52 protein-coding genes, 1 tRNA gene and 1 pseudogene (2 of these 54 cut by a window edge) are annotated in these 57,141 nt (G+C 60.1%); 25 read left to right on the top strand and 29 right to left on the bottom strand.

Annotation, left to right across the window (positions count from 1 at the left end; genetic code table 11):
- Together CAURIM_RS03745 and CAURIM_RS03740 are read left to right on the top strand one after the other, a co-directional pair.
- Positions 1 to 1,817, top strand: partial view of a vWA domain-containing protein gene (locus CAURIM_RS03745; protein WP_236659309.1) — the 3' portion only. 157 nt of this gene lie to the left of the window's left edge; the window shows 1,817 of its 1,974 coding nt (coding positions 158-1,974); its start codon lies beyond the left edge, outside the window; the stop codon is at positions 1,815 to 1,817.
- Between the two features lie 167 nt (positions 1,818 to 1,984).
- The gene (locus tag CAURIM_RS03740; protein ID WP_201828568.1) at positions 1,985 to 2,374 is read left to right on the top strand and encodes a hypothetical protein; all 390 of its coding nucleotides are present in this window, start codon (positions 1,985 to 1,987) and stop codon (positions 2,372 to 2,374) included.
- A 6-nt stretch (positions 2,375 to 2,380) separates the two neighbouring features.
- Here the strand turns inward: CAURIM_RS03740 and CAURIM_RS03735 are convergent, their stop codons facing one another.
- A complete protein-coding gene (locus CAURIM_RS03735; RefSeq protein WP_201828569.1) occupies positions 2,381 to 3,211 on the bottom strand; it encodes an aspartate dehydrogenase domain-containing protein in 831 nt (276 codons plus the stop codon).
- Between the two features lie 255 nt (positions 3,212 to 3,466).
- Between CAURIM_RS03735 and CAURIM_RS03730 the strand changes: the two genes are divergently transcribed.
- Positions 3,467 to 4,678 (top strand): IS1249 family transposase, encoded by a 1,212-nt coding sequence (locus tag CAURIM_RS03730; RefSeq protein WP_201828073.1) that lies wholly within the window; start codon positions 3,467 to 3,469, stop codon positions 4,676 to 4,678.
- A 278-nt stretch (positions 4,679 to 4,956) separates the two neighbouring features.
- On the opposite strand, the gene CAURIM_RS03725 is transcribed toward CAURIM_RS03730, so the two are convergent.
- Positions 4,957 to 5,514 carry a tyrosine-type recombinase/integrase gene (locus tag CAURIM_RS03725; protein WP_236659310.1) on the bottom strand — a complete coding sequence of 186 codons (558 nt, stop codon included), beginning with the start codon at positions 5,512 to 5,514 and terminating at the stop codon, positions 4,957 to 4,959.
- A 16-nt stretch (positions 5,515 to 5,530) separates the two neighbouring features.
- Between CAURIM_RS03725 and CAURIM_RS03720 the strand changes: the two genes are divergently transcribed.
- Positions 5,531 to 7,069 (top strand): relaxase/mobilization nuclease domain-containing protein, encoded by a 1,539-nt coding sequence (locus CAURIM_RS03720; RefSeq protein ID WP_201828570.1) that lies wholly within the window; start codon positions 5,531 to 5,533, stop codon positions 7,067 to 7,069.
- A 4-nt stretch (positions 7,070 to 7,073) separates the two neighbouring features.
- A complete protein-coding gene (locus tag CAURIM_RS03715; RefSeq protein WP_012359769.1) occupies positions 7,074 to 7,550 on the top strand; it encodes a hypothetical protein in 477 nt (158 codons plus the stop codon).
- Positions 7,551 to 7,719: 169 nt separating this feature from the next.
- Here the strand turns inward: CAURIM_RS03715 and CAURIM_RS03710 are convergent, their stop codons facing one another.
- The gene (locus CAURIM_RS03710) at positions 7,720 to 9,279 is read right to left on the bottom strand and encodes a SulP family inorganic anion transporter (protein ID WP_070443139.1); all 1,560 of its coding nucleotides are present in this window, start codon (positions 9,277 to 9,279) and stop codon (positions 7,720 to 7,722) included.
- Positions 9,280 to 9,448: 169 nt separating this feature from the next.
- Here CAURIM_RS03710 and CAURIM_RS03705 point away from each other — a divergent pair, with 169 nt between their 5' ends.
- Positions 9,449 to 9,853 carry a MerR family transcriptional regulator gene (locus CAURIM_RS03705; RefSeq protein WP_034664654.1) on the top strand — a complete coding sequence of 135 codons (405 nt, stop codon included), beginning with the start codon at positions 9,449 to 9,451 and terminating at the stop codon, positions 9,851 to 9,853.
- A gap of 333 nt (positions 9,854 to 10,186) precedes the next feature.
- Here CAURIM_RS03705 and CAURIM_RS03700 read toward each other — a convergent pair.
- Both CAURIM_RS03700 and CAURIM_RS03695 read right to left on the bottom strand, forming a co-directional pair.
- Positions 10,187 to 10,263, bottom strand: a tRNA-Met gene (locus CAURIM_RS03700).
- 155 nt (positions 10,264 to 10,418) lie between these two features.
- Positions 10,419 to 13,397: a UPF0182 family protein gene (locus CAURIM_RS03695; protein WP_070644453.1), complete on the bottom strand. Its 2,979-nt coding sequence runs from the start codon at positions 13,395 to 13,397 to the stop codon at positions 10,419 to 10,421.
- Positions 13,398 to 13,520: 123 nt separating this feature from the next.
- On the opposite strand from CAURIM_RS03695, the gene CAURIM_RS03690 reads away from it, so the two are divergent.
- Positions 13,521 to 14,111 (top strand): PPA1309 family protein, encoded by a 591-nt coding sequence (locus CAURIM_RS03690; RefSeq protein WP_070446104.1) that lies wholly within the window; start codon positions 13,521 to 13,523, stop codon positions 14,109 to 14,111.
- Between the two features lie 77 nt (positions 14,112 to 14,188).
- On the top strand, positions 14,189 to 14,869 hold the full coding sequence (locus CAURIM_RS03685) for a beta-N-acetylglucosaminidase (RefSeq protein ID WP_201828571.1): 681 nt from the start codon (positions 14,189 to 14,191) through the stop codon (positions 14,867 to 14,869).
- A 4-nt stretch (positions 14,870 to 14,873) separates the two neighbouring features.
- Here the strand turns inward: CAURIM_RS03685 and CAURIM_RS03680 are convergent, their stop codons facing one another.
- On the bottom strand, positions 14,874 to 15,950 hold the full coding sequence (locus tag CAURIM_RS03680) for a YlbL family protein (protein ID WP_201828572.1): 1,077 nt from the start codon (positions 15,948 to 15,950) through the stop codon (positions 14,874 to 14,876).
- Positions 15,951 to 16,043: 93 nt separating this feature from the next.
- Here CAURIM_RS03680 and CAURIM_RS03675 point away from each other — a divergent pair, with 93 nt between their 5' ends.
- Complete coding sequence (locus CAURIM_RS03675; RefSeq protein WP_201828573.1) at positions 16,044 to 17,471, top strand: zinc-dependent metalloprotease; 1,428 nt, start codon at positions 16,044 to 16,046, stop codon at positions 17,469 to 17,471.
- Here CAURIM_RS03675 and CAURIM_RS03670 read toward each other — a convergent pair.
- Entirely contained in the window at positions 17,468 to 17,965 is a 498-nt protein-coding gene (locus CAURIM_RS03670; protein ID WP_201828574.1) for a M48 metallopeptidase family protein, read from the bottom strand. The two genes, CAURIM_RS03675 and CAURIM_RS03670, sit on opposite strands and share 4 nt — an antisense overlap.
- 72 nt (positions 17,966 to 18,037) lie before the next feature.
- On the opposite strand from CAURIM_RS03670, the gene CAURIM_RS03665 reads away from it, so the two are divergent.
- Positions 18,038 to 18,868, top strand: coding sequence for a hypothetical protein (locus CAURIM_RS03665; protein ID WP_201828575.1), 831 nt, complete (start codon positions 18,038 to 18,040; stop codon positions 18,866 to 18,868).
- A gap of 6 nt (positions 18,869 to 18,874) precedes the next feature.
- On the opposite strand, the gene CAURIM_RS03660 is transcribed toward CAURIM_RS03665, so the two are convergent.
- From CAURIM_RS03660 to CAURIM_RS03625, 8 genes are read right to left on the bottom strand one after another with little or no spacing between them, the layout of a single operon-like run.
- The gene (locus tag CAURIM_RS03660; RefSeq protein ID WP_201829624.1) at positions 18,875 to 20,926 is read right to left on the bottom strand and encodes an ATP-dependent DNA helicase UvrD2; all 2,052 of its coding nucleotides are present in this window, start codon (positions 20,924 to 20,926) and stop codon (positions 18,875 to 18,877) included.
- The gene (locus CAURIM_RS03655) at positions 20,898 to 21,632 is read right to left on the bottom strand and encodes an NAD(+) diphosphatase (RefSeq protein ID WP_010189149.1); all 735 of its coding nucleotides are present in this window, start codon (positions 21,630 to 21,632) and stop codon (positions 20,898 to 20,900) included. Before CAURIM_RS03655 ends, CAURIM_RS03660 begins: the two co-directional genes overlap by 29 nt.
- Positions 21,632 to 22,744 carry a potassium channel family protein gene (locus tag CAURIM_RS03650; RefSeq protein WP_070446120.1) on the bottom strand — a complete coding sequence of 371 codons (1,113 nt, stop codon included), beginning with the start codon at positions 22,742 to 22,744 and terminating at the stop codon, positions 21,632 to 21,634. The genes CAURIM_RS03655 and CAURIM_RS03650 overlap by 1 nt, the downstream gene beginning before the upstream one ends.
- A 42-nt stretch (positions 22,745 to 22,786) precedes the next feature.
- Positions 22,787 to 25,999, bottom strand: a complete 3,213-nt coding sequence (locus CAURIM_RS03645; RefSeq protein WP_201828576.1) for an ATP-dependent helicase — start codon at positions 25,997 to 25,999, stop codon at positions 22,787 to 22,789.
- Positions 25,992 to 29,168: an ATP-dependent helicase gene (locus CAURIM_RS03640; RefSeq protein ID WP_425551764.1), complete on the bottom strand. Its 3,177-nt coding sequence runs from the start codon at positions 29,166 to 29,168 to the stop codon at positions 25,992 to 25,994. Before CAURIM_RS03640 ends, CAURIM_RS03645 begins: the two co-directional genes overlap by 8 nt.
- A 3-nt stretch (positions 29,169 to 29,171) precedes the next feature.
- Positions 29,172 to 29,945: a hypothetical protein gene (locus CAURIM_RS03635; protein WP_201828577.1), complete on the bottom strand. Its 774-nt coding sequence runs from the start codon at positions 29,943 to 29,945 to the stop codon at positions 29,172 to 29,174.
- Between the two features lie 29 nt (positions 29,946 to 29,974).
- Complete coding sequence (locus tag CAURIM_RS03630) at positions 29,975 to 30,916, bottom strand: DUF3152 domain-containing protein (RefSeq protein ID WP_201828578.1); 942 nt, start codon at positions 30,914 to 30,916, stop codon at positions 29,975 to 29,977.
- Between the two features lie 32 nt (positions 30,917 to 30,948).
- Entirely contained in the window at positions 30,949 to 31,170 is a 222-nt protein-coding gene (locus tag CAURIM_RS03625; RefSeq protein WP_012714903.1) for a DUF3107 domain-containing protein, read from the bottom strand.
- A gap of 102 nt (positions 31,171 to 31,272) precedes the next feature.
- Here CAURIM_RS03625 and CAURIM_RS03620 point away from each other — a divergent pair, with 102 nt between their 5' ends.
- Both CAURIM_RS03620 and CAURIM_RS03615 read left to right on the top strand, forming a co-directional pair.
- Positions 31,273 to 32,661, top strand: a complete 1,389-nt coding sequence (locus CAURIM_RS03620) for a DEAD/DEAH box helicase (RefSeq protein WP_070719623.1) — start codon at positions 31,273 to 31,275, stop codon at positions 32,659 to 32,661.
- Complete coding sequence (locus CAURIM_RS03615; RefSeq protein ID WP_201828579.1) at positions 32,658 to 33,944, top strand: Rv3212 family protein; 1,287 nt, start codon at positions 32,658 to 32,660, stop codon at positions 33,942 to 33,944. Before CAURIM_RS03620 ends, CAURIM_RS03615 begins: the two co-directional genes overlap by 4 nt.
- A gap of 28 nt (positions 33,945 to 33,972) precedes the next feature.
- Here the strand turns inward: CAURIM_RS03615 and CAURIM_RS03610 are convergent, their stop codons facing one another.
- Positions 33,973 to 34,431 carry a hypothetical protein gene (locus CAURIM_RS03610; RefSeq protein WP_070446134.1) on the bottom strand — a complete coding sequence of 153 codons (459 nt, stop codon included), beginning with the start codon at positions 34,429 to 34,431 and terminating at the stop codon, positions 33,973 to 33,975.
- Positions 34,432 to 35,004: 573 nt separating this feature from the next.
- Here CAURIM_RS03610 and CAURIM_RS03605 point away from each other — a divergent pair.
- On the top strand, positions 35,005 to 35,262 hold the full coding sequence (locus CAURIM_RS03605) for a WhiB family transcriptional regulator (protein ID WP_042529827.1): 258 nt from the start codon (positions 35,005 to 35,007) through the stop codon (positions 35,260 to 35,262).
- A gap of 95 nt (positions 35,263 to 35,357) precedes the next feature.
- The gene (locus CAURIM_RS12985) at positions 35,358 to 35,432 is read left to right on the top strand and encodes a 50S ribosomal protein bL37 (RefSeq protein ID WP_371325741.1); all 75 of its coding nucleotides are present in this window, start codon (positions 35,358 to 35,360) and stop codon (positions 35,430 to 35,432) included.
- 95 nt (positions 35,433 to 35,527) lie between these two features.
- Here the strand turns inward: CAURIM_RS12985 and rsrA are convergent, their stop codons facing one another.
- Together rsrA and CAURIM_RS03595 are read right to left on the bottom strand one after the other, a co-directional pair.
- Positions 35,528 to 35,800: a mycothiol system anti-sigma-R factor gene (rsrA, locus tag CAURIM_RS03600; protein ID WP_070711157.1), complete on the bottom strand. Its 273-nt coding sequence runs from the start codon at positions 35,798 to 35,800 to the stop codon at positions 35,528 to 35,530.
- Positions 35,800 to 36,405: a sigma-70 family RNA polymerase sigma factor gene (locus CAURIM_RS03595; protein ID WP_070446138.1), complete on the bottom strand. Its 606-nt coding sequence runs from the start codon at positions 36,403 to 36,405 to the stop codon at positions 35,800 to 35,802. Before CAURIM_RS03595 ends, rsrA begins: the two co-directional genes overlap by 1 nt.
- A 37-nt stretch (positions 36,406 to 36,442) precedes the next feature.
- Between CAURIM_RS03595 and ybaK the strand changes: the two genes are divergently transcribed.
- A complete protein-coding gene (gene ybaK / locus CAURIM_RS03590; protein ID WP_070446140.1) occupies positions 36,443 to 36,946 on the top strand; it encodes a Cys-tRNA(Pro) deacylase in 504 nt (167 codons plus the stop codon).
- Positions 36,947 to 36,956: 10 nt separating this feature from the next.
- On the opposite strand, the gene CAURIM_RS03585 is transcribed toward ybaK, so the two are convergent.
- A complete protein-coding gene (locus CAURIM_RS03585) occupies positions 36,957 to 37,619 on the bottom strand; it encodes an SOS response-associated peptidase (protein ID WP_201828580.1) in 663 nt (220 codons plus the stop codon).
- Between CAURIM_RS03585 and aroA the strand changes: the two genes are divergently transcribed.
- The 9 genes and pseudogenes from aroA to CAURIM_RS03540 all read left to right on the top strand — a co-directional run.
- Positions 37,618 to 38,922: a 3-phosphoshikimate 1-carboxyvinyltransferase gene (gene aroA, locus CAURIM_RS03580; RefSeq protein WP_201828581.1), complete on the top strand. Its 1,305-nt coding sequence runs from the start codon at positions 37,618 to 37,620 to the stop codon at positions 38,920 to 38,922. The two genes, CAURIM_RS03585 and aroA, sit on opposite strands and share 2 nt — an antisense overlap.
- The gene (gene rsgA, locus CAURIM_RS03575) at positions 38,915 to 39,937 is read left to right on the top strand and encodes a ribosome small subunit-dependent GTPase A (RefSeq protein ID WP_201828582.1); all 1,023 of its coding nucleotides are present in this window, start codon (positions 38,915 to 38,917) and stop codon (positions 39,935 to 39,937) included. The genes aroA and rsgA overlap by 8 nt, the downstream gene beginning before the upstream one ends.
- 297 nt (positions 39,938 to 40,234) lie before the next feature.
- Positions 40,235 to 41,182 (top strand): sugar-binding transcriptional regulator, encoded by a 948-nt coding sequence (locus tag CAURIM_RS03570; RefSeq protein ID WP_201828583.1) that lies wholly within the window; start codon positions 40,235 to 40,237, stop codon positions 41,180 to 41,182.
- Between the two features lie 74 nt (positions 41,183 to 41,256).
- Positions 41,257 to 41,892 (top strand): deoxyribose-phosphate aldolase, encoded by a 636-nt coding sequence (gene deoC / locus CAURIM_RS03565; RefSeq protein WP_201828584.1) that lies wholly within the window; start codon positions 41,257 to 41,259, stop codon positions 41,890 to 41,892.
- Entirely contained in the window at positions 41,889 to 43,193 is a 1,305-nt protein-coding gene (gene fucP / locus CAURIM_RS03560; protein ID WP_201828585.1) for an L-fucose:H+ symporter permease, read from the top strand. Before deoC ends, fucP begins: the two co-directional genes overlap by 4 nt.
- Positions 43,194 to 43,195: 2 nt before the next feature.
- Complete coding sequence (locus CAURIM_RS03555) at positions 43,196 to 44,206, top strand: aldose 1-epimerase family protein (protein WP_201828586.1); 1,011 nt, start codon at positions 43,196 to 43,198, stop codon at positions 44,204 to 44,206.
- On the top strand, positions 44,203 to 45,108 hold the full coding sequence (rbsK, locus tag CAURIM_RS03550; RefSeq protein ID WP_201828587.1) for a ribokinase: 906 nt from the start codon (positions 44,203 to 44,205) through the stop codon (positions 45,106 to 45,108). Before CAURIM_RS03555 ends, rbsK begins: the two co-directional genes overlap by 4 nt.
- Positions 45,109 to 45,548: 440 nt before the next feature.
- A complete protein-coding gene (locus tag CAURIM_RS03545; protein WP_201828588.1) occupies positions 45,549 to 46,043 on the top strand; it encodes a sodium/glutamate symporter in 495 nt (164 codons plus the stop codon).
- Positions 46,044 to 46,540: 497 nt separating this feature from the next.
- Positions 46,541 to 46,675, top strand: a pseudogene (locus CAURIM_RS03540) (IS110 family transposase); the annotation flags it as partial.
- Between the two features lie 549 nt (positions 46,676 to 47,224).
- Here the strand turns inward: CAURIM_RS03540 and CAURIM_RS03535 are convergent.
- From CAURIM_RS03535 to CAURIM_RS03520, 4 genes are all read right to left on the bottom strand, one after another.
- Positions 47,225 to 47,830: a hypothetical protein gene (locus CAURIM_RS03535; protein WP_201828589.1), complete on the bottom strand. Its 606-nt coding sequence runs from the start codon at positions 47,828 to 47,830 to the stop codon at positions 47,225 to 47,227.
- 54 nt (positions 47,831 to 47,884) lie between these two features.
- Complete coding sequence (locus tag CAURIM_RS03530) at positions 47,885 to 48,196, bottom strand: hypothetical protein (RefSeq protein WP_070446152.1); 312 nt, start codon at positions 48,194 to 48,196, stop codon at positions 47,885 to 47,887.
- Between the two features lie 85 nt (positions 48,197 to 48,281).
- Positions 48,282 to 48,788, bottom strand: a complete 507-nt coding sequence (locus tag CAURIM_RS03525) for a DUF6912 family protein (RefSeq protein WP_201829629.1) — start codon at positions 48,786 to 48,788, stop codon at positions 48,282 to 48,284.
- A 12-nt stretch (positions 48,789 to 48,800) separates the two neighbouring features.
- Complete coding sequence (locus tag CAURIM_RS03520; protein WP_201828590.1) at positions 48,801 to 49,211, bottom strand: HAD-IA family hydrolase; 411 nt, start codon at positions 49,209 to 49,211, stop codon at positions 48,801 to 48,803.
- 150 nt (positions 49,212 to 49,361) lie between these two features.
- Between CAURIM_RS03520 and CAURIM_RS03515 the strand changes: the two genes are divergently transcribed.
- Positions 49,362 to 49,835 (top strand): hypothetical protein, encoded by a 474-nt coding sequence (locus CAURIM_RS03515; RefSeq protein WP_236659311.1) that lies wholly within the window; start codon positions 49,362 to 49,364, stop codon positions 49,833 to 49,835.
- Positions 49,836 to 49,916: 81 nt separating this feature from the next.
- Here the strand turns inward: CAURIM_RS03515 and CAURIM_RS03510 are convergent, their stop codons facing one another.
- From CAURIM_RS03510 to mtrB, 6 genes are all read right to left on the bottom strand, one after another.
- The gene (locus tag CAURIM_RS03510; protein WP_070446156.1) at positions 49,917 to 50,276 is read right to left on the bottom strand and encodes a hypothetical protein; all 360 of its coding nucleotides are present in this window, start codon (positions 50,274 to 50,276) and stop codon (positions 49,917 to 49,919) included.
- A 133-nt stretch (positions 50,277 to 50,409) separates the two neighbouring features.
- Positions 50,410 to 52,962: a preprotein translocase subunit SecA gene (secA, locus tag CAURIM_RS03505; protein ID WP_070719616.1), complete on the bottom strand. Its 2,553-nt coding sequence runs from the start codon at positions 52,960 to 52,962 to the stop codon at positions 50,410 to 50,412.
- 272 nt (positions 52,963 to 53,234) lie between these two features.
- Positions 53,235 to 53,879, bottom strand: a complete 645-nt coding sequence (gene hpf, locus CAURIM_RS03500) for a ribosome hibernation-promoting factor, HPF/YfiA family (protein WP_010189188.1) — start codon at positions 53,877 to 53,879, stop codon at positions 53,235 to 53,237.
- A 170-nt stretch (positions 53,880 to 54,049) separates the two neighbouring features.
- Positions 54,050 to 54,730 carry a ComF family protein gene (locus tag CAURIM_RS03495; protein ID WP_049754559.1) on the bottom strand — a complete coding sequence of 227 codons (681 nt, stop codon included), beginning with the start codon at positions 54,728 to 54,730 and terminating at the stop codon, positions 54,050 to 54,052.
- Positions 54,731 to 54,751: 21 nt separating this feature from the next.
- A complete protein-coding gene (gene lpqB / locus CAURIM_RS03490; protein WP_201828591.1) occupies positions 54,752 to 56,461 on the bottom strand; it encodes an MtrAB system accessory lipoprotein LpqB in 1,710 nt (569 codons plus the stop codon).
- Positions 56,458 to 57,141 carry the final stretch of an MtrAB system histidine kinase MtrB gene (gene mtrB / locus CAURIM_RS03485; protein ID WP_290206556.1) on the bottom strand. It continues 990 nt past the right edge of the window, so the window shows 684 of its 1,674 coding nt (coding positions 991-1,674); its start codon lies off the right edge, out of view; it ends in the stop codon at positions 56,458 to 56,460. The genes lpqB and mtrB overlap by 4 nt, the downstream gene beginning before the upstream one ends.

The raw sequence follows: 57,141 nt of genomic DNA, 5'->3' as shown, positions 1-57,141 counted from the left end.
CTCCAACCATGGTGGTTTTCGATTCCTCCGGCTCGATGATCACCAACGATGCCGGCGGGCAGACCCGCATTGATGCCGCCAAAGAGGCTGCCCGCACCTTCATCACCGAGGCTGGTGACGACGCTCCTCTGGGGCTTGTCACCTATGGTGGCAACACCGGCGAAGCCCCCGAAGATGAGGCGGCCGGTTGCCAGGACATCACCGTGGTCGCACCACCCGAGGCCGGTAACTCTGAGAAGATGATCGCCCATATGGATGGCTTGCAGCCACGAGGATTCACCCCCATCGGCGAGTCCCTACGCAAGGCCGCCGCTGAGCTACCAGAGGAAGGCCAGCGCAGCATCATCTTGGTCTCCGATGGCGTTGCCACCTGCACCCCGCCACCCGTGTGTGATGTGGCGAAAGAGCTGAAGGAGCAGGGCATCGACCTAGTCATCAATACCGTCGGCTTCAACGTTGAGCCCGAGGCACAGCAGGAACTGCAGTGCATTGCCGACGCCACCGGCGGCACCTACGCCGACGCCTCCGACGCCGATAGCTTGGCCAAGGAACTGAACCGCGCAGCACCCCGCACCTTCAACGCCTACGAGTCAGACTTAGAGAAGATCGAAGGCGGCGAAACCGAAGGTTCCCCGGCCAAGGTAGACCGTGACGTAGAGGCCTTCTCCACCACTCTTCTCCCGACGGAGGGTAAAGGGCACTCAGCTGAATCCACTACTTTCTTCACCACCCCCATTGCTGAAGGCGAGCGCGTCGTTATTAGCGCAAACTCGACGCAAGAACCAAGCATCAACAACTTCCGAAAAGGTGGATCATTCTACTTGGGAATTCATGCTGCCGAGCTATCCTGCAAGCTCGACACCGCGACGGCCAATGAACTGGGGGTAAACCAGTACCAGACCGCAACCTTGTACAGCACCCCGGGCGGTGAAGAGGGCTGCGACTCCGATGAACTTGCCTTCTCGATCGAGCGAAAAGGTGATTGGAAGCAGGATGAGGAGCTCGGCGTAGAAGTGACCATCACCCGCTTTGGCGAGCCGAATATGGATGGACAACCGGACCCGGCCGAGGAAAAGACCGAACCCGGCCATGTCACGGCTTCCGGCGACGCCACTGAGGTTACTCCCGGGACGTGGTTTACCAACGCTGCTGAGCTCACCCCACAGCAGCCAGTACGTGCGCAAATCGTGCCTGGCGAAACCCACTTTTATCGCATCTCTGCCGAACACGGGCAACAGGTTGCCGGCACGGTCTCCATGGTCGAAGAGGCCGATGACTTTGACAACAATGGGCCGGGTGACTCCCTCGTTCTTACCGGCTACAACGAAGCACGCGCAAAAATTGATCTGGAGGGTTCCCGCGTCGTCGTAATTAAAGACGGCACAATCGATTTCAGTTACCCAGCACCGATCCTCTTTGCCAACCGCTATGGAGGCTCGCACATCGATGGTTCTGGGACTCCGGAAATCGAAAAAGTGTGGCAGGGCGGCGAGCAATACATCGCTGTTAACTACGAGCAGCTCCTGACCGAGCAAGAAATCGACGAAAACACCCAGTTGCCGGTGCTTACTTATGACCTCGTGGCAGACGCCATGGGCGATCCCGTTCCAGAGCCAACTTTTGCACCGGTCAAACTCGAGACCGAAAAGTCTTCCGAAGCGCCTGCAGAAAAGAAGGAGACCGAGAACCGCGCCCAAGACAACGACGACTCCTCGTTCCTCGAAGGCTTCCCCTTCCTCTTGGTAGGGCTCGGCCTTCTGGTCCTTTTCGGCCTCGTCATCGCTCTGGTTGTTGTCATCAGGAGCCTGAACCGCTAACCACGTTCACGTCGATCGTCGTTCACGGTAAATAGTGTCCCGAATCTGCAAAGATTTCGGGGCTTATTTACGGTGACGGTCGTGTCGTAGCTGTCGAAGCTAGCCCATAGGGTGGGCGCGCGGCGAAGCAAACCTGATACCTATCTATTCCACGAAGGGAATCCGAAATGTCCTATTTGAAACACAAGAAGTTCGCGGACGACAAAGGGCGCACAGAACAAGGGGAATTGGACATCGTGTGTTTCTCGTGGGACCGATCAGAAGCCGCAGCCACCCCGAAAGATGTCACAAATTACTATTCCGAGATTCAATCTCAGCTGAGTAGTAGCGACTGGGCCCAATTACCCGTCGAAATTAGCGTCGGTGCAGACCCCGACATTACGTATACGCTTTTCCTGCCCCCGCGAATTAGCCTGTCCGACTGGGTAGGCAGCACCGACAAGGCATATTGGCTGGACTTCCTTGTCTATATGGATAGTCAGTATTTCGGCGCTGAGGAGCACAACTATCGGGTTGACCTTGCCCTGCTTATCGAAGCGCGCCGTTCCCGCGCCTAGTCGCCGCTACTGAAGCGGAGCCATCGCGTGTCTTAAAGTGTGTGCAACCGACAACGCCGTAATCGCGGAGGTTTTGGGGTTCACGGGACTAGGAGCAGATTCGCTCACCAGAGAGAACGCACCGGCAGAGCCCGTTACCTCGATGTGATGGTGCGTATCAGCCAGATTCGGAGAAGCAATGAGCTCAACCGATACGCGCTCAAGTGAACGCGCAAGCAACTCGTCATCGCTGGAGCCTCTGCCGCGAGTCGCCCAGGCAAGGGCGACGGAAACATTGACGTTGCCAGGGAATTTAGCAATCGCATCACTAGGCCTGCCGCTGAAAAGTAGAAACGGTTCTGTTGCGTTTTCTAGTTGCGCTCGCTCTTCATCATTCATCCAGCCTTGAATGAGAGCTTCGGCTTTCTTGGTCGTTCGAATCTTTACGGTGTCCACGGCATTCGACTCTGCAAGCGCTGCCCACAAATCGAATCCACCGATCGCACCAGAGGTGACATGCACTTTTCCAGGCCCAGATAACAGTGTTTGGCGCGCATCAGGATCGGCCAAAGCGCCTACTGAAGTCAACACCAGATCCTTGCCACGTGTAATCACCGCCGGTCCGTGTTCTTTCGCCGCCGCAACACCCGCGCATTCAACCACGATGTCGTGAGCTTCGATGAGCTCGGGCAGGTTGTCATCGTAAAGGGATACTCCCAAGGCACCGCGTTCTCGGTGCGGGGCAGCATCACGAACAAATGCACTGACTTCGAATTCCGATGGGTCAAAGAGCGACACCAATTGACGCCCGATTGCGCCAAACCCAAGGAGCAATACTCGTAGAGCCGAAGCGGACATGACAATCCTCCATTACCTTGCGATTTATACGTGCCCCACTCTATCCACTTAGCTCTTGCCACAGGATTCCTAGACGCAAATCGGCTTAAGGGACATTTCGTGTGGATAAACCGATACGGATTCCTGGGGCAGCCTGGGATAATGCGGTGATCTTGATTTTGGATCGGTTCCAACGGCCCGATCTGTGAAATCAACACTGGATAGTCCTAGGTCTGTGATAGGAGGACTGCTGCTGGTGCGGTAAGGCCAATTCCTATGGCTAATAGGAATCGGCCGTCGTGTGACGTGTGCGGCCATGGACTGGTTAAGAACGGCAAGACCGCGGCAGGAACCCAACGCTGGCTATGTCCTAAATGCAACGTTTCATCGATTAATACCCGCGCACACGCCAGCGAGATTCGGCATTTCAAAATCTTTATTGACTGGATTCTCTCCGGCGAATCTGCAGACCATTTAGCCAAGCGCCTTGGGGTAACAAGGCGGACTTTGACCCGGTGGTTTAAGCTGCTGTGGTTTATCACCGTGCCCACTTCTTCTGACCCCTATCGTGTTTACGATCAGGTCTTTATCGACGGCACCTACTTTCACAAGAAATGCCTGTTGGTAGCCTGCACCAATACACACGTCATCGCCTGGCATTGGTGCCTGCGTGAAAGCTCATACGAGTACCTGAAACTGCTCGACAAAATCGCGCAACCACTCATCGTCACCACCGACGGGGCAGGCGGAGCGCTCAAGGCACTGCGCACTAAATGGCCCGACGTTGCCATTCAGCGCTGCCTAGTTCACGTCCAGCGCAACACTTTTGCTGATATCAGCCGCAACCCGATTCACCCAGCGCATAAAGCAATCCGGAAACTGGGCTACATGCTTGTCCAAGTACGCAACCGTGAAGATGCTGCGCGGTTTACAGCTGCAGTCCACCACACCCGCATTACCTTTGCTGATTGGCTTAAAGAGCGAACCTACCGCAGTGCTATACCGGCAGGCCAAGTACCGAAATGGGTCAGCCCCAACCAGAAATGGTGGTACACCCACCGCAACGCCCGCAGGGCTCTAAAACGGCTAGAAAAGCTCATCCACGCCGGACAATTATTTACCTTCCTTGACCCGCCTGAAGGTGTCACGCAAGACTTAAAAGCCACCACGAACCTGCTGGAAGGCGGCATCAACAAACAACTCAAAGACTTAGCCGGAAACCATCGTGGCATGTTCGATGAGCATCAGCGCATCACCATGGACTGGTGGCTCTACACCCACACCGAAGACCCTGTAGCGCCACTGGAGTTAGCCAAGCAACAAGACTTCGGACGCCAAGGAGAAAAAGCAGCACGCGCAGCCTGGGCAAGAGAAGAACTCACACGACGCGGCCACCCAGACGGGCGACCAGCCACATACGACATCCACATCGACAGCGAATGGAACCCCAGCTTAGGCATAAGAAAAGGCTGGGCCGGACGCTCCTAAATCCACACGAAATGTCCCTTAGTGCGACACGCCGCAAATCCACACGAAATGTCCCTTAAGCCCGCAAATCTGGGCGCTAGTCGAAAACGAAGAAGCCCCACCAGCCATGTTGACTGGTGGGGTTCCGGAAGTTGGTAGCGGGGGCCGGATTCGAACCGACGACCTCTGGGTTCTCACCCTCAAGTTCGAGCCACCTGCAGTTATTACCCTTTTACCTGCTGATTAGAGAGGTATAAGCATACTGGGCCTTACTGCGCCTTACCGCGGATTACCGACTCTTAAGTCCCGTTTTGAGTCCCACTTTCTTCACCGAGATTCAAGGCTCCCCGCATAGCGTCGACATCAGTCCAATCCGTGTAGTTGCGCGCGTTCACGTCGACGTCATGCCCGAAGTAGGCTGCACGCACCTGGGCGGGCACCCCTCGCGCGATGGCCCGGTTATTGAGCACCGTGCGCCAGTCATGGGATCTCATTAAAGCGATGTGGTCGTCCTGGACCTGCGCGCCGACATCTTTAAACAGAGCCGCTGACGCTTTCACGGCGTTGTCGGTGCGCCAGTGCGCCTGCTTGTCTCCTGGCGAAGGGATCAGTGGGTCGGTCGTTCCTAGTCCGTCGAGCCGGTTTAACCAAAACTTTTCGACACGCTTGTCCAGGAACGGGATAGAACGGCCTCTGTGCGTTTTGGATTGATCAGATGTAATGCTGATCGCGATTTGCCCATTAGCGACTTTTACAGATTGTCTCGTCGCCGCCAGCGCCTCTGAGATGCGAAGTCCCGTCCCCGCTTGTAGTAGTGCCAGCGCGACCACGTTGTCATGTTTTGCGACGGCAGACAATGCCCGCAAGGGTGAGGTGCGAGCCGATGCTTTATGCACGGTTCAACCTAACGCTGAATCGTTTTCTCCGGAGGCTACGGCTGGCCGTTGGTCGGGTGTGGACTTCATGGAAGCCAGTGTGGAAGAAATGGAGCGATATGCTCCGGCTCAGCGCACTGACGAAGCAATTATTTATATCCAATCGTGGGCTAAAGACGAGCTGGATAAGGATAACCCGGCCGATGTAGCTCGGGCTAATGCGGCTGGCTCAGAGCTGGCGATGCGGCTGACGCAGGGCACGGGAGTTCCGTTTACCGTGGCTACGCACACCGACAGTAAAAGCGGCTGTGTCCACAACCATATCGTCTTTGCCAACCACGATACGCAGACAAAGAAGGCTGCACCTCGGGATATGCGCAACTGGTACAAGCTGCGCAATATCAACGACGAGCTGATGCGCGATTTGGGGATGCGTGTCCTGGAGCGAGAGCCGGAAATATCGCTGCTTCCTGCTGAGCGCAGGGCACGCAAGGAGGGCAAGTCCACAGACTCGACGGGCCTGGGCGTGGATGAGCTGACCGCAGCCACGTGGGCTGATTTTGCCCGCAAGCGCATGGATGAGCTGTGCGCGGATAAACAGGTGGCAGATGCTGACGACCCACTGGCGAAGGCAGTAGAGATTGCTGGCAAATACAACCTGTCTCTAAAAGTGCAGCCCAACTCAAAAACCGAGGGTGAGTCGCTAACCGTGGCCCTGGTCGACGACGACGGCGAGGATGCCTACTTCACGAACACCACGAAGGCCGGACGTACTCGAAAGCGTAAAGCAGCTAAAGCTGGCTCAAAATTGGGCCGCAGCTACTCGCTAGAGGGTGTGACCGAACGCGTTAACGAGGCCCAATCAGCCCTTCTTGCGCGGCAGCTTGCAGCACTTCAAGCCAATTCAACCGATGACGACCTGGAGGCGAAATACGGCTCCAGCCTTCTCGATGACGAGGAGGAAGAAAACTATAACAACCAGGAGGTATTCAATCATGGTGTCAGTGACCGAGATGACGAAGCTAGCCCAAGCAGCGGCGAAAGGCAAGATGGACAGCGTCTTGAAGGTTCTCAGCCCACGCCTGGACAAGGCGGAGAAGGCTATCAAGACGCTGCAGGAGAAACTGAAGAGTCTGCCGGAGAATACAGGGGACATTCTCAGTTCTCTGCCCAGCGACTTCTCGACGAGGTTGACGCAAGCGGAAAGCGAATTAAGGAACGTAAAAAGCAATCTCGCCGCAAACAAGAACTACGTGAGCAGCAGTCACTTCCAAGTAACGATGATGGAAGTGCAGCAGATGATCACCGGGCTGATAAGGAACATCGAGGATCTGCCCAACGGCCTGGAGGGGGTAAAAGGGTACCTAATCGAGATAAGCGAGCAGATGTCGCGTCTGACAAGGATGCAACAGCTGGTACTCAAAGCAGCCGAAAGCCCCATCCATCTCGACAAGGATTCCAGCCAAGCAGTAGCCCAGAGCCTGAACGCTCAGATGACTTCGAGCCTGGAACCGCTGGTAGAAGTAGCTGTATCTGAGGCAATGTCGAAAGAGTCCGAAAGCCTGCACAAGGCAGCAGAAGCATCTAAGAAGGCTCGCAGCGCCCTGCTCCAGGAGAAGGAGTCCAACGAAAAGCTGCTGGAGAAGATACGTGCAGAGCGCAAAAAGTACAACGACGACATGGAAAAGTCGAACACGAACTTTATTAAGGCCTGCATGTCTGCCTCGTGGATTGCAGCCAGTGTTCTCTTCGTTGCTATCGCACTCGTTGCTGTCGGAGCCTTGGGGAACGGGCTGCTAAGTATGCTCGGCATACCCGACGGCGTGTCTGCCTTGTGGGGTCACGTCCAGGAGGCCAACGGCATCGGCCCAACACTGGGCTGGTTGGCGTTAACACTTATCGTCATAGGGGTTCTTATAGCGCTTATGACCTGGATGTTGTCCCAGGCCGCGCCGGGTATTGCTCACTTAGTCGAGGAATACCGTCGCAATCACCCGAGGAAAGAAACGAACCACTAACTAGAACACGTGCACCGTAAAAAGTAAAAATCCCCACAACACAGCGTAGCGGTTAACCGCTACGCTTCTTTTATGCTCTTCCTATGCCCCAACTTTGCAACAGCACCAATAAACTGGCGCCCCGGTTATAAGTTGGGGCGCCAAGTCGATGTGCTCGAGTCGGGGGATGTTAGTGGCCGGTGCCAAGCCGGCCAGACAGGCGGTTCAGCCGGTCCTGACTGGGACCGTCGAGCCCGATAATGGACACGGTTTTGCCTCTGTCCTGGAACTTCTGCGTAATCGCGTCAAAGGTCGCGACCGTGGAGGCATCCCAGATCTCCGCCTCAGTGAGATCAATAGTGATATGACGGGCAGAATCGGTGTAATCAAAGCGATAAACCAGGTCATTGCTTGATGCCCAAAACAACTGGCCATGCACCCGGTAGGTACGAGTATCAATCTCGCCATCGCCGTCGCCGTCGATCTCGGAGACCTTTTCAATGGAAGCGATATGTGCCATCCGACGGGCGAACATGATCATCGCGGTGACCACACCCAACACCACACCAATGGCCAGGTTGCTGGTGGCTAGGGTGGCAATAATCGTCACGGCCATAACAATGGTCTCAGAGACCGGCATGAGTTTAAGGGTGCGTGGATGCACCGAGTGCCAGTCGATGGTGCCGACCGAGACCATGATCATGATTGCCACCAGCGCAGCCATCGGGATCATGCCAACGATGTCGCCCAGTGCCAGGACCAGGACCAGCAGGAACACACCGGCTAACAGGGTGGATAGGCGGGTACGTGCCCCGGATTCGCGGACGTTGATCATGGTTTGACCGATCATCGCGCAGCCACCCATGCCGCCGAAGAGACCGGAGGCAATATTAGCCACCCCCTGTCCCCAGGATTCACGAGTTTTATCGGAATGAGTGTCGGTGATGTCATCGACGAGCTTGGCGGTCATCAACGATTCCATGAGACCGACCACGGCCATGGCCAGGGCATAAGGCGCGATGATCTGCAGGGTCTCCAACGTCCACGGCACGTTCGGAATAAACAGGGACGGTAAGGTCTCCGGCATCTTGCCCATGTCCGAGACCGTCGGGACAGTCAAACCGGCGGCAATGACCAAACCGGTGAGCACGATAATCGTGACCAGCGGGGCGGGGATCACACTGGTGAGCTTGGGGAAGAAAATCATGATCACCACACCCAAGCCGACGAGTGGGTAGACTATCCAAGGCACATCAATGAGGTGTTCGAGTTGGGCGGTGAAAATCATAATGCCCAGTGCATTGACGAAACCCAGCATCACCGATCGGGGGATAAAACGCTGAAGTTTCGCCACACCGAGGGCGCCGAGCACGATTTGTAGGACACCGCCCAACAGGACGGTGGCGATGAAATAATCCATCCCGTAACCACGCGCCACAGGAGCAATGACTAGGGCAATAGCCCCGGTGGCGCCGGTGATCATTGCCGGGCGGCCACCGGTAAAGGCGATCGCAATGGCCATGACTACCGAGGAAAACAGACCCATGGCTGGGTCAACACCGGCAAGGATGGAAAAGGCAATGGCCTCAGGGATCAGTGCCAGGGATACCGCCAGTCCGGCCAGAATCTCTATACGGATACGGGCGGGGGAAGAAAATGCGTAACGGAAGGATGCGATGATCCCGGTAGGGGCATCAGCGCCGTCTGGACTCAGGAGGGGGCGGGGGGCCGCCGTGCTAGTTTCAGTCATAGATGTCCAATCTTTGAGGGGATAGGTAACTGGGCGAACGCCCGAAAGGAATCCAACCCTCTAGTAACTTTAGGTTTGGTGATGGTGGTCATGGTAGCGGGAGTTTTACTCAACCGCCAACCCAGGCACAGGAACCCGTGGGCAACATCACCGTGAAGGAGAACAGGCAATGCAAAACAGTAATTTCAAGATCGGCGAGGTCGTTGACCAGACGGGGTTGTCGATTCCCACCTTGCGTTATTATGACAACGTCGGCCTGATTACCCCATCGGGGCGTAGCCCTGGTGGGTTCAGGCTTTATAGTGAGGCTGATGTACGTCGTGTTTTGCTGGTGCGACGGATGAAACCGCTGGGGTTTACTCTGGATCAGATGCGGGAATTCCTGGAAGCTGCGGAGATTCTTCATAGTTCAGATGGCGGGCAGGAAAGTGATACCGCACAGCAGGCACGGAGTAATGCCAAGGCCACCCTTGCCGACATTCGTGAGGAGACGCGCACCCGCTACGAAAAGCTACGCAAGCAAATTGCCTACGCTGAGGAATTCCTCGATCTGGTCAACACCCTGGCACCCTAAACTGCCCCCATCCTTCGCAGGGAGAAAAAGACCATCGTATTGAATGCGCTCTGTCGAATCGCGTTCCAGATGAAGTGGACGAACGTCCGCGGCCTCTCCGGAGTGGATGGCGATAGTACAGAGGACTTCTGAAATCCGTGCAGACGACTCCTCAAAACGACACAGTCATCCAAGGTCACAAAATCGAAAATTGTCACTTAACCCCATCACTTCCAAACCGGCTTAAGTGACAAAATGCCATCGCTAAAGTCCCGATTTGAGTCCCAGGACGTGCGCCTTAAGAGAAATAACTAAAGCCCCTACCAGTGTTTCTCCTGGTAGGGGCTTGGAAGTTGGTAGCGGGGGCAGGATTCGAACCTACGACCTCTGGGTTATGAGCCCAGCGAGCTACCGAGCTGCTCCACCCCGCGTCGAGATGTACTTCCAAACATCAAGCGCTCTGCACACTGTCCCGTGTGCTAGCGACGGATGTAACTATACAGACACCTTGGCGCCTACCCAAATCCCCTGGGCAGGCGCCATTTCATAGGTGAGGCGCCGAGTTTTCGCCGGCACCTATCCGGACTTACTGAGACTGCAGGGAGCGGTAGTCCTCCACTGCCTTATCGAGCTCGTCCAGGGCCTTGCCATACTCCTCAAAGGAGCCGTTCTTGGCCTTGTCTACACCATCGAGAGCCTTGTTGATGGCGTCGATAGCCTCACCCTCGTCAGATGCCTTCGGAGCGGATGCCGGTGCGGAAGACTCAGAGTCCTTCTCTTCGTCCTTCTTATCGGCGGCATTGGCCTCCTCGTCATCCTTCTCCGTCTGCTTACCGGAGTCACCCTCAATTTCGGTGATGTCCTGGGCGGCCTTCGGGTCGATGCCGACCTGCTCTAGGGCCTCACCAATCGTCGGCGCATAGCCCACGCGCCCCTTGTAGGACACCAGCACGCGCAACAGCTTCGGGAACGCAGACTCCTGGCCCTTGCGCTGCGAGTAGATCGGCTCCAAGTAGAGGATCTCTCCCCCACCCACCGGCAGGGCCAGCAGGTTACCGTTCTTCAGGTCATTCGAGCCCTGCCACAGTGTGCGGTCACGAGCCACCTGATCAGAAGACATCATGGCGTCCTGCGCCTGCTTGGGGCCTTGGGTCTGGGTATTCGTCGGCAGCACGCGCACGGTGATATCACCGTAGGTCTCCGGATCAGAAGACACCGCCATGTGTGCAGAGAGGAACTGACGGTTCAGACCGCGGTAGGAGGTGATGAGTTGGAAGCTCGGCTTGTTGGTCTCCGGGTCGGAAGCCAGCACGTAGTACGGCGGCTGGTTCAGCCCCTGGGATTCACCAGCGGTCGGATCCTCCGGCACGGACCAGAACGCGTCGTTGTTGAAGAAGACGCCCGGGTCATCTACGTGGTACTTGGCCAGCAGGTTGCGCTGCACCTTGAACATGTCCTCCGGGTAACGCATGTGCTGACGAAGCTCGTCGGAGATCTCCGACTCGGGCTTGACGACGCCCGGGAAGACACCCTCCCAGGCCTTAAGCACGGGGTCTTCGGTGTCGAACTCATAGAGGTCGACGGTGCCATCGTAAGCGTCGACAGTCGCCTTCACCGAGTTACGGATATAGCCCACCTGGTCGTTAACCAAGCGCTGCGTCGTGCCCGTCGGGTTCTGTGCGTCCTGGGTGGTCTCCGTCAGGGAGGTGCGCTGCGAATACGGCAGGGAATCCAAGGTGGTGTAGCCATCGACAATCCACTTGATGCGGCCATCGATGACCGCCGGGTAGGTGGAGGAATCCGTCGTCAGCCAGGGAGCAACCTTCTCCACGCGCTCGCGCGGGTCGCGGTCATAGAGCAGCTTGGACTCCGGCCCCACGCGGTCCGAGAGCAGGAAGTTGAGTTCCTGGTACTTCAGCGCAAAGGCAGTGCGGTCAACAATGTTGCCGATGTCGACGCCACCCTTGCCGTCATAGGTGTAGGTGGAGGTATCGGTGTCGTATTCGACGGACTCATCACCCGTCTTGCCCACGATGGCGTAGTCCATCCCATCCTGGGCGCTAGCGATCACCGGGCCGAAGTAGGTTCGCGGCTGGTCCACCTTGATACCGAGGGATTCTTCAGCATTCTGGGTTTCGCCCTCACCCTCGGCGTCCTTGCCCGCCTGGGTCTGCAGGTCCGCCACCGTGAAGATGGGGAAACCACCACGGGCCGAACCGGCATCACGAGCTACCTCATCGACTGTGTTGGCCTGCGCCGCAATGAAACCATTGCCGTGGGTATACACGGTGTGACGGTTAATCCAGTTCTGCTGGTTCTCCTGCAGCTCGTTCGGGTCCAGCTCGCGGGCTGCGACCACGAAGTCACGGAGTTCGCCATCGATTTCATAGCGATCCATCGCCAGCGTCTCTGGGAAGCCGTAGAAGTTCTTCAGCTGCTGCATCTGAGTAAACGTCGGCGCCAGAATGTCCGGGTCCAGCAGGCGCAGGTTGGAGATGGTGGAGTCATCCGAGGCAACCTTGTCATCGGCGACGTCCTCCGCGCCCCAGTTCTCCTCGTAGGTCACCTTGTCGTCTGTGAGGCCATAGGCAAAGCGAGTGGACTCGATGTTGCGGGAGATGGACTCCGCCTCTTTAGCCTGGCGGTTCGGGTTCACGGAGAAGCGTTCCATGATGAGCGGCCAGCCTTGGCCAATGACCAAGGAGGACAGCACCATGAGCACCACAGCAAGGCCGGGGATGCGCAGGTCCTTAATGACCACTGCAGAAAAGATCGCCACGGCCACGAACACGCCGATGATCATGAGGATGATCTTTGCCGGCAGGTAGGCATTGATGTCCGTGTAGGAACCACCCGTAAACAGCGAGTGCTGGTTGTACAGCAACTCGTAGCGCCCCAGCCAGTAGCCAGCCACCTGGAGCAGCATCCAAATGCCACCGGTGACGGCGAGCTGCGTGCGCGCTGCTTTCGACAGCGAACCACGCACGCCTGCGGCGCGATTGCCCAAGCGAATGCCGCCAAGAATGTAGTGCCCCACAAGTGCGATGAGGAAGCACACTGCGACCAGCATGGAAGCAGCGCTGACCAGCATTGACCACACCGGCAAACGGAAGGCGTAGAAGCCAAGGTCGTGGTTGAACTGCGGGTCGGCCACCCCAAAGTCATGAGAATTGAGGAAGAGCATGACGGTCCGCCAGTTGGCTTGCCCCAACAGGCCGGAAACGACGCCGACGAGCACCGGGATGACCTTGAGGAAGACACTCATCGTGCTCTCAATGGACTTGCGGTACTGATAAACGGGGGAATTGAAGTCCGCCATGTCCATCGAGTCACCGCGCCCCCGCCACACAATCAGGCCCGCAACGTACGTAACAGCCGCTGCTACGAGGCCGAAGAGGATGAAGAGGACGATGCGCGTCACCAGGGTCTTGGTGAAGACCCCACGGTACTCAATCGCGCCGAACCACTTCCAATCCGTGTAGAAGCCCACCAACATGGGGCCAATGAACAAGAGGACCGCGATGATGGCGACAACCCACGAGAGAAATTTGGGCGGACGTTTCATCGGGGCGGCGGGTCGGTTGAGTCCGGAAGCCAACTCCAGCTCCAATCAAGTGTCGTGCGAATATAGAGGTATCAAGCTTCTAGTCTAGAGAAGCACTATGACCGTCAACGAACAAGGACGCTTATGAGTTCCCAACCTTCCTCCCAGCCCGCTGTACACCGCGCGCTCAACAAGGCGATGCGCGAGGCCGTGGATTTCATCCACGCCGAAGGCTGGGATGCGCCTCCTACCCTTTTTGCTCTCGTCCCTACTGAGCTGGTGGCCGCCCAGCTTGGGGACGTCGATGACTCCTCTCCCCTCACCCTCGTGGTGCAAGAGTTGCCGGAAGGCATCGAACCGGGATCGGAGCACCTCGCGGACTACGTCTCGCGGCTAGCATGGCCGCGGGAGATCGCCGGCGTCATCCTAGCCCAGGAGATCATGTTTAAGGACACCTCAGACGCCGCGCTTGGCGACGCCCGCCCCGCCCGCCTCTTCTCCGGAGTCCTGCGGGCTACCGCCCTGGACGGAAGCTCCACAGCCGATGCAGAGAGTGTCGACAACGATGGCGCGGAGCTCACCCTGCTGCAATTGCGTCCGACCGAGGAGGAACTAGCGGAGGCCGGCCCCTTCGCAGAAGACGATATCCAATTGCGTGGCGGACCGAATGTGGCACCGGGGGTCATCGCTGCGCTGCGCTACGGGTTGGAGCAAGATCCGGAGGAAATGCTCTAATCGACTAAACTCAGACTGCAGTGGCCATTAACGCTCAGCTCTCGGGGCTGGGCACGCAATTGATAGAGGAGTCTCTCGTGCGCTTGACATCCCGCTTCACCGCCGCAGCTTCGGCCGTGCTTGCCACCGGCTGCCTGCTCTCCGCATGTGGGAAGGACGATGCCCCCTCCCCTGACCCAGCGCCTGCGAGCGAAACAACCACCGCCGCTGCGGAGAAGACCAGCGCGCCGGCCCCGGCGACGTCCGCCGAGGAATCCGAGACCACTTCTCCTGCCGCCTCCGAATCTGAAGAAGCCTCGGGCGCGTCAGGCGCAACCTCCCGCGGCAGCTCCGAGGAGCGAATGGACAAAGACAAGGACGCCAGCGAGTCCGCGGAGCCCAGCGGGGCGTTTAATGCTTCCGTGGAGCAAGCTTATGAGATCTTCGGCGGGCTCGTACCGGAGGGGATCTTCGCGCAATTCGACCGCTGCGATCCCAATGGCGTGACGGATTCTTTCAACTGCTCTGGCTCGGAGGTAGGCCAGTTCCAGTTCTTCAAGTCCAAGACCAAGGCTTCCCAAACCACCCAGGTGCTCACCGAGCTGCGCAGCTCCCGCGTCATCGAGGACAGCGGCAACCGCGTCGTGGGCTGGTCCATGCTGGGCAACACGGCCATCCTCACCGTCGTTGACAACGATGAGGGCCTTATCATGCAGCAGATGATCTCCACGGACCAGGACGATCCGGAAGAGCGCCTCAAGGAGCTAGGCCTGGTTTAGCGGGCTAGCCTTCACAGGTCTCGACGGGCCTGCCCTCCGCAAAATCCTGCATGGCCTCGATGGCATCATCCAGCGTGTGGACCTTAGCCACCACCATGTCTCCGGTATCGCGGCTGACTGCCTCCGCGCAGTTGTCGGCTGGGGCGAGGAAAAGCTCAGCGCCCGCTTCCTGAGCCGCGTGAACCTTGTGGACGATACCGCCGATGGGGCCGACCTCGCCGTCCTCACCTATAGTGCCGGTGCCGGCGACAAACCGGCCGCCGGTGAGATCTTCGCTAGAGAGCTTGTCAATCACCGCCAAGGTAAACATCATGCCGGCCGAGGGGCCGCCGACGTCCTGCAGGTTGTAATCCACCGTGATGTCCTCGGTGGGAACCGAGGTCATAAGGATGCCTAGCAGGGCCACGTCCTCCTGCTCGGGGTGGGAGCCGAGGGCGACCCCGACAGTCTTTTCCTTGCCCTTGCGAACAATGCCTAGCTCCACCTCATCGCCAGGCTGAAGAGCGCGAATCTTCTCTTGCACTTGGCCAGGCTCCGTGACCTTGTCACCGTTGACGGTGGTGATAATGTCGGCGTCGTCAAGCGCGCCTGCTGCGGGGCCGTCATCGAGTACTTGTGCCACCTCGATTCTCACCGGTTTGTCCAGATAGTCCATGGCGGCGACCGTGGCCGCCGACTCGGACTGGGTAAAGGCCTGCTGATTGGCCTCCTGGACTTCCTTATCTGTCTTGCCCTGCGGGATGACATTTTCGATGGGGACGATGGTGTCATCCGTAAACAACCACCGCCCCAGGGCCTGGGCCAGCGTCATGTTGGTGCGCACGGAGACCGTCGTCATGTTGAGCTGCCCCTCCGGCTGGAACGTGTCCGGAGCTTCGACGTTGACGACGGGTTCCCCATCCACCTCGCCCAGGGTATCCACGGTAGGACCTGGCCCCTCGGCGGCATAAGGCACCGACAAGGTGATATCGGTGCCGGGAATGTGGTCGATGCTGAGCAGGGCTCCCGTCAGCACCACCGGGATGGCTCCCCACGTCAAAGTGGACAAGCGGCGGGTTCGGGGGTTCTGCGGAGTTTTCACGGAGGATCAGCCTACAGCCTTGTGGAGCTTGTTCGCTCTCAGCGTTGCCGTGGTCCTAGAATCCGCGCTAGGAAACCTAGTAGATTGGGGTCCATGAGCAACGGATTCGGTTTTTCCTTCCCCAATAACGACGATGACGATGACAACGATCGTCGCGACCAGAACCCGTTCGGCGCCTTCGGCTTCAGCGCAGGCAACGGTGGCCTAGGAGACCTGTTGAATCAGTTCGGCCAGATGCTCTCCGGCATGGGTTCCTCCATGAACTCCCCGGAGGGTTCCGGCCCGGTCAACTATGACTTGGCCAAGCGCATCGCGCACCAGCAAATCTCCCGCGACAAAGAGGTCAGCGAGCAAGACCGCACCGCCGTGCAGGAAGCCGTGAGGCTAGCGGAACTGTGGCTAGATGATGCCACGATCCTGCCCACCGCATCCGGCACCGTCACCGCGTGGAATTCCGCGCAGTGGCTGGATGAGACGCTGCCGATGTGGCAGCGCATGGTCACCCCGGTTGCGGAGCACATGAACTCCGCGCAGCTGGAATCCCTGCCGGAGGAAGCCCGCGAGATGATGGGCCCGATGACCTCGATGATGAACTCGATGTCCGGCATGAACTTCGGCATGAAGCTGGGCCACGCGCTGGGTGATCTGGCTGCGCAGGCATTGACCGGTTCTGACTTCGGCTTGCCTGTCTCCCCCGCAGGCACCACTGCACTCCTGCCGCACAATATCCAGGCCATTGCGCGCGATCTCAACGTTCCGGGCCAGGAAGTGCTCGTCTACATCGGCGCCCGTGAAGCCGCCCGCCAGCGCCTGTTCAAGCATGTGCCGTGGTTGGTCGAGCGCCTCGTCTCCTCCGTTGAGGAATACGCCATGGGCTTGGTTATCGATACCTCCCATATCGAGGAGGCTACCCGCGAGCTCAACCTGGAATCCGGTGACCCTGAGGCCATCCAGGACGCGATGAGCAAGCTACAGGGCATGGACTTATCCCCGCGGATCACCTCCCGCAACGCAGTCGCGGCTTCTCGTCTGGAAACCCTCTTAGCACTCGTTGAGGGCTGGGTTGAACACGTGGTGACCGAGGCCCTGGGAGAGCGCATCCCGTCTACGAAGGCAATGACCGAGGCGTGGGCGCACCGCCGCTCCACTGGCGGCTCCGCAGAGAAGGCCTTCTCCCAGGTCGTCGGCATCGAGCTCAATGCCCCGAAGGTGGAGGCCGCCGCTGAACTCTGGCGCCGCGCCACCGTCGCGGTGGGCGCCGACAAACGTGACTCCGCCTGGGACCACCCGGATCTTCTGCCCACGGCCGAGCACCTGGAGAACCCTGCGTCCTTCATCGACGGTTTGCTCGATGACACCCCTGATGAGGGCTTTGAAGCGGAGTTCTCCAAGCTGGAGGAGATGCTCCGCCAGCAGGATGCCGGGGGCGATACCAGCGATAACACCGGCGACAGCGCTGGCGAGGACACAGACGCCGACGGCGACGACAATAAAGAGGACAAGCCAGGCGAAGAGAACTAGCGGAAACGCTGGTAAGCCTCGAGGTATCCTTTCGCGCGCTCGGCTTTGGGCGCGCGGTCAGCCCACTCCCAGAAGTCCGGACCATGACCCGGGATGAAGGTGTGCGTTAACTCGTGGATGATGACCGCATCGAGCACATAGTCGGGGACGTCCTGCAGCCGGTCAGAAATCCGAATATCGCCCGTTGAGGTAGTGCAGCTACCCCAGCGGGATTTTTGGTTACTCACCCACCGGATGGAACCCACCGTGGCGCGGCCCTCCAAAAAGCGGGCATTCAGTGTGCGGGCGCGGTCGGCCAGGGAATCGTCGGAAAGCTGCGAAGAGGTGTGCTTTTTGCGCACCTTCGCCACGATGCCATCCACCGCTTCGCGCTCTTCCGCCGCTGACATCCACGCGGGGATGCGCACCTCCACAACGCCGTCGACCACGCGGGCTTGGACGGTGCGACGGCGCCGTGCCGAACGGATGACACGTACCTCGGGATTGCTCGACATGACAGGGCATTCTACCTGTGGTGCAATGGTATCTACACACACCTGGGGTGGGGCACAACGGGGAGGACAGTCTTGAGTGCACAGACGTACATGCTGGCGCCGGAAACCACGATTCTTAAGCGCGAACCTGGAATGCTCCAGTGCGGGATGGATGCCACGCGCGTCGGCGTGTTTGAAGCCCACCCGCAGCTGGCGGGCTTGCTCAACAGGCTGCGCACGCCGCTGACCCGACAAACTATTGAAAAGTCCATTGAGAATACGGGCATGAGCCCCTCAGCTGCCCGCAGCTTAGTGGAGGATCTGATTAGCTACCGAGTTTTGTGGCCGGCGCCCCGGCCGCAGCGTGTGGCTGTGCTCGGGACCTCCGCCCTGGCCAATGAGCTGCGCGACGTCCTGCTTGGTGATTCCTTCCAACCACGCTCTCCTCTCCACAGCGAAACCCCAGCCGAGTACATCGCAAACGTGGCCGGGCACCTGCCTATCGTGGCTGTCGACATGCTGGATGGCGCCACGGAATGGGCACAGGCCCTGCGCAATACCCCAGCCACCTGGTTGCCGGTATCTATGATCGATGCCCGCGGCATCATCGGACCAGTTCGCATCGACGGGGCTGGCCCCTGCCCGCTGTGCGCGCATCTGCACCGCATCGAATCAGACGAGCTATGGCACGAGGTGGCCCACCGCGCCGCGACAGTGGAAGCGCCGGGCGACCCCATCGTGCGCACTGCGATAGTGATGCATGCAGTGGTGACTATTCGCCGGCTCTTGGGAAGGCCGGCCCCGCCAGGAGCGCCCGGTGGCAAGCCGCTCGCCGGCGAACTCACGGAGATAGACCTCTACGGCCTAGAACAACGGAGGCTTCTCATGGAACATCCTCGCTGCACGTACTGCGCTGCTTCTTAGTTCCTCTTAGCCGCGGGAAGAAGCAATGATCTGCAGAACCTCCGCGCCATAGCGCTCCAGCTTGGAGGGGCCCACCCCGGAGATATCCAGCAGCTCCGCCTCGTTGGCTGGAAGAGCCTCCGAAATCGCTTGCAGGGTGGCATCAGAAAAGACGACGTAGGCAGGAACCTGAGAGTCCTTCGCCACAGACGCCCGCCACGCGCGCAGCGCGTTGAAGACATCCTCATCACCCTCATACTCGCACCACTCATGGCGGCCGAGGACCTTCTCTGCCGGGCTGCTGAGCTGCCCCGAGCACACTCGGCAACGGCGCGGGCGATAGCGACGGTTCGAGGACTGGCTTTCCTCGATTCCCGGGACCACGCCGTCCAGGAAGCGGGTTCGCTCACGTGAGGCCCGCGACCCAGTGGTCTTAGCCAGCGCCCACGACAAGGCTAGGTGCTCGCGGGCACGGGTAATGCCGACATAAAACAGCCGGCGCTCCTCTTCCACGTGTTCATCGCCGGCCTTGATGGCGTGGTTAATGGGCAGGAGTTTTTCGGTGAGCCCCACAAGGAACACCGCATCCCACTCCAGGCCCTTGGCAGCGTGAATGGTAGCGAGGGTCACGCCCTCCATCGTGGGGTTGTGCTTGTTTTCGGAGCGGCGGTGCAGCTCACCCAATACACCAGGCAGGTCTATCCCCTCGTGGTCCTCCACGATCTGCGCGATGAGGTCCACCAAGGCCGTGAGCGACTGCCAGCGCTCGCGGGCCTGCGCACCCTGCGGTTCCGTGGCGGACAGCCCCAGCTCCACGAAGGCCGCACGTGCCACAGCCACCGGATCATTCGGCAAATCATCGCGGCGCGTGGCAGCGATGAGCACGCGGATGGCCTCTAAAATCTCTGGGCGGCGGAAGAAGCCTTCGCCACCGCGGACTTGGTAAACCACTCCAGCGTCAGCAAGCGCCTGCTCAAACTGCTCTGATTGCGCGTTGATGCGGTAAAGAATTGCGATTTCGGAAGCCTTCACTCCCTGGTTCAGCAGGGTCAGAACCTGGCCCGCGACCTCCTTGGCCTCAATCTCCTCAGACTCATAGGCCTTAAACGTGGGCTCGGGTCCAGGCTCGCGCATGCCCTGCAACTCCAGGCGGGTCCCCGCCGCGCGGCCCGTGGCCTTCGAGATGACCTCGTTAGCCAGGTCCGTCACTTGCGGGGTGGAGCGGTAGTCTCGCTGCAGCTTGACCACGGTGGCCTGCGGGTAGGTGCGGGAAAAATTCAGCAGATACTCCGGGGAAGCACCGTTGAAGGAATAGATGGTCTGGTTGGCATCGCCCACGACCGTCAGGTCATCGCGCTCCCCCAACCAGGCCTCCAGTACTCGCTGCTGCAAGGGGGTGACGTCTTGATACTCGTCCACCACAAAGGTTCGGTACTGCTCACGGAAGACCTCCGCCACCGCAGGCACGTTCTCGATGGCGCCGGCGATGTGCATGAGCAAGTCATCAAAATCGAGGTACATGAGATCCGGGGTGGCCTTCATGTCCTCATAGCGGCGGAAGACCTCCGCCACCTTGGCCGGATCCCCCGGCGCCTCGCGGTCCGTGGATTCGATGACACCGGGATAGCCCTCGGGGCTAATCAGTGAAGACTTTGCCCATTCGATTTCCCCCAGGAAATCACGAATCGTGTCCTTGTTGTTGTCCAGGCCAAGCGAGCGGACCGCGCGGCCGACCAGGCTGAACTTGTTGTCTATGAGCTGCCAGGGCAGATCCCCAGCAACCTGCGGCCAAAAGTACTTCAACTGGCGGCGCGCTGCGGCGTGAAAGGTTTGGGCTTGTACTCCCCCAACGCCCATCTGGTTGAGCCGCTCGCGCATTTCACTCGCGGCGCGAGAGGTGAAGGTGACGGCCAGAACGCGCTGCGGGTTGACGAAACCCTGGTCCACCATGTGAGCGATGCGATAAGTAATCGTGCGGGTCTTACCCGTTCCGGCACCCGCCAGGATGCAGACTGGGCCGCGCGGCGCCGTGGCTGCGGCTCGCTGGTCTTCATCGAGCAGGGACAGATCCGGTCTCATCACCGTGGAACCACTCCATAATCATCGTGTGTGCAATTGAACCCTTGCGGGCAATGGTCAGTTCTGGCAGCTCAGCGCGGGACACCCACCGCACTTCTGCGAGCTCTTCGTCAGTATCGCACACGGGCTGGACATCCTCCGTGACCGCGGAAAAGCCCACCATCAAGGAGCCACTAGGAGGCCAGGGCTGCGAGCCCCAATAGGAAACTGACTCAACGCGACGACCGGTTTCCTCAAGTGCCTCGCGGATCATCGCTTCTTCAAGGGTCTCGCCGGGATCGACATAGCCGGCGATGAGTGAAAAGAATCCTGGACGGTGACGGTTGCGAGCCAGCAGGATACGGTCCGACTCCGCGTGGTGAATGATGCCGATGACGGCGGGATCCAAGCGGGGAAAGACGAGGCGTTCGCCATCGTGTCCCACGGCCCCGGGCGCAGGGTAGGACAACTCCCGCCCAGTGCGTGGATCAAAGCGCGCTTCCCGACGGTTACGGATCAGATGCAGGGCTTTGAGAATGTCGCGCTGACCGTTAAAGAAGGTGGCATCGCGCAGTGTACCGAGCCGCTCGGCGGCCTTGGACTCCACCAGGAAAGCGTGAATATCTCCGGCCGCAACCACGATCTCCCCCGCCGGCTTAGCCAGAAAGACCGGCTGGCCTTGTGGCGATACCGGGACAAGGCCAGTCTCGGTGACGGGCAGGAACATTAGTTGCCTTCATCCTCGTCTTCATCGGTATCTTCCGCAGCCTGCTGCATCTCATGCTTGATATAGAGCAGGCGGTCACCAGGCTTGAGTGCATACGCGTCTGCCGTATCGACACGGTGTAGCTCGTTGTTGCGCAGAACCGCCAGAACAATGTCGGCGAGGTGACGTGGATTGGAGCCCACTTCGAATTCGCGCACCGCACGCTCGGCCACGGAAAAGCCCTCGTTCGGCGAGAGGAGGTCCTCCATCATCTCCACCACCGTCGGTGTCACGGTGGCTAGGCCCAGGAGACGTCCGGCGGTCTCTGCGGAGGTGACCACCGAATCGGCACCGGATTGGAGGAGTAGGTGGCGGTTCTCGGATTCACGCACGGAAGCGACCACCTTGGCCTTGGGGTTGAGCTCGCGCACGGACAAGGTACACAGCACCGCGGTATCGTCCGTGGACGGAGTCACCACCACCGACGAGGCGTGCTGCGCGCCGGCGATGCGCAGCACGTCTTGCTTGGTTCCGGAGCCGTAAATGGTGACGAGGCCGTGGTGCTCGGCGCTGGCTAGGGCCGCGCGGTTGTTGTCAACAACCACGATTTGGGAGGCGGGAACGTCATCGGCGATGAGGGCGGCGACCGCACCAGCGCCCTTAGTGCCATAGCCGATGACAACGGTGTGGTTACGCAATTGCTTTCTCCAATTCTGGATTTCAAAGGTGCGGCGGGCTCGATCCGTCAGAACCGACAAGGTAGCACCGACCAACAAAACAAGGAAGAGCAGGCGGGCCGGGGTAACGATAATGAGGTTGATGAAGCGCGCGGTGGGGGTGACGGGAACGATATCGCCATAGCCCACAGTGGTCAACGACACCGCTGAATAGTAGGCGGCATCGAGGAAGGACAGGTCTTCGCTGTAGCCATCACCGTCGAAAAAGACGATGATGGTGACAAAGACCATCAGCCCCATAGCCCAGATAACTCGGCGCGCCAGTTGCTTCCACGGGCTGGTGCTCGCGGTACGCGGAATCGTGATGACGTCAAGCAGCGCATGGTCAGGCTGCGAGGTCAGCTCTACCTGCGACAAGAAACGCGACGTAATGCGTTTGCCTAAGTGCTTGGGCACGAAGCGCCAACCTCCCTAGATGATGCGGATTTCCTCGTGAGACTACCTTAGACTCAACCCTGGTGACGTGGAAACTGCAGAGCTTAAAAGCTCAGCCAACCGTGGCCCGGTGGGCAAGTCCTCCGGCTCCAAAAGATAGTTCTCATGCACGTAGTAGAAAACCGCGCGGACAGTCCCCACGCCATGGATGCGCCGCCATGCCTCCGCATAGACGGCGAGCTGAATCTGCGCCGAGTACAGAGCAGCACCCTGGGGGCGGCGGCCAGTCTTCCAGTCCACGATGAGCCACGAGCCATCCGGCTGTTGGAATACCGCATCCATGCGGCCGCGGACGACGGAATCGCCAATGGTGATCTCGAAGGGGGCCTCTACGAAAGCCGGCGTGCGCTGTGCCCACTCCGAAGCTAGGAAGGACTCCTTGAGGGACTCCAAGTCGTGGTCCGGTTCATCATGAGAACCGGGCAGCTCATCCTCCCCCAGCAAAGCAGGCGCGCCGAAACGATCCTCCAGCCACGCGTGGAAAGCAGTGCCGCGCTTGGCGTAGGAATTAGGTTTGAAGGGGATGGGGCGGCGCTGGCGGCGTGCGAATTGGGTGGGGTCTGCCGACATGGCCACCATGTCAGAGGCCGTCAGCTCGCCGGGTAGTTCTACATCGACCACCGGGGCCTGCAGCGCTTTGTGCTCTTCAATGAGCGCGCTCGCCTCTTGTTCCCAGAGACCGAAGACTTCGCCATCGCGCAGCGGAGGGAGGTTCTCCATTGCCGCGCGTACCGCCTCTGCTGCCTGCAGCGCTTCCGACTGCGGGTTCAAAGAAGGGAAAGAGGCCTCAACTGCACCTCCTTCCTCCTCTTCCACAGGGATGTCGGGGATATCCCAATGGACAATCAGCTCCGGATGCTTATCCGCTAATAACTGCAGGTAGGAATAGGGGCCCTTCTTGCTCTTTCCCTTGAGTCTATTCGTGCCGGAACCAGTCACCGTCAGCGTGGACTCGGTGCGGGTCATGGCCACGTAGAAAAGACGTGCCGCTTCCTCTGCTTGGAACTCGCGGTTCTGTTCTTTGAAAGCTGTGCACGCCTTATCAAAGTCAGAGCGCGTCACCGCATCCTCGGGCACATCGATGACGTCCTCGTCACCTGGGGCCTTTTCGATCTTGGTCAGGAAGGTCTCCGCCTGCGCCTTGTAGCTCGAGGAATCCGCATGCGCCACGCAGACGTGTTCCCATTCCAAGCCCTTGGCCTTGTGCACCGTCATGATCTGCACGCGGTTGCGCACAAGCGGGACCTCTCCCAGCTCGAGCCCGTCTTCCTTCTCTTTAGCCAACTCAAGATAGTCCAAAAGGCCAGCCAAGCCATCACCGTGGAAGCCCGCGACAAAGTCGGCGAAGGCGTCGAGGTGCGTTGCCCCGCCCGGCTTGCCTGAGGCGAGGACTTCGGTGCGCAAGCCGAAGAGAAGCTCAATATCGGCCACGATGTCGTTGAGAGTCTTGCCCAAAGAATAGGTACGGAGGTAGCGCAGCTTAGAGGAGACCTCCTCCATGCGCTCCAAGCCTTCGGTGCTGTAGCGATCGCGTTCGCCGAGGTCTGCGAGGGCGTCGGCAAGCCCCAGCACCTGGTCCGGCCCCTCCGCGGTAATCTCCTCAACCTGGGCGGCTAGGTGCGCCAGGGGATCACCGCCTTCCCACCGCGTGCGGCCTTCGGTGGCGCCGGCGAGATTACGCTGACGCGAATGCAGCGCCTGGATATCGGCGATGCCCAGACCGCACATCGGTCCGGTCAGCACACGCAGCGCCGCGGCGGTGTCTTGTGGACGCACCAAAAGCGTGGCTACCGCCACAAGATCTTGGATCTCCGGCTGCCAGAGAAGTCCACCGAGGCCGAAGATCTCGTTGGGCACACCGACCTCATCCAAGGCAGCGGCGATCAACGGCGATTGCTTATTGGTGCGCACGAGTACGGCGGCATTGAAATCCTCGCCTTCCGGCGTGGACTCATAAAGCTGGCGGAGATGCTCAGCGATGAAAGCGCGCTCCTCGTCCTCAGAAGCGAAATAGCCCAGCTCTACCTTGCCGGCCGGCGCCGTGGGCTTGGGCGACAGCTCATCTACTGGGCGCTCGCCGGGGCTTGAGGAGAAGAGCTTCGACGCCACGTCATTAGCCAAGCTGAGTACCGTCGAGGGATTACGCCAGGAGGTGGTGAGTTGGTCCTTCGGGGCCGGGGTGCCGTCCGGCTGCGGAAAGTCTGTGACAAAAGCTTCCAGGTTTTCCGCCGTCGCGCCACGCCAGCCATAGATGGACTGCATGGGGTCACCCACCGCGGTAACTGATAGACCCTCACGCTCGCCACCGAAGAGCGAGCGCAGCAAGATGCGCTGCGCATGGGAGGTGTCTTGGTACTCATCCAACATGATGACGCGGTAACGCGCGCTTTGTTGCTCACCTAAGAGCGGGAAGTTCTTGGCCAGCGTGGCGGCGATGGACATCTGCTCACCGAAGGTGATGACCCCGCGCTCCGCTTGTTCCTTCTTGAGAGCTTCCACCAAGGGCAGGTACTCCAGGCGCAGGCGTTGGGTATCCAGGTATTTCTGCAAGTCCTTGCCGAACTCGCCTTTGGTCCTCTTGCTCTTTTCTAGGTCCTCAGCGGTCTTGCGGAAGATGTCCTCGTGCTCATAGAGATCCTGCGGATTCTTAAGCTCTCCGTCCATCGTTTCCGCGAGCTTGAGCAAGGTAGCGGTGACCGTGGACACCGCATTATCTGTGCTGAGCGAACCCGAGTAATTGCTGACCACCTCGTGGGCGATGGCATAGCGTTCCGCCTCGGTGATGATTCGGGCATTCGGCTCGACCGGCATGAGCAGGCCATACTCGCGGACAAGATCACCCGCATAAGAGTCATAGGTGGACACGTTTGGCGCGATATTTTCCACTGCTTCTGCCGCTGGGCTGCCCGGGGCAAGGATTCCAGAGGAACGCAGGGTTAGCAGCTGGCGGCGGATGCGCTGCTCTAGTTGCTGGGCTGCCTTGCGGGTAAAGGTTAGGCCAAGGACTTGCTCAGGCCGCACGAGCCCATTGGCCACGAGCGATACAACACGCGAGGCCATCGTCTCCGTCTTACCAGCGCCTGCGCCGGCCACGACGAGCTTCGGTCCAAGCGGGCCATCAATAACGGCGGCCTGTTCCGGGGTGGGCGGAAAGGGCTTGCCCAGCGCGGCAGCCAGCTCCTCAGGGCTGAAGTGTTGAGCGGGATTCTTAGGCATCGGTCACCAGACCTCCTTCATTCATCACAGGGCAGATAGAGCGGATCCGGCAGCGATCACAATCAGCGTTTTCACGTGCGGTCAGGTCCGGACCACGCAGCTCAGCCACGAGTGCGGGCAGCGACTGCGCAAATTCTTCGAGCTCTTCAGGAGGCTTGGTGGCTTGCTCCCGGGTGGACACGGCGGCAGTACTGGAGCGCGGATACACCAGAACACCTCCGCCACGCGGCAGGCCATCACCGGTCCGGATAGACACAGCCTGCGACTCGCCGCCAGGTTCCGCGGGTGCTGTAACAAGCGCGCCGTGTGCTAGCGCCAACTGGTATGTCATGAGCTGGGTATTGTCTTGGGCGCGGGCCGCCGACGGGACTTTTGTCCCCGTCTTGAGATCCACCACGACATAGTCTTCCCCGGCCTTCGCCAACCGGTCAATGAACCCGCGAATGGTGACATCGGAGCCGATGTCCACGTTGACGGGGACCTCAACGCCAACGGGTTCAAGTGATGTAGAGCTCGAGAGCACCCAACTATGAGTGCGGTCGATAAGGCGCTCAAAGTCCACACGCTCAGCCTCACGGTGCCACGCTGGCCCCTCCACAAGCGCATCGAAGGCATCGAGCACTAGCCGCTTCGCAGGCTCGGCGGCAGCACCGCGCCCCAGCGCTTCCAGGAAAGCATGCGCCAAATTACCACGTAGCAGGTTGATGTTCGCAGAATCATCCTCCACGAGCTGCCCGAGCACCGCGTTGAGCGGACACGTGAGCAAGGCATCGACCCGGGATGGCGACACCGTGCTCGAACCACGCAGCGGCAATTCCGAAGCCACGCCGCGCGCGGCCCACCACTGAGCCGGATGCGCCCCAGGGACCCCAGCCTCCGCCAAACGGGCCAACTGCCGGACCGCCTGGGAACGTTCCGCCTCATTGGTCTCCGGATCAGTTGCACAACGGCGCAGTTGCGCCACAAACGCGGGCACCGAGAGTACGGAGACATCGAGAGGATCGAGCTCTTCCTCCCCACTAGCAGCACTGGGCAGCGTCACCGGATTCGGCTCCGGCACCTCGAGGCCCAACTCACGTGGCCAGGCCTGGCGTGCGAGGCGCTTGCCCGCCTCCCGGCGCGCTTGTGCGCCGGGAACATCAACGCCGCGAGCGGAAAGGAACTCGTCGATGAAACGCGAGGGTTCTTCCACGACATCGCTCTCCGGTGAGTCCACCGCCACGATGAGCAGCCGTTGCCGGTGACGGGTAGTGGCCACGTGGAAGAGACGGCGCTCCTCCGCCAAGCGCCCCGACACGTGGCTGACTGGGGTGCCGGGAGTGATGCCGCGATCCAGCACATCGATGAGATCTTCTTGCCCAAAAAGAGAGCCGGTCTCCCCTACCGAGGGCCATGTTCCTTCCTGAACGCCCGCCACGATGACGGTGTCCCACTCGCGCCCCACTGCGCCGTGCGCGGTGAGGATTTCTACTGCATTGGGCAAGGCTGAGCGGCGATCCCGCACGCCGGTGGGCAGTTCTTGCTCCGTGATGTGCAGAATGAAGGACTCCAACGACGCCGCCGGACGACGCTCGGCGTAATCGCCGGCGGCGTCGAACAAGGCCATCATCGCGTCCAAGTCACGGTCCGCCTGCGAACCCGCGGCACCGCCGCGCAGGGCTGCTGCCTGTAGGCGTGTATCCAAACCGGTGGCTTGCCACACTTCCCACAGGACTTCCTCAACAGCAGCGCCTTGCTGCAAGGCCGCGCGCCCGGCAGACAGCACCCCGCGAATACGCGCCAAAATCGCTTCCTCGCGCTCGGTGAGGAGGTTATTGAAGTCCGGCAACTCACCGTCCAGCAACTCCCGCAGTGTATTCATTCCGCGCTGCTCCGGCTTCCAACGGCGCAGGCCGCGGATGAGCCTCCGCAGCGTCACCGGATCAGCGCCGCCCACGGGACCGGTAATCAGGTCCTCGAGCTCCACGGGCTCAAGCTCATTTTCCAGAGCACGCAAAGCCAGAAGTACTGCTTTGACCAAGCGCTGCTCAGCGAGCACCACGTCCGTGGGGTTGATGTGCACCGGCACGCCAGCAGAAAGCAGCGTGCGACGGGCAGATCCAATATCCCCGGTAGAGCGCACGATCACTGCGATATCACGCCAGTCCACGCCGTCTTCTAAGTGCCGGCGGCGAACCGTATTGGCCAGGACATCACGCAAGGTGCCGCGGGAATCCACGACGCTCACGCACGCCGGGGACGGCCTGCGGTACGTAGAGCTCAGGCGAAGTTCGTTCTCTGCCTTCCAGGTGGTGAGGAATTCCAAATTAGCACCACGGAAGGCGAAGACCGCTTGGTCGGGGTCACCGCCAATCACGGTGAGGCGTGCAGTTTTCGCCAGCTCCGCGATCAGCTGGCCGGAGGTCGGGTCCAGCAACTGCGCGTCATCGACCACGATGGTGTGCCACGGGTGCTCGCGCAACAGCTCTGGGCGCAAAAGCACTTGGCTGACCAGCTCCGCAGCGGAATAGGAATGCGAACCCGCCAGCGCTTGAGTGCGCTCATACTCGCGCAGGAAGTCTCCGGCAGCAACCCACATGGGCCGGCCGTAGCGTTGTCCCAGCTCCTCCAAGTCCGTCGGTCCGAGCCCCCGTTCGATGGCACGCAGCAACAAATCACGCAATTGGCGCGCAAAGCCCACATACTCCAGGGCCGGGCGCATCTCCTCTGGCCACGCGCCCCGGCGATCGGCCGCATGGCCCTGCAGCAGCTCACGAATCACTGCATCCTGTTCCGCACCAGTGATGAGACGCAGCTCCTCCTCGCTACTGTGGCGCAGAAGCGCAAAAGCCAATGAGTGCACCGAGCGCACCATCGAAGTCTGTGCGGCGTAGTCATCGAGGTTTTCTGCTAACTCCCGGCGCAGCAACGAGCCGGATTCCTTGGATGGGGCGACGACGAGGATGCCGGAGGCATCGGCTCCAGCATTGAGTTGGGCCAAGACAACGTCGATCAGCAGGCTCGACACCCCTGACCCTGCCGCACCCAGCACCCGCCAGGTACCTTGCTGTGGCAAAGGAACATCCCACTCGCGCGACGTGGCGCGGCGGCTTCGGGGAATGAGGCGGACTTCCGGCGAGGGAGGAAGCGTGACGCCGGTACGTGTGGGGGATTCGCTGCTGTACTTCACGCCCTATAGTGTGTCAGATGCTGCGGACACGAGGGCCTCTTCGACCCTTTCAATATTCGAACGCACGGTCGCTTTGGAGCGCGGGTGCAGGCTATTGACGTAACGGCGATACGCCACTGCACGCAAGAGCAGCTGCTGTATGCCGGGAACCGACGCAAAGCGGGCAGAAATATCATCATCCACTGCGCCTGCGATGAGGCCATCCACTATGACCAGCGCGGCGGACCAGCCAACCGGGCGCGGTGCCGCGGAAGGTACGATATCGGTCAGCGCTGGCGGGTTCGCCCCAGAGAAAACCATGGTACCCAGCACGTCCATGTGGGCGGTGACAAGTGGGAGCTGCGCAAGCTCAGCATCGGAATAGGCCTCGCCGCTCTCCTCCCACGCTGCCCGTTCTGCCCGTGCGAACACATCATCGCGCCGGTCCACCGTCGGCAACGGCGCCAACTCGAGCGCTTCATCAAGGCGCAGTGCCATCTGCGCAGTCTCATCGATGCGCCCCCGCAACTGCCCCTCCACGAACTGCGTGGCTTTCCACCCGGCAGCAGTGTAGCGCCCATCCGCCGTCAGCACCGGCCGGGCAATACGTGCTCCCGGCAGGCTGAGCTTCTCGCGGACCTTGGCGGACCAGCCAGTCCACGGCCGAGCCTCGGCGAAGACAATATCGCCCACGCGGATCCCGTTATCCCACGCAGGGCCCACAAGCTCACCCTGTGTTCGGCGCGGGTGAAACTCGGCGTTGAAAGCAGCAAGAACGGGCTCAGGTGGCAATGGCATGGGAAAACAATCCTTAGGTTTGGGGCGACCTACTCAGGCTTAGCGTGATCAGAATTAGCCGGGTTCGGGTAGGGCCACGGGTTCGGCTCGCACGTGACATCCTCGTCCGGATAAACCTCGTTGGGTTCCTTCTCAAAAAGCTTGGCGTTGTTCAAGCTCAGCGTTTGCTGCATCATGACCGGTGCGAGTTTACCGTCACCGCCGCAGGGTTGATGGGCCGCAAAACCGATAGCATGGCCAAACTCATGGTTGATCAGGTACTGACGGTAGTTGCCCAAGTCTCCTTCAAAGGGCGTCGCGCCACGCACCCACCGAGACTCGTTGAGGTTGACCGCGGACTCCCCCGTAATGGTCGTGTGACAGGAGGTTTCTGATTCCAACTGCGCGCCGCACAACTTCGCCGTGGTTCCCAATGACGTCAGACGGATGTGCGTATCAGGGTTGTCATCGGCTTTGACGTGGATGAATTCAAAGTCACCGTTGGCCGTCCACCCGCGAGGGTCGGCCAGAGTGGCGTCAACAAGCGCAACGACAGCACCGTCCCCACCATATGCGGAGGTGTCGATGCCGTTTTCAATCTCAACGGAAAAGCGGATGGTTTGCTTCCCGCCCTTGCCCGCGTGCATGGTAGACGGCCCTGCATCGCGGTAGGTTTCCTCACCTTGCTCGGTGAAGTCACCGCCAGCGGGCAAACCATCCTTGGCGGCGGCCACCGCACTGGCATTGGCGGGATCCGGCCCCTTACGCGAGGAGGCGGATGCGGCAGTGCTGCTTGCCGACGTCTCCCCTGCCGCCGTCACCTCCGCCTCCTGGGCGGGCGAGCGGAAAACATCAACCAGCACCCACACAGTGATGACGACCATGACGGGGATCGCCACCACGCGCCACCAGCCGTACTCGCGCGCGAAGCGCTCCACCGCTGAAAGGCGCTGTGGGTGCTGCTTAAAATCCGCGGGATTCTCCATGGCCATTTAGGCTACCCGCTGAGCCAGCGCGCGCGTACTTAGCCCGCAAATCCGACGGTATGTGCGCGCGCAGTGCCGATCTCTACGTAAACAACTCGCTCAGTGCGCACGATGTAGGAGCGGCCCTTGGTGTCCTTCAATTCGAGGGTGGAGTTGTCTGCCAAGGCGTTGTTGATGGTCTGGGTCAGTTCTTCGCGCTCACCTTCCGCGTGAATAACCAGCTCACGGGCGGTATCGGCAAAACCAAACTTGATATCCATGTGGTGTATCTCCCTTAAATCGTGTTCTTTAATCGGTGCCGTGAGAACTGCGCCCCGGCGCTCTAATGGCCCCACTATAGCCACGTCCTCTACTATCAAGGTGTGCTTGCCCCGAAATCATCCCGCGAATCCCGCGAATCCCCTACCTTTGCCGAACTCGGCGTCGCTGTAGAGATCTGCGATGCCCTCGCTGACAACGGGATTACGCACACCTTTGCCATCCAGGAGCTCACCCTGCCCATCGCTTTGAATGGCCAGGACCTCATCGGCCAAGCGCGCACCGGCATGGGTAAGACCTATGGCTTCGGTGTCCCGCTGCTGGATCGCGTGTTCGATGACGCCGACATCCCGGAACTCGACGGCACTCCCCGCGCACTGGTCATTGCACCGACGCGCGAGCTGGCCATCCAGGTCAGCGGGGACCTGGAGCTCGCCGCCGCAAACCTTCCGCTCAGAGTGGTCACTCTGTGTGGCGGGCGCCCCTATGAAGAACAGATCAAGGAGATTGAGTCTGGTGCGGACGTCGTCGTCGGCACCCCAGGCCGTCTGCTCGATCTCTGCCAGAAGAAGCATCTCTCTTTCGACCACGTCAGCGTTTTAGTTCTGGATGAAGCCGACGAGATGCTGGACTTGGGCTTCTTGCCGGATATCGAGAAGATCCTCTCGCTCCTGCACGGCAACCCACACCAGACCATGCTCTTTTCCGCCACCATGCCTGGGCCCATCGTGACCTTGGCACGTACCTTCCTGGAAAAGCCGGTGCACATCCGCGCCGAGTCTGGTGATGCCCAGCAGACGCATGCCTCCACGCGCAAGGTCACCTTCCAGGCACACCGTATGGATAAGATCGCGGTCTTGGGAAAGGTCCTGCAGGCAGAAGGCCGCGGACGCACCATCATCTTCACGCGTACGAAACGCTCGGCCGCCGCCGTCGCGGACGAGCTGGCACAGCGCGGCTTTCGCGTGGGCGCGGTCCACGGCGATTTGGACCAAAAAGCACGCGAACGCTCGCTCGATGCCTTCCGGAAAGGCACCGTGGAGATTCTCGTGGCCACGGACGTCGCCGCTCGCGGCATCGACATTGACGATGTCACCCACGTCATCAACTACCAGGTGCCCGATGACCCGATGACATTTGTCCACCGCATCGGACGCACTGGTCGCGCGGGGCACACGGGCACGGCCATCACTCTCGTCGGCTACGACGAGCTGGGCAAATGGCAAGTCATCAACGATGAGCTCGATTTGGGCCAGCCAGAGCCACCGCAGTGGTTCAGCACCTCCCCGGAGCTTGCGGAAGCCCTCGATATCCCAAAGACGGTTGCTGACACCGTCGGCCCACCCACGAAAGTGCTGGGTGCACCGCGGCGCTCTCACTCACGTGGGGAGTCGCCGCGTGGAGGCTCACCACGTTCCTCCACGGCATCTGCCCGTGCCTCCCGCCGCACCCGTTCCCGCACGCGCAAGCCCCGCCAAGGAGGACGCCGATGAGCACCGAGCAGGGCCCGGAGTCCGCGAAGAAGCCAAGCTCTGCGAAGAAGGCTCCCATCTTGCGTTCCACCAAGGCAGACTGGCTTGCAGTGGGCGCGATCAGCGCGGTCTGTGCCATTGCTATTGGCGGCGCGGTGATTACGGCACCGATCCACAAATCGGAGCTCACTCCCGCTGTCGATGCCGCGTCTGATGCCAAGACTCAGACTCTCGATACCGTCCCCAACTCCCTCACTGAAACCTTCAGCCTCCCCAACACTGTGGTGCCGGGACAATCCCGCGCGATATCCACGAAGGGGATGCTGATAACCCATGACGGCGATACCCTCCGCGCTTCGGATACCTCCGGCGATACGGTCTGGACTTACCAGCGCCTCGATGCCGACCTCTGTTCGCTCGGCACGGCGTGGAACAAAGTCGTTGCCACCTATGACGTGGGAAATGGCTGCGGCGATGTGGTAGCCATCGATGCGGTGTCCGGCCAGTACTCAGATACCCGCAGCGCCCGTAATTCCGAGCAGGTGGTCCCCATTGTGTCGAATGACCGCGTGGGGACCGTTTCCGCCGAGCGCGTAGAACTATGGCGCTCTGACCTGGTGCGCACTGTTGAATATGGCGATGTCGAAGCCAAGCAAGAACCGAACCTCCAGCCCCACGAAGACTGCGCCATCTCCTCAGCACTGACCCGCACCGAAACGATGGCCGTCACCGAATCCTGTCCGGATTCTCCAGACTCCACGTGGCTGCGCATCCACAACGCCACACCAGAGGATGCGCGTTCGCCTGAAATCTCCAAGGATATCGAGATTGATAACCCAGGCGCGCGTCTCATTGCCTACGGTCAGGAGGCCGCTGCGGTCTTTCTGCCGGGCGATGCGCCACGTATCGTCTCCTATAACTTTGAGGGCGAAACGCTCTCCTCCACGGACGTGGAGCCATCGAAGGCCATCACGAATTCCGCTTCCCCCTTCGCCCCTGCGGTCGCTGATCTGCCCCACCACATGACGTGGTTCGACGGCGAACGTCTTTATCTCTTTACCCCAACCGAGCTCAAAGTGGACCATGTTCTGGAGCAGGCAGTTGGCACCGGCATCGCCGTCGGCGAGCGGTTACTGGTGCCCACGGAGGAAGGGATCGACGTGGTGGACTGGGCTACCGGAAAGACCGAGCACAGCATTCCCGTCGACCGTGACGGCTATAACGGTCCAGTTTCGCTGACTCTTGCGGGCACTGTCATCATCGAGCAGCGTGGAAACACCGCCGTGGCGCTCACTGCCTCTTAACTTCTTAGTTGTTTAAGAAACAGCTTGCCTAGAAGTGGCTTTCAGCCCATTGCGCTGCCTCAGGGCGCACCATGAGCAGGTAGAGCACCAACGCTGCGCTGGCCAGCGTCACGGCGCCGAGCGCTGCTGAGCCTCCGCTGAACATCTGGAAGGCGATGGCACCCAAAATAAACTCCACGAGCACGATAGCTCCGCGGCCCCAGCGCTTGCCCTTAACAAAGGCCCACGAGGCGACGATGACAAAGCCGAAGACGATAAAAATGAAGATGGCCGTCCCTAGGCCGACGAAGCCCGTCGCCCCAGAATCGGACACCATGGAGTCGTTCTCAGCACCGGTTAGCTCACGGACGATGAGGAAGATTCCGAAGATAATTACCACGATGGACTGGAGCACGGCGATGCCGGCAGCCGCTACCACCGTTCCCGGGGGACGGCCTCCCTCAGTTTGGGCAGGCGTGGTCGAGGACTGTTTCTGCTTCTTATTCACGGAGATTTAGTTTACTTCTCAGCCCTGTACTTAGGACGACTCCACGCCATAACCCGCGCGCACCCACATGCTTCAGCCTAATCCTCCTCCGCCGCGGTGTTCCTCGGCTTCCTCCATCCGTAATTTCGGGGGCAGAGGGATGAACCCGGATTTGACGCGATCCAGGTCACCACACTCACTACCTTACCCTCATCACCGCAGGTGGAAGCGTTTCTGACAGGGTTCTTACAGGGGCCAACCCATAACAATCATATGAATTGACGGAATTTATTTAGTGACTTTGGACACTTTTCGGCCTCTACCCCTAGCGGGGAATGAGTAAACGTGTCATTATTCTCAGGTAGCAAAAACAACGAGCTGTTAAATCAGTTCTTAACTCGGAGAAAACTCCAAGTTAACCAAAAGTGAACCATGGCGGCGGCGACGCTGGCCCCAACTCGAGACAGGGCCCCACTGACCGCAGACCAGTTCACTTAAACCCCGTAGCACTCGGAACAGTTCACTGCCGTGAACTGCCCTCGGTGCGCCTGCTTTCATCTACTGCTGTCAAAAATTTGTTAGGAGATATCAATCATGGATTGGCGCCACGAAGCTGTTTGCCGCGACGAAGACCCGGAGCTCTTCTTCCCTGTCGGTAATTCCGGCCCTGCACTCACCCAGATCGCTAAGGCCAAGCTGGTCTGCAACCGCTGCCCGGTCGCTTCCTCTTGCCTCAAGTGGGCCCTCGAGTCCGGCCAGGATGCCGGCGTGTGGGGCGGCCTCTCTGAGGAGGAGCGCCGCGCTATCAAGCGCCGTAACCGCAGCCGCGCTCGCGCCCGCGTTTCCGCTTAAGAAACCCGCAGTAGGCGCACCCCCGATTAACACCTCGGCATACCCTGCCGCTACAGTTGAATAAGTTCATTTCCCTTTAACAGAAGGAGCATACGATGAGCAAGCGTGGCCGCAAGCGCAAGGATCGCCGTAAGAAGCCCGCTAACCACGGCAAGCGTCCTGGCGCATAACGTCAGTAATTTAGGGCTCGTTTCTTCCCCTCACGAATCGAGGGAGGGAACGAGCCCTTTTGCATATCCTGAGCCGGTTTTAGGCGCTCGAGGCCCTATCCCCAGGTAATCTCAGTCCGCGTAATCTGCACGCTGATGCGCTGGCGCAGTGACTGAGGTGCGACCTGTCCCCCACAGCATTTGCGCACGAGTGCGCGGACTACTTCCTCGCTCTCGACGCGCTGCTGACAGGCATCGCACTGCGCGAGGTGCTCGCGGATTTCCAGTGCTCGCGCATAGCTCGTTGATTCATCGAATAGCTCCCGAAAGAGCGCTTCAACCTCCGGAGAGTTACACGCACCGCAATTGCGTCCTGTTGCGCGTTCCATTACTTCTCCTCCATCTCTGGGTGGTTGCGACCAATGCCTTTGTCTCGTGCTACGTCCTTCAACGCTGCACGAAGCAATTTTCTTCCGCGGTGGAGGCGGCTCATGACCGTCCCCAACGGAGTGCCCATCACTTCTGCGATTTCCTTATAGGCCAAACCCACCACATCCGAGTAGTACACCACCATGCGGTAATCCTCCGGCAGGTCATTCATGGCCTCGGAAATCTCCGAATCCGGCATCTGCTTGAGCGCTTCGACCTCCGCTGATTCCAGGCCCGTGGAGTCATGTCCGGACGTGGTATACAGCTGAAAGTCACTAAGCTCGTCCGCTGAGGATTCCACTGGGCGGCGCTTGGCCTTCCGGTAGGAGTTGATGTAGGTATTCGTCATGATGCGGTACAGCCACGCCTTCAAGTTCGTCCCCTGTTTGAAGGAATCGAAGTTGCTAAAGGCCTTGAGGTAGGTCTCTTGGATCAAATCCTCCGCGTCTTGCGGGTTGCGCGTCAGACGCATCGCTCCGCCGTAAAGCTGGTCCAGCAAGGGCAAGGCTTGCTCCTCAAACAACCGCTGTTTCTGAAGCGTCTCGCTCGTCGTTTCTGTGGCCATACCGACCATCCTAGCGCTCAGGACTAGGGTGGTTTATATGTCCAAGAAGACCCCGCGTGCCGCTACCCCCGCTCTCAAACTCCTCGAAGAGGCAGGTATTGACCACCACGTCTCCACCTTTGATGGCGGTCGCGAAAACTTCGGCGAGGCAGCCGCTGCGGCCCTCGACGTTACTCCTGAGCGTATCTTCAAAACCCTCGTCATTGATCTGAGCGCCGGCAAAGGCCCCAAACGCCAACTCGCCGTCTGCGTCCTTCCGGTCACACACCAGCTCAGTCTCAAGAAGGCCGCCGCAGCTTTCGGTGCGTCCAAGGCCACAATGGCCGCGCCTGCCGACGCCTCCAAGTCCTCCGGCTACATCCCCGGCGGCATCTCCCCGTTAGGGCACAAACACGTCCTGCCCACTGTCGTTGACGCGACCGCGCTGCTCTTCGATACCATCTTCTTCTCCGGCGGCAAGCGTGGCCTCGACATTGAGATGAATCCGAAAGATCTCCCCCGCGTGCTGGAGCTCTCCTTCGCCGACGTGCTCGCCGACTAGCTCTCGCGCACTAGAACAAGGTGGTGGCCGGTGGTTCGTCGATAAGCTCTGCGTAGTCGTTGCGCACGTTGCCCACTGCGGGGTCGGCCGGGCGTGCCTGAAAGCCGCGCACAGAGCTCGGCTCCAGCAGCGCCTCCCCCGCCAGCCAGGGCGCGATTTCATCTGCAGTTAGAAACTTGGGCAAGCGGTGGTGCAGCCACGCCATCTCTTCCGTGGCATCCGTGGTCACCATCGTGGCCGAGAGCCTCTCCAACCCCGTGGCCCACAAACCAGCCGCCCACAGCAGGCCATCGGGCCCGGTCACATAATAGGGCTGCTTCTTGGCCTTCTTATCCCCACCGGCTTTCCACTCGTAGTAACCATCCAGCGGGATAACGCAGCGCTGTGCTTTGAAGGCATCCCGGAAGGAAGGTTTCTGCGCCACAGTCTCCGCGCGGGCATTAAACAGCGGCGGGCCGTCGAGGTCCTTCTTCCAGTGCGGGATAAGCCCCCAGCGCGCTGGCTCCACACGGGCGGTCTCCTCCGCAACCCGCACGATGGCGATGGGCTGGGTTGGAGCAATGTTATAGCGTGCCGGCGGCAGGCCTTCCGGCGCATGAACTTCCGTAATGGATTCCCACGCTACGACTTCCTCCAGTAGGGACTCGGTGAACAGAACAAATCTTCCGCACATGCCCTTTATTATGGACTACATGTCTGCTTTCTGGTGTGCTCCCCAACCCGCCGGCCCGTTGTCCTGGACTCAGGAAGTTCCCGGGTCAAAGTCGATGACCAACCGCGCCCTCATCCTCGCTGCGTTGGCCGACTCACCTTCTATCATCTACAACCCGCTGGTCTCCCGCGATACTGACCTGATGAAAGAAGCTTTGAAGGCCATGGGCGTAGGTATCTCCGAGTGGGGACCGCACCTGCGCGTGAGCCCGGGGACGCTGCATGGCGCGACCGTCGATTGTGGCCTGGCTGGCACGATCATGCGCTTCTTGCCTCCGGTGGCAGCGCTGGCCGATGGGCCCGTTGTCATCGACGGTGACCCTTATGCCCGCAAGCGCCCCATGTCCACGATGACCATGGCCTTGCGTGAGTTGGGCGTCGACATCGAAGGCGATAGCCTGCCACTTAGCATCACGCCCCATGGCATTCCGGAGGGCGCCGAAGTCACCATTGATGCCTCCGCTTCTTCCCAGTTCGTCTCCGGCTTGCTCCTGGCCGGGGCGCGCTACCGCAACGGTATCAGCGTGCGCCACGAAGGCGGCACCGTCCCTTCCCAACCACATATTCTCATGACCGTTAGTATGCTGCGTGAGGCCGGCGTGCATGTGCTCGCGGGCGAGGATAATTGGGTCGTGCGGCCTGGAGAGATTGAGGGACGCGAGTGGTACATCGAACCAGATCTCTCTAACGCCACGCCCTTCCTGGCTGCAGCGACAGTCGCCGGCGGCAGCGTGAACATTCTGAATTGGCCGGAGGAAACGACCCAACCAGGTGATGCTTTCCGCGGCATCCTGGAGCACATGGGGGCACAGGTTGAGTACGTCCCGCAGGCACCTCACCGAGATCCCTACCTGCAGGTCACTGGCCCACAGGAGGGTCTAGCATGCCTGCGCGGCATCGATCTCGATATGGGAGATATCGGCGAGCTCACCCCGACCGTAGCCGCGCTGTGTGCTCTGGCCTCAACGCCGTCAACCCTGACCGGCATCGCGCACCTGCGCGGCCATGAAACGGACCGTCTGGCGGCCCTCGCTACAGAGATTAACGGCTTGGGCGGCAACGTCACTGAGCTTGACGACGGCCTCCGCATCACCCCTGCCCCACTCCACGGCGGCCAGTGGCACTCCTACGCCGACCACCGCATGGCCACCGCTGGCGCCATCATTGGCCTGGCAGTCGACGGTATCGAGGTCGAGGACATCGATACCACGTCCAAGACTCTGCCCGGCTTCGCCAAGATGTGGGAGGCCATGATCCATGGCTAGGCGCGCGAGCAGCTACGACGAATCTGATGTCCGTATCCGGCCGGGCAAAGGGTCGCGCCCCCGCACGAAGGACCGTCCGAAGCACAAGGATGCCAAGTTCGGCATGGTCATCACCAAGGACCGCGGGCGCTGGGGAGTTGCCCTTGATAGTGATGGCCCAGTCGTCACCGCTATGCGCGCCCGCGAGATGGGCCGCACGCCCGTCGAGGTCGGTGATCGGGTCGGCGTCGTGGGCGATACTTCTGGTAAGAAGGACACCCTCGCGCGCATCGTGAAACTAGAGGAGCGCACTTCCGTCCTTCGGCGCACCGCGGATGACACAGACGCTTATGAGCGAATCGTGGTGGCGAATGCGGACCGCCTGCTGATCGTGAGTGCTGTGGCGGATCCACCGCCGCGCTCCGGATTCGTGGAGCGTGCCCTCATCGCGGCCTTCGCCGGCAATATCCAGCCGGTCCTGTGCCTGACGAAGACCGACCTCACCGATCCCACTCCGTTCGCCCAAGAGTTTGCGGACTTGGATGTCACCGTGGTGGAAGCTGGCGTGGACGATGGACTGGAGCAGGTCTGTGCCACAATTGATGGACATGTCACGGCCCTCATCGGCCACTCCGGTGTGGGTAAATCAACCTTGGTCAACCGGCTCGTCCCGGATGCCAACCGCGAAACCGGCGAAGTCTCCGCCGTGGGCAAAGGCCGCCATACATCGACGCAGTCGGTGGCGCTGCGACTGCCGGCGGAAGGAAGCACCCCGCATGGCGGGTGGATCATTGATACCCCAGGCATCCGCTCCTTCGGCCTAGCCCACATTGATGCGGAAAACGTCATTGAGGTCTTCGATGATCTTGCCGAAGCGATTGAGGATTGCCCGCGTGGCTGCACGCATGCCGGGCCACCCGCGGACCCCGAATGCGGGTTGGACCTCAGCATAGAGGAAGGGACAGCTTCTGCACGCCGCCGTGATGCGGTTCGCAACCTGCTGGCTTCCCTGCGCACCAACGTCGATTGGGCCTAAAGCCAAAACTTCCCCGGTTCGCAACTCTCTACAAAGGCCCGCGGCTCTCCCCCAAACCCACAATGGTGGGCAATATTAGGTCTTGTGCACTTTGGTCGAGGATCGGCCAATTGCTTGGCCATGATTTGCCTCACGATGGGATGCATGCGGCCCGGCGGGACAAGGTGGGAGGCTTTGTCGATTCAGCCCACTAAGCCGCCTGCGCGGCATCGGCCAACGGACCTAGAATTGAGTCGTTCAAGCGGGGCTCGTGGCGCTACGGAAGAGGGCACTGGGATCCGCGTGTATGAAAGAAGGATGATGGAAGCTCGGGATTTTCAGGCAATCGATGCTGCGAAGCTGTACTACCTGTCCGATAAGTCGCAATCGGAGGTGGCGAAGGAGCTGGGGGTATCGCGCCCCACGGTCTCGAAGCTGTTGGCTACTGCGCGGGAAAAGGGGTTTGTACGCATCACGATTGCGGACCCGCGGGAGAGTGGGTCCACGGTGGGGGCGCAGCTCATGGAGGCCTTCGGGCTGAGCGCGGTGCAGGTGGCGCCGGGGCCAGGCGGCAACGGCGGTGAGTTGGTGGATTCCCTGGGCCGGCTGGGAGCGCAAGTGCTGCAGGGCCTGGTCAAGGACGGCGACAGTGTGGGCGTGAGCTGGGGTAACACAATGTATGCCATCGCGCGCCACCTTGAGGTGCAGAATGTGCATGGGGTGGAGATTGTGCAGCTGAAAGGCGGGATGAGCCACTCGGAGCGGGCGACGAATGACTTCGAGACCATTGATTTGTTTTGCCGGGCGTTCCACGCGCACGCGCGACTGCTGCCGCTGCCGGCGGTGTTCCGCAGCGCAGAGGTCAAGCGCCTGGTGGAGGACGAGCCGCACATCGCGGGCGTGATGGAGCGGGGCGCGCTTGCCGATGTCGTAGTGTTCACCGTTGGCGCGGCTCGGCCGGAGTCCATGCTGTTCCAGCTGGGATATTTTTCCGACTCAGACCGGGAACGAATTCTGTCAACGGCGGTGGGTGACATTTGTTCGCGCTGGGTGGACAGGTCGGGCCAGGTATGCGTGCCGGACATAGACGCACGCACGGTGGGAATAGGCCTGCAGGATTTGAAGTCGCGGCCGGTTCGTCTGCTGGTGGCAGGCGGATTGGAAAAAGCGGAGGCCATCCTGGTGGCGCTACGCGAGGGGTACGTGACGCACCTGGTCATCGACCAAGCCACCGCCGATAAAGTGTTACTTTTGGCACGTATGTAACAAAAGCGATTGACAAATGTTCTGCCGATGGAGGATGATGAAAGTAATTCACCCCACCGACAGAAAGGTTTGTGATGCGCAACGCACAACTAATTGACCACACTCTCCTCAAGCCCACCGCACAGGCGACGCAGATAGACACCCTCATCGCCGAGGCCAAGGAGCACGGCTTCGCGTCTGTCTGTGTCAACCCCACCTGGGTCGCCCGCGCCACAGAGCAGCTCGCCGGCACTGAGGTGAAGGTCTGCACCGTCATCGGCTTCCCGCTCGGCGCGAATACCTCCGAGGTCAAGGCTTTCGAGGCCCGCGACGCCATCGCCAAGGGGGCGAGCGAAGTCGACATGGTCATCAACGTCGGCGCCGCCCTTGACGGGGACTGGGACGCCGTGGAGTCTGACATCAAGGCAGTTGTCGACGCCGCGGAGGGCTCCCTGGTCAAGGTCATCCTGGAAACTTGCTACCTCGATGCGGCGCAGATTAAGGAGGCATCGACCCGCGCGGTTGCCGCCGGCGCCGACTTCGTTAAGACCTCCACCGGCTTCGGCACCGGCGGCGCCACCATCGAGCACGTCGCCCTCATGCGCGAGGTCGTCGGCCCGGAGATCGGCGTAAAGGCCTCCGGCGGCGTGCGCACCGCCGAGGACATGGCCGCTATGGTCGCCGCGGGCGCCACCCGCATCGGCACGTCGAATGGGGTGAGCCTGGTATGACGCTCATCAAGGACCCAACCGTCCAGCAGAAGGACGGCTACCTGGACCGCATTCCCTGGTTCCAGTTCATCCTCATCTCCATTTGCTTCCCGATGTGGGGCGCCGCCGCTTCCCTCAACGACATCCTGATCACGCAGTTCAAGTCCATCTTCACCCTGTCGGACTTCGCGTCCGCCTTCGTGCAGTCGGCCTTCTACGGCGGCTACTTCCTCATCGCGATCCCGGCCTCCCGCGTAATTAAGAGCTACAGCTACAAACTCTCCATCCTCATCGGCCTGGCCCTCTACATCGTGGGCTGCACCCTGTTCTTCCCGGCCTCCCACATGGCCACCTACAGTGTGTTCCTCGTGGCCCTGTTTGCCATCGCAGTGGGCCTGTCCTTCCTGGAGACCTCCTGCAACACCTACTCCACGATGCTCGGCCCGCAGTCCTCGTCGACGCTGCGCCTGAACATCTCCCAGACCTTCTACCCGCTGGGGTCTATCTTCGGCATCCTTCTGGGCAAGTACCTCGTTTTCACCGAGGGCGACGCCCTGCACACCCAGATGTCCACCATGACCGAGTATGAGAAGACCGCGTTCGCGCAAGATATGCTGCAGCGCACCCTGAGCCCGTACCAGTACATCATTATGGTGCTCGTGGCCCTGCTCATCGTCGTGGCACTGACCCAAATGCCGAATTGCAAGCCGCTGCGCGACGCCACCCATGAGGCTACCGCCTCCATCGGCGAGACCCTATCCTACCTGGCTGGCAACGCCAAGTTCCGCCGCGGCATCCTCACCCAGTTCCTCTATGTGGGCATGCAGACCGCCGTGTGGTCCTTCACCATCCGCCTAGCGCTGAACCTGGACTCCAATCTGAACGAGCGATCTGCGTCCACGTTCATGATCTTCTCCTTCATCGCCTTCTTCCTGGGCAAGTTCCTCGCGAACATCTTCATGTCCAAGATTGACCCGAACCTCGTCCTCATCGGCTACTCCGTCCTCGGCTGCCTGGCCCTGCTGTACGTGATGTTCGTGCCTAACATCACCGCCGTGTGGGCAGCCGTCATTACCTCCGGCCTGTTCGGTCCCTGCTGGGCCACCATCTACTCCCGCACCCTGGACGCCATCGAAGACAAGCGCCACACCGAAACCGGCGGTGCCGTCATCGTCATGGCCATCATCGGCGGCGCCGTGGTGCCGCTGGTCCAAGGACTGGTCTCTGACAAGACCGGCTCCATGCAGCTGGCCTTCGGCGTGAGCCTCTTCTGCTTCGCCGCCGTACTCGTGCACTTCCTCCGCCTCTACAAGGAGCGCTAATCATGACCGATGTATCAATCTTCAACATCCCGCTGGCCAAGGGCTTCGGTACCAAGCACACTCTGCTTAGCTCTGAAGAGTTCACCGTCACCGCGTGGACCTATAAATCCGGTGTGGACGCCGTCCGCATTACCAACAGCCGCGGCTTCGTGGAAGTCCTGCCCTTCCTGGGCCAGATCATCTGGGAGGCCAACTTCGACGGACGCTCCCTGACGATGAAGAACATGTTCACCGAGCCCAAGCCCGCCGATGTCATCGTAGACACCTACGGCTGCTTCGCCTTCCACTCCGGCCTGCTGGCCGCCGGCTGCCCAGCCCCAGACGACACACACCCGCTGCACGGCGAGTTCCCTTGCGCGCCCTACGATGCCGCCTGGCTCGAGGTCACCGCGAACACCGTCGCCATCTCTGGCTCCTACACCTACGTCCAGGGTTTCGGTCACCACTACACCGCGGTGCCGACCGTGCGTCTGGGCACCGGGGAGACCGAGTTCGACATCGACCTCAAGGTCACCAACAACAGCGCCTACCAGTCGATGCCGCTGCAGTACATGTGCCACATGAACTACGCCTACGTCGAAGGCGCCGAGTTCGGCGGCAACCTGCCTGCAGATGCCTTCCGCCTACGCGAATCCGTGCCCGCCCACGTCACCCCGACGCCGGAGTGGACCGCGTTCAACGCAGAGATCATCGGCAAGCCCTATCCGGCTCTGGTGGAGCCAGATAGGTACGACCCGGAAATCGTCTGGTTCGCCGACGACCTGCCGCGTTTCGGCAGCGACATCGAGGTGACCATGGGCGGCTACTTCGCCCGCTTCGACTCCGCCGAGTTCCCGGTGGCCACCCGCTGGGTCCTGCACAACGCGGACCAGCAGGTTGCCGCATTCGTTCTGCCCGGTACCTCGCGCCCCGAAGGCTTCAACGCCGCGCGCGCCGCCGGTACCCTTATTGAATTGGGCGCGGGCGAGACCCGCACCTTCCACGTCCGCACGGGCCAAAGGAGCGCCAAATGATTGCTGTCGTCGGTTCCAACATGGTTGACCTCATCACTTACATCCACCGCATGCCCAACCCAGGGGAGACTCTAGAGGCCCCGGACTTCCGAATGGGCTGCGGCGGTAAAGGGGCCAATCAGGCGATTGCCGCCTCCCGCAATGGCTCGGAAGTCTTCATGGTCACCCGCGTGGGCAACGATGCCTTCGCGGCCAACACCAAGGCCAATTTCGCGGAAAATGGCATCTCAACCAAGTATGTGCTGGACACAAACGCAACCAGCGGTGTCGCTCCCATCTTCGTGGATGAGAGTTCCCAGAACTCCATCCTCATCGTCCAGGGAGCGAACGCGAAGCTCTCCCCAGAGGACGTCGCCGCCGCCCGCGCGGACCTGGCCAAGTGCTCCCTGATTGTGATGCAGTTAGAGATCCCGCTGCCCACCGTCTACTACACCATCCGCCTGGCCAAGGAGCTCGGCATCCCGGTCCTGCTCAACCCGGCCCCGGCCCACCCGGACCTGTCACTGGAGGACATCAAGGACTGCGCCTACTTCGCCCCGAATGAGTCCGAGCTCGCGCTCATCACCGGCATGCCGGTGGGTACCCTCGACGAGGTCCGCGCCGCCGCCGGCTACCTGCGCCACCAGGGCATCCGCAACGTGATCGTGACCCTCGGCGAGCACGGCGTGCTCACCCTGACGGAGGAAAAGGAAATCTTTACCCCGCCGTTCCCGGTGGCCGCCGTGGACACCACCGGCGCCGGCGACGCCTTCATCGGCTGCTTCGCCAATGCCGTCGATGCCGGCCTCGCCCTAGAGATCGCGCTCAAGCGCGCCGCCTTCTACGCGGCCGACTCCGTGACCAAGCGCGGCACCCAGTACTCCTACGCCTATGCCAATGACCTGGAGTTTCCCGCTGACTAACAGCCCGGCTTAAGGCCGGCTAGCGTGCCAGTACCCCAGCCGCTCACGCCACTGCAAGGCGCAGTCCATCCCTGTAGGGCTGCGCCTCTTGTTGTGCCTGGGCTGCGCTGCTGTGGCGCTGCGACGGTGCGGGTACCGAGGCGGTACGGCGGTGGGTCATCGACAAGCAGGCCGAAAGGCGCGGGATCGTGGGGATTGGGCAACCGGACCCATGAGACAGTAATGCATCTAGAGTTCTGCAAAATTTGTGGCCTTGCTCAAGCCAGTTTCCGCTGGTGGAGAAAGCACAATCGTTAGCATGAGGCGAAGAGATACGACAGGAAAATGATGTATGACACTCGTTCCAACATGGTGCAATCGATTGGTTTTGCGGTGGTGATGCTGATGTTCGTCCTTGGGCCAAACGGAAGCTGTGCTTCTTTGAGCGCTTTGCCATCCCCGTGCCCGTTATCGGCGGTTTTGCCTTCGCACTCATCAACCTAGCGCTGCGGAAGACCGGCTTGTTGGAACTGACCTTTGACACCACGTTGCAGAACTTCTTTATAGTCATTTTCTTCATCTCTGTAGGTTACGTGCTCAAGGCCGCCGTCCCGAAGGTCATGACCTTCCTTGTGCTGTGCACCGCGCTGTGCTTCTTCCAAGACCTCGTGCCCTTGCTGTTCGGCCCGTTCGTAGGGCTGGAGAAGGACCTGGCGCTCATGACCGGCTCGGTCTCCATGATCGGCGGCCACGGTGTCTCCGGCAGTATCACCCTGCTTGTGGAGGCCAGTGGTGTGGCCGTCGCCTACGCCTCCGTCGCCTTCGGTCTCGTGGCCGGCTCCCTGATGGGCAGGCTGCACAAGATGGAGGACCAGGAAGTCGACATCGACGAATCTATCCTCCAGATGGACCTACGCTACCTGCACGGCGACCGATCATGCACGCCTTCATCATGATCCCGCCGGCCGTCTTCGCCGGCTCCTTCATTACCGACGGCCTCAACAAGCTCGTAGGCACCTGCACGGAGAAGGCCGCTTTCCGATGTACCTGGGCACCATGCTCGTGGCCGTCTTCCTGCGCTACCTCAACGACTGTCGCTCCCAGCGCGATTACCATGAGGTCGTCGCATTACGTCGTTAGCAATTCCGCTTGAAGGAACTCAGGATTCGTACTCCTAGCCCCATGCTGGGGCAGGCTAAGTTTATCTGCGTTCCTTCTGCCTTGTGGCAGTGGAACTAGTCGCTGGCTCCGGTATAGCTTGTTTTCGTCCCTGTCTGAAAAGTGATCCGGGGGGATGTCGCCGAAGGCAGTGACATACTCCAGACTGCTAATAGGAACCTGCCCCGCACAGTATGCGCGAGGTCTCAAGAAATGTGGATGCCAGTGTGAAGTATGTCCGACCACCAACGATGATATAAGTCTCACATTCGTTCAATTCGCTAAGAGGTCTGGCATGACCTACGACTATGTCATCGGCATGGACGTTGGCAAATACTTTCACCACGCTTGCGTCTTAGATATCGACGGCACCCAGGTGCTATCAAAGCGCATCAACCAAAAGGAAAAATTCCTACGCAAATTCTTTTCGTACAGACCTACATGTTTTCGACACGCCTACAAACTGGTGTCTAATCAAGCGCCCTCTTCACAGGGCGGAACGCCGAGATTTTCACCACACCCGTATCGACACTTGCAACAAGAACACTTCTGCTTCGAAATTCAAAATTCAGCTCCAGGCATCCACTCCTCATCCGGTGGACTACTTTTCAAAGAACGCTGACATTCCCGGATCCCACAGCACACCGCTGCTTTGACGATGTAACCTCACATCAGCATGCAAAGGACCCGGCTTTTCTGAAGAAAGAAGAAAACCGGCCGTATGCGTCCCAAGCGCAACACATGATGCAGGTCTCGCGTCAACGACCACGCGCTGCAATTCCCTCAAAGGTATTAGTTCCCAACCCGTCCCCTGCCCCTGAACAAGTTCTGAAGCCAGCCATTAAATCAATTGGTTCGAACAGCATTTTATGTGTCAAAGCGCGCAATCGGAGTTTTAGGCCCGCACTGGCAGGGGAAATGAGAGCCACAGGCCTTTATTCTTCAGCGTGAAAGACTGAAGATGAACAACGAGTGTTTCTTAAGCCGGAAACATATCTGCCAGCTGCGGCGGCAGAACAGTCTTAAGGAAGGGGCCAGCCGCGCGGAGGACCATCAGGATCACGGCCAAGCCGCCGGTAACACCGAGGATGATAGCGCCGCCGGTATCGATATTGGAGGAAGTGTTGGCACCGCTCGCCTCCCTCTTATTGAACTCTTCCTTCTTCGCACAGGCGTTGAGCGCCTTGATGTACTCCGGCGCGATGCCACGGAAGGCCTTTACCACCGCAATGTTGTTCTTGGCGCGCTTGACCGCGTTCTCATCACCGAGCTCGACCTCCGCCTCGTAACCTGCCAGTGCACGGTAGAGCTCTTCCGACTGGTCCTCTACGGCGCGAGCACGCTTCTCCGCGTCCTTGGGCGAAATCTTAAGGCCATTCTTTAGCAAGCTGCTGTCGACATCATTGGCCTTCGACTCCGCATTCTTCAGGTCGCTGGCTTCCTCCTCGCTCAAGGTGATGGTGCACTTCTCATCCTTGATGGTGGTGCTTACCGCGCCCGCCGTGGGGGCTGCGACACCACCGGCAAGAACCGCAACCGACAAGCTGGAAGCAGCAACTACGCGGCGAAGGCGAGAGGAAGACATACTGAGGAAACCTTTCGATCGAGCTAAAGTTTTACCCCCGCAGATTATCAATAATTAGCCCAACTTGGGCAGGTAATCACCAAACTCCTTGTAGGCGGCGAAGCCAATGCTGATGATGCCGAAGAGGACGGAGATAATGACGGCCGCTGGACCCTGGGATGAACCTTCCAGGATGCGCAGCCACGGGGTCGTGGGCTTCACGGCCATATCAGGGTCTGGGTTCCCAGGTTCCGGCTTGCTGCGATCCGCGTGCACCTGCGCGATCGGTGCTGCAGGCTCCTCTGCGCCGGCAACTGGTGCGGCGACAAGCGCAGCGGTGCTCAGGGCAGCGGCGGTGACAAGGCTAGCAAGACGGGATCTCTTCATGGTGGTGCTCCTTCTTAAGCGATGGCGTTAGAGGCTTAGACTAGCACCACGCGTGAGGCACCGGTGATTATTTCCCAGTAGATCCTTAGAGAAGCTCCACGAGGATGGGTAGTTCGGTGGGGTCATAGAAAGCCATGAAATTGTCCAAAGCATCACCGACTGCGAGCTCAGCGTCCTCGTCCCCGAGGTCTGCGTTATCGATAGCGTCAATAGCCTTGGCCGTAGCGGCTTCGGATTCCTCGATATCCACGTGGATAGCCTGCAGGTTAGCCTTCGTGATCGTGGCAGGGTTGAGGGCCACGACGGGCTCACCCATGTCTGGCTTCGGAGTCACCACGGACTCATCCACGTCGACGGAGATGACCACGCGTCGGTGGGGAAACTTTTCTTCGTCCCCGATAGCCAGCAGGCGCAATGAAGCCATGGAAGCTTCAAGGAAGGCAGAGTACTCAATTTCTTCCTCGTCGCCTTCGGTATAGAACTCACGCAACGCGGGTGTTAGCGCAAAACCCCAACCACTGCGGGCAGCGAGCTGGCCGGTCTCCTCAAGCTCAGCCAGCATACCGAAGGTAGCCGGCAGGAAGACGCGCACATCCTTCGACACTTAGAACTCACCTTCAATGTCGAAGACTGCCTGAACCTCAACGCTCGTGCGATCGAAGACCGTGTAGAGCATGCCCACCATGCCGTTCTCCACAGCAGCGCGCACGTTAACGATGGAATCATCCACCATGACGCAATCATTAATCGGCAGGTCAATAGCATCTGCCGCGGCTTGGAAGGCAGCACGGTCCGGCTTCTCAGCGCCAACCTCGCCAGAAAGCACCACGGCATCCACGATGCCGCGGTATTCCCACTCTCGAATGTGCTCCCCACCTGGGCCGCCCGGATCGTTCGAAAGGATAGCGGTGGCAACTCCGTTGGATTTCGCGGCGGCGAATAGTTCCCGCCAGCGCTTGACGTCCTCTTCGGTGCCGTCAAGCACGCCTACAAAATCGACGATGAGTCCACGCATATTATCTACCCTTCGCATTGAACTGTGTTTATCGTCCGAAAGTATAGCGAACATACCGCCCGCCTGCTCTCACCGGCCAATGCGCTGCAAAGCTCTAGCCGCAGACGGGGCTGCCATGGCACAATGAACGTACATCCAGCTTCCTTCTCTGTGCCATCCCCGATCCTTGCTTCAGCGCTTTCCTCCGTACCGCGCACTGCGGAAGAGGACGCTATTCACATGTACACCCCCATCCCCGGCATGAGCCACCTACAACTGTATGTTGCCCCGCAACGTATCCGCTATGAGCGCGAGCCCACAGCTCGCGACCTGGCCACGCGGGAAGAGATCCGTGGTCTCGTTGTCATAGTTCTCGAAGTCGCCGCCGCCTTGCGGCCTTTGAGTCATCTCAATAACCCACGCTTCGCCCCAGAAATCACTAAGCATGTGCGCGCCTGGAGGAAAGCCCAGGCAGCTGCAGAATCGCACGGAGGAATGACGCTGCGCAGCTTGCACGCGCGCTCAAATGGTGAGTTCTTCGGTTCGGTGCTCTTAGGCTCAACACGGCGCGCTTTTACCGGCGCTGCAACCGGCCGACACCTGCGGTCTTTCCGCTTACTTTCGGGCGGCCTGCAAACCCACTGACACAAGAGACAGAGGTTCTGAAAAGATGAGTTTGCGGCCTTGAGGAGCCCTAGAAATCACGCCTATGACTTAGCGCTGGTCTTAAAACATCGATCCCAGCTTGATCAGGATGGGTGTCCAATCGATTCCGGCGAAGGCTGCAGAAGCGCTCACCAAAGCTAGGCTGATGCCGCCAAACATGGTGGCCCCCACCACGGGAAGCTTCGCAGTAGCTTCATCAAGACTTTCCGGTTCAGACACCGCGCCACACTGAGTGGAGACAACATCCTGCGAGCTGAGTGCAGCGCCCTTCAGGGAGTCATCGCTTTGAGAGCCCAATACGGAGGCCAGCTGGCACTGCTCTTCTGGGGCTAGTTCCACAGCCGAAGCAGCTGCGCCGCCACCCAGCAGGGTGGCAGATGCGAACACGGATAGACCTACTCGCAGAGACAAGCGGCGCATACTGACTCAACCTCCGAAGAACAATAATTAATGTCCTGACAGTATATACCTAACTACTTCCAATAAAAAGACGCCGTGGGGATTGGTTCCCACGGCGTCCTGCGTTGACTAGCGCTGGCGCATCAAGGTTGCCCTAGGCTTCCGCTTCATCCACTGCGTTTGCCTCTTCCTGCGCCTTGAACTGCTTGCGCAGCATAAACAGCTGGCGCACGGTTTCTTCCTTGACCGCGTCGTTCATGGCATTGAACATGTCGCCGCCTTCCTTCTGGTACTCCACCAGAGGATCTCGCTGCGCCATGGCACGCAGACCGATGCCTTCCTTGAGGTAATCCATCTCATAGAGGTGCTCGCGCCACTTCTGGTCAATAACCGGCAGGATGATCATGCGCTCGGTATTGCGCATCTGGCTCTCACCACCGATAGCGCTCACAGCTTCTTCGAGTTGGTCATACTCGGAATTCGCATCAGCCAACAGTGCATCGCGCAGCTGCTCCGCAGAAATCTCGCCGGCGGAGCCGTACTCGGTACCGGCGACAAGCTCCTCGTGCGTCATGGTCGGCCCGTAGAGGGATTCCAGCGCATTCCACAGCTCGTCTAGGTTCCAGTCCTCCACGTAGCCGGTAGCCGTCGCACCCGCCACGTAAGCAGACACGGTGTCGTTGATCATCTCGCGGATGTTGTCCTTGATGTCGCTGGCCTCGAGGATGTCGTGGCGGGTGGCGTATACCACCTTGCGCTGCTCATTGAGTACCTCATCGTACTTGAGCACGTTTTTACGCATCTCAAAGTTCTGGTTTTCCACCTGTGCCTGTGCACCCTTGATGGAGTTAGAGACCATCTTGGCCTCGATCGGCACATCATCTGGCACGTTGAGGCGGTTCATCATATTCTCCATGGACTGGCCCACGAAGCGCACCATGAGCTCATCACGCATGGACAGGTAGAAACGGGTCTCACCCGGGTCACCCTGACGGCCGGAACGGCCGCGCAACTGGTTATCAATACGGCGCGACTCGTGGCGCTCGGTGCCCAATACGTACAGGCCGCCGGCCTCGCGGACCTCGTCGCCCAGGCGCTTGGAGCGTTCCCTCTCCTGATCAATCTCGGCGTCCCAGGCCTCCTGGTACTTCTCTTCATCCTCAAAGGGATCGAGGCCGCGCTCGCGCAGCTTCTCATCCAGGATGACCTCGGGGTTACCGCCGAGCACGATATCGGTACCGCGGCCGGCCATGTTGGTGGCGACGGTTACGGCGCCCGGGCGGCCGGCACGGGCGACGATCTGTCCCTCTTCCTCATGGTGCTTCGCATTGAGTACCGAGTGCTTGATTCCGCGCTTGCTCAACAGTTGCGAGAGGTACTCGGAGCGCTCCACGGAGGTGGTACCCACCAACACCGGCTGGCCGTCGGCAACGTGTTCCTCGATGTCATCCACCACCGCAGCGAACTTGGCTTCCTGGGTCTTGTAGATGCGGTCGGAGTGATCGGTACGCTGGTTCGGCTTATTCGTCGGAATCGGCACCACATCTAGCCCATAGATGGAGTGCAACTCAGCAGCCTCGGTTTCTGCGGTACCGGTCATGCCGGAAATCTTGTCGTAGAGGCGGAAATAGTTCTGGAGCGTAACGGTGGCGAGAGTCTGGTTCTCGTTCTTGATCTCCACCTCTTCCTTTGCCTCAATAGCCTGGTGCATACCTTCGTTGTAGCGGCGGCCAGCCAGAACACGGCCGGTGAAGCTATCCACGATCAGCACTTCGCCATTGCGGACAATGTAGTCCTTATCGCGGGTGAAGAGCTCCTTCGCCTTCAAGGCATTGTTGAGGTAGGACACCAACTGGGAGTGCTCTGGGGCGTAGAGGTTTTCAATGCCCAGCTGATCCTCGACGAATTCGACGCCCTCCTCCAGCACACCAATGGTGCGCTTCTTGTGGTCCACCTCGTAGTGGATGCCCTCGCGCATCTTCGGCGCTAGCTTGGAGAAAACGCCGTAGAACTGGGAGGAGCCGTCGACCGGTCCGGAAATAATGAGCGGGGTACGGGCCTCGTCGATCAGGATGGAGTCAACCTCATCCACAATGCAGTAATTGTGGCCACGCTGGACCGTGTCATTGAGCGAGCGGACCATGTTGTCGCGCAGGTAGTCAAAGCCCAGCTCATTGTTGGTGCCGTACGTGATGTCGCAAGCATAAGCTTCCTTACGCTCCGCAGGGCGCATTTCGGAGAGGATGACGCCAACGGTGAGGCCCAGCCAGCGGTGGACACGGCCCATCATCTCGGCGTCACGCTTGGCCAAGTAATCGTTGACCGTCACGATGTGTACGCCCTTGCCCTCCAGCGCATTGAGGTAGGCCGGCAGCAGCGAGGTCAGGGTCTTGCCCTCACCGGTGCGCATCTCAGCGACGTTGCCGAAGTGCAGGGCGGCACCGCCCATAACCTGCACCTTGTAGTGCTTCTGGTCAAGCACGCGCCAGGCAGCCTCACGCACGGTGGCGAAGGCTTCGAGAAGGATGTCATTCATCTTTTCGCCATCCGCCAGACGCTTCTTAAACTCGTCAGTCTTAGCCTTGAGCTCGTCGTCCGACAGCGCCGCGAATTTATCTTCTAAGGCAATAACATCATCTGCAATTTTGGCCAGGCGCTTGACGGTGCGCCCCTCACCGGCACGGAGCAGCTTGGAAAGTCCAAACACGTCTAGATAGTCCTTCTTGTCGCGACAAATAAGTTAACTCGTCGCCATTGTACTCACTAGCTTTTCTCTCACGATTCGCCACCCAACCCAAAGCGCAATTCTGTCCCCACCCCGACGTTTGCAGGACGCTCCCCTCGGCCGTCACGAAAAAAGATGATCGAAGATTAACAATGCCTAATAGAGACATAAGAAGGCTCCCTGCCTCGCTGCGCGTGTGCGCTGCGGGGCAGGGAGCCTGTGTGTTAGGCCCTACGGCCTTTAAGGCTCAGGCCTTAAGCATCAGCATCCGTCAGGGAAATAAGACCGTAGTCGAATGCGTGGCGGCGGTAAACCACAGAAGGCTTGTTGTTCTCCTCGTTGATAAAGAGGTAGAAGTCGTGGCCGACCAGCTCCATCTCGCTGAGCGCATCATCAACAGACATCGGGGTTGCCGGGTGCTCCTTGAAGCGGACAACCTGGCCCGGGCGAACATCCTCGACAGTCTCGGCGTAGGGATCGATGTAGCGCTCTTCCTTAGCGGGCTTAGCCGCCTCAGCTTCAGCGACCAACTCAGCGGCGATCTGACCAGTACCCTTCTGGGCGCGGTGGCCGGACTTCACGTTCTCACGGCGCACCTTAACCTTGCGCAGGGAGCGTTCCATCTTGCCCAGGGCGGTCTCGAGTGCCGCATAGAAAGAATCTTCCTTCGCCTCGGCGCGAGCGATGTGCCCCTTACCGGTAGCGGTGATCTGCAGACGCTCTGCCTCGGACTCGCGGCGCGGGTTCGGCTCGTGCTGCAGCTCCACGTGGAAGAAGGTCAGGGTCGGATCAAGGCGCTCGATCTTGGCTAGTTTTTCAGTGACACGTTCCTGGAAGTGCTCCGGAACCTCCACGTTACGGCCGGTGATGGTGACCTGAGCGTTGGTCTGCTGGGACATGAAATGCCTCCCTATACTCGTGGGGACTGAATGACTGCACATTCTGCGGACTTCTACAAGCCTGTGATAAGGAGCCGGAAGCCCGCTTCCCTGTGACACCCCTCATGTTACCACTGGTCATAACCTACACGATGACTGGCCCCTACACTCATGCATGATGATGGCCCGCCTTACGCATCTGCCAGCACAATCGCGCCCGCGACGTCACCCCCGATAGCCCATACACGCGCGGCGCTAGCACGCAGAGTTGCGCCGGTGGTAATGACGTCGTCGACAAGCATCACGTTCTTCCCCACCAGTTCGCGGGCGGCGGGACGCAACAGCACGGCTGTCCGCATGTTATCGGCGCGCTCCACGGCGCTGAGCTCTGATTGATCCGCACTGCTTTCAGCCGTGCTCAGGGCATTAACCACAGCCCAGCCTGGAAGCCTGGCAGCCGCTGCCTGGCACAGCGCGGCAACAGGATCGCCACCGCGGCGACGAGCCGAGGACACGCGCGTCGGCGCTGGCACGAGCAACCCAGTCTCCGGGATATCACCGCGGGCGCGCAAGTAATCGATGCCGGCAGCGAACACCGCCCCGAGGTGAGCACGCACTGCGTGGTGCCCGTGTTCCTTCATGGCGATGATGACACCACGGCGAGTATCGGAATAGGGACCAAGAGCCCATGCCGGAAACCCCAGGGGCCGCGGCCGTTCCACCCGGCGTGGAACCTGCCGCAAGTGTTCCTGGCAGGAAGCGCACAACACCCCGCCCGCAGCTGTTTCTCCCCCGCACCCAGCGCAGGGGCGTGGCAAGAAAAGCTCCACGAGAGCAGCCGTGGCCTCCCCTATCCCCCGATTCTTCGGCATGCGCCCCACTTTAGCGCGACTCTAGCGCGCGATGATGGGTGAGGATCGCACTCCCTGCAGGCCTTCGACTTCACGCCAATACGAGCGTTCAGATCCGCCTGCGGGAAGCTGCAGTAGAGCATGCGCATCGGTGACGTAGTGCGTCGACGGTGAGGAAGCCACCGCCACCACCGGCGCGGTGATATTTCCGGTGGGTAAGGTGGTAGCAGAGGAACCGTCTTGCTCAATACGCCACACGGGCGAATTCGACGCCGAGGTACCCACGAGCAAAGAACCATCCGTCTGCCACTCCACGGACAAGGCCGAGCCGGTCAGCTCTGGACCAACTTGGTGGATGTTGACGATACGCCGCTCGCCCGAGGTCGCGCGGGCCACCACGCCGGTGTAAATGCTGCCGTCGATGATCATGGCGATACGGGCTCCCGTGAGGGACAGTCGAATGACCGAGATCTCTCCCTCCACGTTCTCCAGTGCAGAGGTGTCCACCTCCGCGGTGCTCAGTTCGCCAGTCGCCGGCGAACGCGTCACACGGACTACATGTTTGCCGTCAACAACGGTCCACGCCACCTGGCCGCCCACCTCAAAGGTGGGGCGGGCTAGGGTTTCGCCCTTGACCGAACCCTTGAGTCCGTGGCCGAGCTCGCCCATCGCCAGCTGCGATTCCTTCTCAGAACGCTTACGCACCGCGGCCACCATCCCCTCATCCGAGATATCGGCGGACTGGATGTCATGGATCTGGCCGGCCATGCCCTGTACCTCGGTGCTACCTTCGCCCTTGACTTCCAGCAGGGAGCCATCATTGACGGCGTAGAGCTTGGGCACGGATTGGGCAGCTACCTCTGGGTTAAACTCGGCGAAATCATCGATGGTCATCTCCTCCATGTTGTCAACCAAGGGGCTGCCATCGATGGTGGCGCGAACTGAATTAGTGATCTCCGCATTGTTGAGAGTCCAGACCAACTGGGAGGCAAATTTAAGGCGCTCCTCCTGGCTCATTGCTGACATCCCGCTGAATTCATACACACCATCGTTGATGCCTAAGAAAGTGGCATCCTTCGGGATCAAGGTGGAGGTCGCCGGAGCGATATCGGAAGACGGACCCTGTAGCAGGAGGGTGACCAACTCTGAAGCGATCGAGTCCTTTCCCGAGTAGAGCCACCGACGGTCCGCCACCAGTAGGCGCTGGGTTGTACCGAAGAAGTACAGCGACTGCGGGCGGTAGCGGTTGCGCAGTTCCGTGCGCTCGATCACCGCGCCAGTAGGCAGGTCGGTAATGCGCCATTGCCCATTGAACTGGCGCAGGCGGACAGTCGCCTCAAGACGCGAGTTATCCGGGACATAGGCCCCGCCATTCGCCAGACGGCCGATGATGTTGCCGCGCACCGAATACTCGAGGGCACCGTCTTCCATGTTTGAGGTCACAAGGTCGATGGAATCCACGACGAGCACGGTATCCGTGGGATCCCAGGAATTAGCGATTTCGGAGGAAAGGAAGGTGCGCGCAGCAGCGTAGTTGCCAGTGGGAATCGCCACGGCCGAATAGAAGTCACGGACTAAGAGGTCCGGTTCGCTATCGGTGCGGGGCTCCACGACGGCATCGTCTGCCCGCTCATGAGGTTCAAAGGTGCCGATCACCTGGGGATCAGTGTTATGCGGCAAGGTCGAGCACCCGACGAGGGTAGTAAGCGCGACGCAGCTGAGCACTGCGAGTGAGCGGCGGGCCGGAATCATCGCTGGGCCTCCTCGTCGAAATCGGGGACGATGTCTTGATTGAACGGCGCTTCCGCGCCACGCGCTTCGCGCTCCGAGGGCCACACTATCCCGTTATCCGGCTCTGCCTTTACTGCAGGGGCTCCTGGTTCAGTGCTCACGTCGAGCGCGGACTGTTCCTCCGCTTCGACGGGCTTCGCAGCGCCCGGGACCTCGAGGGCAATGGGCTCAGATTCCACCGCTTCCCCCGGGGTGCGTGGCAGGATTAGACGGAAGCGCGAGCCGATGCCGAAGTAGCCGATGGCATCCAGAGTGCCTCCATGGAGCACGGCATCCTCGCGAGCGATGGCCAAGCCTAAGCCGGTTCCGCCTGAGTGGCGCTTGCGCGAGGAATCCGCGCGCCAGAAGCGGTTGAACACCAGCTCCTCCTGACCTTCCTTGAGTCCCACGCCAGAATCGGTGACGGCGATGCCAACAGCATCCTCAGTCGCGTCGATATCCACGGTAACGGGGTTGCCTTCAGAGTGATCAATGGCGTTCGCGAGCAGGTTACGCAAGATGCGCTCGACGCGGCGCGAATCGCATTCCACAGCCACGGGTTCCTCTGGGGCATGAACGATAACCTCCACCCCCAACTCGGCGGCGAGGTGTTCCACCTGGCTCAGTGCGGAGTCCAAGCAGGAGCGAATATCAAGGGAGGC

The sequence above is a fragment of the Corynebacterium aurimucosum genome (assembly GCF_030408555.1).
Taxonomy (GTDB): domain Bacteria; phylum Actinomycetota; class Actinomycetes; order Mycobacteriales; family Mycobacteriaceae; genus Corynebacterium; species Corynebacterium aurimucosum.
This window is presented reverse-complemented; position numbering and strand designations above follow the sequence as displayed.

Excerpts from the sequence above, each read along its gene's own strand:
- CAURIM_RS03645 (WP_201828576.1), bottom strand. The coding sequence starts at position 25,999 with ATGCCTAAGAATCCCGCTCAACACTTCAGCCCTGAGGAGCTGGCTGCC.
- aroA (WP_201828581.1), top strand. The coding sequence starts at position 37,618 with ATGCCCTTTATTATGGACTACATGTCTGCTTTCTGGTGTGCTCCCCAA.
- CAURIM_RS03740 (WP_201828568.1), top strand. The coding sequence starts at position 1,985 with ATGTCCTATTTGAAACACAAGAAGTTCGCGGACGACAAAGGGCGCACA.
- deoC (WP_201828584.1), top strand. The coding sequence starts at position 41,257 with ATGCGCAACGCACAACTAATTGACCACACTCTCCTCAAGCCCACCGCA.
- CAURIM_RS03595 (WP_070446138.1), bottom strand. The coding sequence starts at position 36,405 with ATGGCCACAGAAACGACGAGCGAGACGCTTCAGAAACAGCGGTTGTTT.
- fucP (WP_201828585.1), top strand. The coding sequence starts at position 41,889 with ATGACGCTCATCAAGGACCCAACCGTCCAGCAGAAGGACGGCTACCTG.
- CAURIM_RS03710 (WP_070443139.1), bottom strand. The coding sequence starts at position 9,279 with ATGACTGAAACTAGCACGGCGGCCCCCCGCCCCCTCCTGAGTCCAGAC.
- CAURIM_RS03495 (WP_049754559.1), bottom strand. The coding sequence starts at position 54,730 with ATGCCGAAGAATCGGGGGATAGGGGAGGCCACGGCTGCTCTCGTGGAG.
- lpqB (WP_201828591.1), bottom strand. The coding sequence starts at position 56,461 with ATGATTCCGGCCCGCCGCTCACTCGCAGTGCTCAGCTGCGTCGCGCTT.
- CAURIM_RS03705 (WP_034664654.1), top strand. The coding sequence starts at position 9,449 with ATGCAAAACAGTAATTTCAAGATCGGCGAGGTCGTTGACCAGACGGGG.
- CAURIM_RS03715 (WP_012359769.1), top strand. The coding sequence starts at position 7,074 with ATGTCGAAAGAGTCCGAAAGCCTGCACAAGGCAGCAGAAGCATCTAAG.
- CAURIM_RS03615 (WP_201828579.1), top strand. The coding sequence starts at position 32,658 with ATGAGCACCGAGCAGGGCCCGGAGTCCGCGAAGAAGCCAAGCTCTGCG.
- CAURIM_RS03670 (WP_201828574.1), bottom strand. The coding sequence starts at position 17,965 with ATGTCGAGCAATCCCGAGGTACGTGTCATCCGTTCGGCACGGCGCCGT.
- CAURIM_RS03690 (WP_070446104.1), top strand. The coding sequence starts at position 13,521 with ATGAGTTCCCAACCTTCCTCCCAGCCCGCTGTACACCGCGCGCTCAAC.
- CAURIM_RS03735 (WP_201828569.1), bottom strand. The coding sequence starts at position 3,211 with ATGTCCGCTTCGGCTCTACGAGTATTGCTCCTTGGGTTTGGCGCAATC.
- ybaK (WP_070446140.1), top strand. The coding sequence starts at position 36,443 with ATGTCCAAGAAGACCCCGCGTGCCGCTACCCCCGCTCTCAAACTCCTC.
- rsrA (WP_070711157.1), bottom strand. The coding sequence starts at position 35,800 with ATGGAACGCGCAACAGGACGCAATTGCGGTGCGTGTAACTCTCCGGAG.
- rbsK (WP_201828587.1), top strand. The coding sequence starts at position 44,203 with ATGATTGCTGTCGTCGGTTCCAACATGGTTGACCTCATCACTTACATC.
- CAURIM_RS03630 (WP_201828578.1), bottom strand. The coding sequence starts at position 30,916 with ATGGCCATGGAGAATCCCGCGGATTTTAAGCAGCACCCACAGCGCCTT.
- CAURIM_RS03530 (WP_070446152.1), bottom strand. The coding sequence starts at position 48,196 with ATGAAGAGATCCCGTCTTGCTAGCCTTGTCACCGCCGCTGCCCTGAGC.
- CAURIM_RS03535 (WP_201828589.1), bottom strand. The coding sequence starts at position 47,830 with ATGTCTTCCTCTCGCCTTCGCCGCGTAGTTGCTGCTTCCAGCTTGTCG.
- CAURIM_RS03520 (WP_201828590.1), bottom strand. The coding sequence starts at position 49,211 with ATGCGTGGACTCATCGTCGATTTTGTAGGCGTGCTTGACGGCACCGAA.
- CAURIM_RS03585 (WP_201828580.1), bottom strand. The coding sequence starts at position 37,619 with ATGTGCGGAAGATTTGTTCTGTTCACCGAGTCCCTACTGGAGGAAGTC.
- CAURIM_RS03635 (WP_201828577.1), bottom strand. The coding sequence starts at position 29,945 with ATGCCATTGCCACCTGAGCCCGTTCTTGCTGCTTTCAACGCCGAGTTT.
- CAURIM_RS03510 (WP_070446156.1), bottom strand. The coding sequence starts at position 50,276 with ATGCGCCGCTTGTCTCTGCGAGTAGGTCTATCCGTGTTCGCATCTGCC.
- CAURIM_RS03605 (WP_042529827.1), top strand. The coding sequence starts at position 35,005 with ATGGATTGGCGCCACGAAGCTGTTTGCCGCGACGAAGACCCGGAGCTC.
- CAURIM_RS03660 (WP_201829624.1), bottom strand. The coding sequence starts at position 20,926 with ATGAGACCGGATCTGTCCCTGCTCGATGAAGACCAGCGAGCCGCAGCC.
- CAURIM_RS03695 (WP_070644453.1), bottom strand. The coding sequence starts at position 13,397 with ATGAAACGTCCGCCCAAATTTCTCTCGTGGGTTGTCGCCATCATCGCG.
- CAURIM_RS03555 (WP_201828586.1), top strand. The coding sequence starts at position 43,196 with ATGACCGATGTATCAATCTTCAACATCCCGCTGGCCAAGGGCTTCGGT.
- rsgA (WP_201828582.1), top strand. The coding sequence starts at position 38,915 with ATGGCTAGGCGCGCGAGCAGCTACGACGAATCTGATGTCCGTATCCGG.
- CAURIM_RS03730 (WP_201828073.1), top strand. The coding sequence starts at position 3,467 with ATGGCTAATAGGAATCGGCCGTCGTGTGACGTGTGCGGCCATGGACTG.
- CAURIM_RS03675 (WP_201828573.1), top strand. The coding sequence starts at position 16,044 with ATGAGCAACGGATTCGGTTTTTCCTTCCCCAATAACGACGATGACGAT.
- CAURIM_RS03570 (WP_201828583.1), top strand. The coding sequence starts at position 40,235 with ATGATGGAAGCTCGGGATTTTCAGGCAATCGATGCTGCGAAGCTGTAC.
- hpf (WP_010189188.1), bottom strand. The coding sequence starts at position 53,879 with ATGTCCCAGCAGACCAACGCTCAGGTCACCATCACCGGCCGTAACGTG.
- CAURIM_RS03625 (WP_012714903.1), bottom strand. The coding sequence starts at position 31,170 with ATGGATATCAAGTTTGGTTTTGCCGATACCGCCCGTGAGCTGGTTATT.
- CAURIM_RS03655 (WP_010189149.1), bottom strand. The coding sequence starts at position 21,632 with ATGTTCCTGCCCGTCACCGAGACTGGCCTTGTCCCGGTATCGCCACAA.